Raw genomic sequence first — 57,671 nt, 5'->3', positions numbered from 1 at the left:
AACAGATCATCGAAGTTCTCCCTCATCCCTCCCCTAACTAAACGACTTGCCCGACCATCCAGCCCACCCCTAAACCAATCCAGGCGGTTGCAGTCAGTAAGCAGCAGGCTTGAAGCTCAGTAAATTCGGACGTTTGCAAATCGATGCGGGCTAGAAATTCGGCACTGATCATCATCACGATCGGCATAAACAGCTTGAACCAGGTCAGAAAAATCGAGGCAAAGGCGGCAAGTCCGACCAAAGCGCAAAATGCTACGGTGTCTGATTTGAACCAGCGTTTAATCATGCGTTGAAGTCCTTGTAGGGGATGCATCAGCACGATCGCGACGAACAATCCCCAGGCGATCGCGATGCCCCACAAAAATTGGGAGTGAGTGGTCAGAGTCAGAAATTTGCCAAAGATCACATACGCGACCAGGAGCAGCGACAGAGACAGGCGAGGAAGTTTTTTGAGGGTCAGCATTTGAGTTTTGCGAATTTTTAAACGACTCGATTTTGACGAATGCATTCTGCATACCAGTGATAGCTGGATTTTGGGATACGTTTTTGAGTGCGATAGTCGATATAGGTGATGCCAAAACGTCGATCGTAGCCCCACGACCACTCAAAGTTATCCATCAAACTCCAGACAAAATATCCTCGAATCGGATACCCTTCGCTGGATGCCCGATGGACGGACTGGAGGTATTGACGCAGATAGAGAATGCGATCGAGATCCATCACTTCTCCGTTAGAGTTCACTTCATCCTGGGCGGCACAGCCATTCTCTGTGATGTAAATCGGCAAGTCGGGACGATTCAGCGTTTCGCTCACATGACGAATGCCCCAATATAAACTTTCGGGTACGATTTGTAGCCACGGCATGTTTAGCTTGGGATACCCTTTAGAAAAATCGATCCATTCACAGCCCTGATCGTTGTCGGATGCGCGAATGTAAGTTCCGGTGTAAATATTTAAGCCTAAAGAATCGATTGGCTGATGGATAATTTTCAAATCACCGTCTTGAATCTCTGGTGCATCTGCTCCGAGTTGTTTGAGTAATTGTGAATTGTATTCGCCAGCGATCGCGGGATAGATAATTCCACCATTTCCACAGTGATACGGGAATGCTTTTTTAGCAGCTTCAATATTGTGATCCGATTCATTAAGCGGGACGGTCACCCCAAAGTTATCGACGAGTGAAATAGAACAAGGCTGTGGCGTTGCGGCTCTGATTGCTTGACAGCCCAAACCGTGGGCCAGCAGCGCGTGATGAGAGGTTTGCCAGACGGCTTTGCGATTTTTGACGCGAGTTCCGGGTGCGTGTTGGGCGGGCTTCCAAACGTCGTAACCCATGTGAGTAAAGCAGGTGATTTCGTTGAGCGTCATCCAGTTTTGAATGCGATCGCCCAGTCGCGTCACCGTTGCGCTCACATAGTCGGCAAAATCCTGCGCCATTTCTCGACTTTGCCAGGAGCCGTAGCGAGTTTCTAACGCCTGTGGACTGTCCCAATGAAACAGCGTGGCATGTGGCGTAATACCGTGGGTGAGCAAACAATCGACGAGCCTGCGATAAAAGTCAATGCCTTTCTCATTCACCGCGCCGCGACCATCGGGGACAATGCGACACCAGGAAATGCTAAAGCGATAGTGTTTGATGCCTAAATCCGCCATCAGCTTTACGTCTTGCTCATAGCGATGATAGTGGTCACAGGCGATCGCTCCCGTGTCTCGATTGCGAGTCCGTCCCCATTTTTGGCTAAACACATCCCACACGCTGGGTTTGCGTCCATCTTCTTGAGCGGCTCCTTCAATTTGATAGGCAGCGGTCGCCGCCCCCCACTCAAAGTCTTCTGGAAATTGGTAGCTGGTCATGGTTTGTTTGGCAGGCTCTCACTCAGGATAGTCTGAACCCAAACGTCGTTCAACCTTTGACCACGCAAAAATCCCTGATCCTGATAGAGGTTTAGAATCCCTCTGTGAGAAATTCTGCCGTGTAGACACACGTCGATCGATCTGTCATTGCTGAGATCCTCCGCCCCCTAAATCCCCCAGAATGGGGGACTTTGAGCAGTTGGTTCTCCTTCATACTGGGGGCAATTCATCCCGTGATTCAGCAATGCCAAATCAGCAATGTCTCTCTAGAGATACTTTGTCAACTTTGGGGGGTTGCTATAGTGAGTGAATTGAGTGAAAGGAAAAACCTTAAAATGGCAGACGCAGGATATTCGGTTTTCTTTCTGTTTGGCTGCATCTGGATTGTGTTGGCAATTGCTGTCTGGGTCTTCGTTCTCAAAGCTGAAGGGCTGCCGCTCAAAGTAGACAAATGGGCGCTTGTGGTGGCGGTGCCGATTATTCTCCCTCTGATTGCTGCATTTGCGATCGCGGCCATTTACCGTTAATAACATCTGTAATAAAGATGGAGAATTTGCCCAGAGTAGAGGCTGTCAGGAATGCACTTGTAAACACAACTACAAACAGCATCGCGAACAGCAAAGACAAATTCTCACATCACGATTAGGAATGAAGACAGCCGACTTGAAATCTACAAAAAATTAGGGAATGGGATGGAAATAAGTCCCATACTGCAATCCTGGAAACAGGTAATTTAACTCAATCAGGATTGTAGAAATGATAACTAGCGTCACGATCGCCACAACGGGAGCGCTGGTCAGATATTTCGCAAGATATTGCATGATTTAAACTCCTGAAGATGAGGCTAGCGAGGTGAAACGGGGATTTCGTTATCTTTTGCGGTTAGTTCGCCACTGACGAATTCTTTGAGCGCGAGCAGCGGCCATAATAAGCCTTGCAGAATTGAAGCGATCGCCACAGGCAGATTGATAAAAATCTCCATTTCTTCTGGCTTATCAGCTTTGTTAGCTTTGAGCAAGTAAGCCCGCCCTGACCAACCGATAAAGCCAGCGACATAGAGAAAAAGTGAGAAGGGCGCAAGGACATCAAGGGCTAAATCGAGGCGATCGAGCGGCAAGTGAGGTAGCCCATCTTCCCCACACAGCAACTCTGAAGAATAGGCTTCAAACGGTTTGGTGTAGTAGTAGTTGTTTTTGGGGGCATTTTCTCGACGCTGCTGAAAGGCGGCAGACTCACCACAGGGCACCAGTGTCGTATTGACGGCAAGGGCAGGTGATAGGTGAGTGAATGAGATCGTTAATGCAGAAAGGAACGTCAGCAATAATAGAAATAGTTTGTTCACAAAAATGGCTCCTATTTGCAAAAGTTAAGGTTCTTCGGTTGGAGATTCTCGCTCAATCCATAGAAAAATGATTGCAAAAATGGGAAACGGCAGAATGTAAAAGATCAAAGGAATCATAATCCAGGGTAACCATGAAAGCGAATAGTGTCCTGTGAGTTGAGTTAAGTCGGCCATGATCGTTTCTCCAGGTAAAAGTTGCTAATCAAACGTCTATTCGATGAAGATTTTCCGCTTCGTTATTGGGATCTTCTGCCCCCCAAACTGCCAATTCTGGGGGACTTTTGGATAAGCATTTCGATCGCGAGTTCAGCGGAGAATTTTATCGAAGTTACGTTAACCAAACCATTGGCTCAAGGCCATTCCTACATTGACTTTGCCGCGTAAGATAGCGTCGAGGTCGTCAAAGTTTTCGAGTAGGGCGTACGCGAATAATGCGCCACCTGTTGCACCGAGCAAAATTCCGCCGCCAATTTGAAACCAGTCTTCTTTTTTACGCAGCGGTCTTAAGTCATCTTGGGAGTGCGAATTGTAGGTGCCTTTGGGGTCGCCTTGAAAGGTTGCCGACGCAAAAATTGAGATACCCAAACAGGCTGAAACCGTGATGTAAATAGCGGTAATTAAACCACTTAAATTGGCCCCGTGAGCCGTTTCTCGCAGTGGCCCGACGACGACTTCTGGGCCGACCAAAAAGTAGCCGTGCGCCATGCCAATTTCTAGCCCGCGCATAAAAGGCGTAAGCCCCGGACGATAGGCGGGAAGATTGCGAATAAAAGCATTGACGATCGGCGAGTCGTTAATCGGAGTCGATAAATTTGCCAACCAGGGATCGCCTTTGTAGGGCTTGATCGGGTCATTCTCATAGGGAGAAGACAACGTAGTTTCCTGAGTCGATGTCATATCCTTTCACCTTGTTGAGCGATTGATAGGAAAAGTCCCGATCGTGATAGCCCATGATCAGGACTCCTGAGACGAGAGGAGAGTTGCCTCAAGCTTTTTTGGAGAAGTGAGGAGTGAGGTGTGAGGTGTGAGGTGTGACTGAGGACTAAAAATGTTCTTTCGTCCAAAGTTCAATGTCTAATGTCTCTCATCTTTCCCCCTCACCCCTCTCGTCAGTTAAACTTGCCAGCCGTTGCGCCTATTAGAAAGGCTCCATAAGTGGCAATGTAGCCGACCGTAAAGTGAGTTAAGCCGACCAAACGACCCTGGACGATCGACAACGCAACGGGCTTGTCTTTGGGGTAGCCAAACGATAGAGGCGTGTTTTCGTGGGCCCACATCAGGGTTTCGATTAGCTCTTGCCAGTAGCCTCGCCACGCGATCAAGAACATAAAGCTGACAGCCCAGGCTAAATGTCCGAAGAGGAACATCCAGGCCCAAACCGCTAGATTACTAGTTCCATACGGGTTGTAGCCGTTGATTAGTGGGGCAGAATATTGCCAGAGATAATCGCGGAACCAGCCCATTAAGTAAGTCGAACTTTCGTTAAACTGCGCCACGTTTCCTGACCAGATGGCGAGATGCTTCCAGTGCCAGTAAAACGTCACCCAACCCAGCGTATTCAACATCCAGAATGTCGCCAGATAGAAGCTATCCCAGGCAGAAATATCACAGGTGCCGCCTCTTCCGGGCCCATCGCAGGGGAAGGCGTAGCCAAAATCTTTCTTGTCGGGCATTAGCTTAGAGCCACGGGCATCAAGTGCGCCTTTGACTAAAATTAGCGTCGTGACATGCAAACCTAGTGCAATCCCGTGATGAACTAGAAAATCACCTGGGCCAATGGTTAAGAACAGTGAGTTTGTGCCATTGTTGACCGCTTCTAGCCAGCCCGGAAGCCACACATTCGCGTAGTTGGGCCAGGCGGTCGCCGCCACACTGTCTGAGTTAGACAAGAGCGTATCGATGCCGTAAAGCGCCTTACCATGCGCCGCCTGAATGAATTGGGCAAACACTGGCTCGACCAAAATTTGCTTTTCAGGACTGCCAAAGGCGACCTCAACATCGTTGTGAACATACAATGCCAAGGTGTGGAAACCCAGGAACATTGACACCCAACTCAGGTGAGAAATGATCGCTTCTTTGTGTTGCAGAATGCGTTCCAGCACATTGCCTTTATTCGCCTCTGGCACATAGTCCCGAACTAGAAAGATCGCCCCGTGAGCAAAGGCACCCACCATCAAAAATCCAGCAATGTATTGGTGATGAGTATACAGCGCTGCCTGAGTCGTAAAATCCTTGGCAATAAAGGCATAGGGCGGCATCGAGTACATATGCTGCGCTGTGAGTGAACTGGCGACTCCCAAGGCTGCTAAAGCAAACGCTAATTGGAAGTGCAGGGAGTTGTTCATCACGTCATACAATCCCTGGTGCGGCAGGTTGAAAGGGCCTTCCACTTTCGTTCCAAAGAATGTCTTGGCGTTGGTCATTTCCTTAATACTGTGACCAATCCCGAAGTTGGTGCGATACATATGTCCCGCGACGATTAACAGAACAGCGATCGCCAGATGGTGATGCGCCATATCGGTCATCCACAGCGATTGGGTTTGGGGATGAAAGCCGCCCAAAAAGGTGAGAATGGCGGTTCCTGCGCCCTCAGACGTAGCAAACAGATGCTTGGCGGTGTCAGGGTTTTGGGCATAGACGCTCCAATTTCCGGTAAAGAAGGGCATCAAGCCAGCCGGATGGGGACGCACTGCCAAAAAGTTATCCCAGCCGACATGCTGACCGCGAGACTCAGGAATGGCAACGTGAATCAGATGCCCCGCCCACGCGAGAGAGCTGAAGCCAAACAATCCTGCCAGGTGATGATTGAGCCGAGATTCTGCATTCTTAAACCAGGACAAACTAGGCCGAAATCGCGGCTGCAAATGTAACCAACCTGCGTAGAGGAATACTGCCGCTAATACGATCAGGAATAGCGCCCCTGCAAATAGATCATTGTTGGTTCGCATTCCGATCGTATACCACCAGTGATAGACCCCCGAATAGCAAATATCAACCGGATTGAGCGCTCCAGCTTGTGTGTAAGCCTCGATCGCGGCTGGCCCAAACTGAGCATCCCAGATTGCGTGAGCAATGGGACGATTGTTAATCGGGTCTTGAATCCACTGTTCAAAATTGCCTTGCCACGCTACGTGAAACAGAATGCCAGAGATCCACAAAAAGATGATTGACAGATGACCAAAGTGAGACGCAAAAATCCTTTGATAAAGATTTTCTTCCGTCATGCCATCGTGACTTTCAAAATCGTGGGCCGTGGCGATCGCGTAGAAGATCCGCCGAGTGGTGGGATCTTGAGCGAGGTCTTTGCTAAATTTTGGGAATTTAGTCGCCATAGTTAGCTATTGCGTTGTAGTGGTTAACTTTAATGGAGGTGAGGAGTGAGGGGTGAGGGGTGTTCCACAGAAGGGAATCCGCTGCGGTTAGAGATCTTGGAAGCCCCCTAAATCCCCCACAAGTGAGGGACTTTGAACTAGAATTCTTGTCTTAAGTCCCCCAGAATGGGGGGTTGGGGGGCAGAAGCGGTGAACAACGAAGCGAAAAAACTCACTCAAATTGAAGTAGTTTCAGCACTCACCAGCCAGACTGATCCTCTTTCATCTCTCATCCCTCTCCTCATCCAAGCGCTGCCATTCTTGCTAAGAAGAACGCCCAGGTGGTGACGATTCCGCCTAGTAGGTATTGGGAGACACCGACTGCCCGACCGTGAATGATGCTCAAAGCGCGAGGTTGAATACTGGGGCTGATTCTGAGCTTATTGTGGGCCCAGACGATCGACTCGATCAATTCTTGCCAGTAGCCGCGACCGCTAAACAGGAACATCAGACTGAAGCCGAAGACAAAGTGACCTGCGAGAAACATTAAGCCGTAAGCAGACAGCGCAGAGCCATAAGAGGAAATCACCTGGCTGGCCTGGGCCCAGAGGAAGTCCCGTAGCCATCCGTTGTTGGTGATTGACGAAGCAGCCCAGTTGCCGCCTGTAATGTGCGTGACTGTCCCATCGGGGCTGACCGTCCCCCATACGTCCGATTGCATCTTCCAGAAAAAGTGGAAAATCACCATTGACAGGGAGTTGTACATCCAGAACAAGCCGAGATAGATGTGATCCCAGCCCGATACTTGACAGGTGCCGCCTCTTCCGGGCCCATCACACGGGAAGCGGAAGCCTAGATTTGCTTTGTCAGGAACAAGACGAGAACCCCGCGCAAACAACACACCTTTGAGTAACACCAATACGGTGACGTGAATGGTAAACGCATGGATGTGATGAATCAGAAAGTCAGCCGTTCCTAGTTGGATGGGCATCATGGCGACTTTGCCGCCGACTGCGACCAGCCCACCGCCAAAGGCATAGCTGACAGGTTCGTGTAGTCCAGGTGCGGTTGCGCCAATACCTGAAAGAACAATGTTGTGAACCCCACCAAACACATTGCCCGTCGGTTGAGCTGCATTCAGAACAGGATTACCGATCGCCATTGTATGAATCTGCTGAATCCACTGAGCAAAGACAGGCTGAAGCTGGATTCCGGTATCAGAAAACATGTCTTGAGGTCGCCCAAACGCCCGCATCGTATCGTTGTGACAATACATCGCAAAGCTGTGGAACCCTAAGAACTGACAGACCCAAACCAGGTGAGAAATAATGGCATCTCGGTGACGAATCACGCGATCGAGCACATTGTTATTATTCATCGCTGGATCGTAGTCTCTGACCATGAAAATGGCTGCATGGGCCGCCGCTCCCACAATTAGAAATCCGCCAATCCAAACGTGATGGGTAAACAGTGACACAACCGTTCCATAATCTGTTGCCAAATATGGGTATGGTGGCATTGCATACATGTGGTGCGCCACGATAATACTCAATGATCCCAGCATGGCTAGATTGATTGCTAACTGAGCGTGCCAGGAGGTCGTAAGCACTTCAAACAGTCCTTTGTGACCGACCGGGCCAATAAAGCTCAAAAATGGCAGCATATTAGGCGTTCTGGCATCATCCAGCATGACTTTGAGGCTGTGACCAATGCCCCAATTGGTGCGGTACATATGACCCGCAATGATAAAGAGAACGGCTAAGGCTAAATGATGATGTGCGGTATCCGTTAGCCACAACCCACCCGTGACGGGATTGACTCCCCCATTGAAGGTGAGAAAGTCAGAATAAACGCCCCAGTTGAGCGTAAAGAACGGCGTTAACCCCTGGGCAAAACTAGGAAACACATCCGCCATCACTTGAGAATTCAAAATGAACTCATGAGGCAATGGAATTTGCTCAGGTGGAACGCCCGCATCCAACAGTTTGTTGATCGGCAAGGCAACGTGAATCTGGTGCCCCGCCCAACCCAAACAGCCCAGCCCCAACAGTCCCGCCAAGTGATGATTTAACATCGCCTCAACGTTTTGAAACCATTCCAGTTTGGGGGCGCGTTTGTGATAGTGAAACCAGCCTGCAAACAGCATCAGACCCGCCATGACGAGGGCACCGATCGCCGTGCAATAAAGCTGAAATTCATTCGTAATCCCGGCTGCTCTCCACCATTGAAACAGCCCAGACGTGATTTGAATGCCGCGAAACCCGCCGCCGACATCGCCGTTGAGAATATCCTGTCCAAAGATATCCCAAACCACCTGAGCGCTAGGCTTGATCCGCGTGGGGTTAGCCATCCAATCGGTGTAATTTGAGAAGCGGGCCCCGTGAAAATACATCCCGCTTAACCAGATAAAGATGATCGCAAGATGCCCAAAGTGAGCCGAAAAAATCTTGCGCGACACATCTTCTAAGTCACTGGTGTGACTGTCAAAATCGTGGGCATTGGCGTGAAGATTCCAGATCCAGGTGGTGGTCTTGGCTCCTCGCGATAGAGAGCGATCGAAGTGTCCCGGCTGTGACCATTTCTCAAATGAGGTGGGCACCGGGTCTTGATCAGTTACCACTCTAACTTGCCGTTGCTCTGGAGGACTACTAGTCATTTGGTTCTCCTTTTGCTAGATGGAAAACAGTTGGAATTGGGGACTGGCAATCAAAAAGAGATTCATTTTACTGAAAGTCAGTGATTGCTAAAAGATTGCTAAAAAATCGATCGAATACAGAAGAATGAATACAACTTGTAGAATTTTGAATCTACTTATTGTTCATGCTTCAGTATTAAAAATCAGTCCCCTGTGAATAGAAATCTACTCATCCACAACCCAATCTGTACTTGAGTCTGAACTTAAATCTGAACTTAAATCAACCGGAAAAAATTGAATCATTTGTTCATTGAGGGCCGCAATTCCTAGATCAGCTTGATGAACGACATCTGACCAGGTTGGAATCACCGCTCCTTGGCTCTGAATGATCGCAGGTGGATCAAAATTTAGCTTGTGAAAGTTAAATGCAGAAACATCCACGCCCAACGCTGCTGACCAGATTCCTGCAACCGGAACGGCTGCCAAAACGACATGCACCGATCGCGAGTTAGGAAAATAGAACCCCTTGAACAGTAAACGCTGCTGATAGGTCTGGGCCGCTTCAAATCGATAGGTTGGTTCTCTCTGACCCAGCCGATATCCCGCATTAATCGACTCATTTTCGTGCGTTTTTCGCACCACGGTCGAAGTCACCAATGAGCCATGCACCGAACAAAGCAGCGCCCCGCCAAACACTCCAATTACGCCCAGTTGATGAAACGGACTCATGAGAATGTTGTGATCCGCCTGGAATAACAGCATAAAGTTAAATGTGCCCGATATTCCCAACGGCATCCCTGACGAAAAACTACCCTGACCGATCGGATAAATCAACAGTACCGAGACCGTCGCCGCAACTGGAGCCGTGAACGCCAAAGAGATCCACGGACGCATCCCCAAGCGATAACTAAGTTCCCACTCGCGATCCTGGTAACAGATAATCCCGATTATAAAATGAAGAACGATCAGTTGATAGGGGCCGCCATTAGCAAGCCACTCACTAATGGAATTCGCCTCCCAAATCGGATAGAAATGCAGCCCGATCGCTGCCGATGTCGGAACCACCGTTGCAGTAATAATATTATTACCACTCAGAAGTGATCCAGAGATCATCATTCCCAAACCATCTGCGTCAACAGGTGGAGCAACGACCAGCGCAATCAAAAAAGTAATCGCTGCGGTACACATGACGGGAATGAGAATGACCCCAAACCAGCCAATATAAATCCGATTATCAGTGCTCGTGACCCATTGACAGAAGCGCTCCCAGGAGATTTGGTTCTGTTGGGGAATCGAGGATTCATTTTCTGGAAGTTGGTCAAGACGATCGCGGATGTGGGCGGTTTCCAGGGAGTTGCGCCCGCCGCTAATTGCCCGACCAAATTGTGTCAGCATGGATTACACAACTCCTTGCTTACAAAACTGAGTATTCAAAGTTCTTCTAGTGTCTAATGTGGCTGGCAACTAGCGAAGCGATCGTTCATTATTTCTGCGCTTTTACCTGTCACCAACACACTGATTACGTACTTCCGAAGCGTAAGAGAAAAAAGTGAAGAACTGATGAAAGCGTGAAGAGTCTTCAAATAAGTTTACGCCTGAGATGTTTTTTTAGTTTGCGTTAGTTTGATGAATTTTTTTCGCTTCGGTGTTCAGATCTTCTGCCTCCCAAGCTGCCCATTCTGGGGGACTTAAGACAAGAGGTGATTTCTATGGAACTGGCGGTATTTTATTGATGAATGCTCAAAATTTCGGCAATTTGATCGCCTAGCGTCAGCGGATCGTAGGGCTTGGTAATTACAGCCGCGATCGCCAGTTGGGTAAATTGACGACGATCGACGGTTTGGGCTTTTGCGGTTAAGAAAATGACGGGAATATTTTGAGTAATCGGATTGGACTGTAATCGCTCGAAGGTTTGCAGCCCGTCAATATCCGGCATCATCACATCCAAAAGAACAGCATCGGGTAACTCAGTTCTCGCCTTCTCTAGCCCCTCTCGACCCGAACTGGCCGTCAACACTTCCCACCCCTTGGCAATCTCTAAACAAAGCTGGGTGGCTTCCCGAATGTCCGCTTCGTCGTCAATGATCAGAATGCGCTTATTCATGGGGAGAATGGGGGATGAGGGGTAACGTAAAGTAAAACGCACTGCCGACTCCAAGCTGGCTCTCGACCCAGATTTTGCCGTCGTGCTGCTGGACGATTTCTCGACAAATGGTTAATCCCAGACCGCTTCCACCTTGACTCCGAGAATTGGAAGCATCGACTTGCTGAAAGCGATCGAAGATCGCTTCTAATTTATCCTCTGGAATGCCGCTCCCTTGATCTTTGACACAAAACAGAATATGAGATGAGGCTTGAGTTTCTGCGGTCAGCCAGACGGTAGAGCGAGTGGGAGAAAATTTGAGGGCGTTGTTGAGTAAATTGGTCAAGGTTTGAATGATGCGATCGGGGTCTGCCCAGAGATCCACCGCGATCGGGGTGACATAGAGCTTGATTCCGGCTTTTTCGGCCATGGCCCGCATTGCATCGGCGGATTGGGTCATCAAGTCAGCAGCGTTGCATGACTTTTTCTCCATCGTGATTTTGCCGAATTTAATGCGTTCAATATCTAAAATATCATTGATTAATCGAACGAGACGATTGGTATTAGAAAAGGCGATTTCTAGCATTCGCCGACTTTTTTCGGGGTGACTATCGAGCCATCCACTCGCAACGAGTCCCAGCGTACTGCGGATCGATGTCAAAGGTGTGCGTAATTCATGACTAACAATGGATACAAACTCATCTTTCATCTGTTCGATGATCTGTCGCTCAGTGATATCTTTGAAGACCACGACGGCTCCCACGATCGTCTGCTGCTCTCGAATCGGACTGCTGACATACTCCACCGGAAAGCTCGATCCATCCTGGCGCTGAAATAAGTCACCTGTTTGGGATTGCACTGTCCCGTCGCGCAACGTGGACTCGATCAAGCTCTCTGCCAGTGAGTAGGGCGTGCCGTCTGGTTTGGCGTAGTTGAGATAAGAGTGCATCCATTGCCCAATAAATTCTCTCACTTCGCAGTGCAGTATTCGGGCGGCAGCAGGATTGGCAAAGGTGATTTTTCCTTCTGCGTCGAGTCCGTAAATCCCGTCTCCGGCTGAGTTGAGAATTAATTCGTTTTGGTGACTGAGACGGGCGAGAGAGGCTTCGGCCTGTTGCTGTTCGCGGAGGACTCGTTCTCTTTGGGCGATTTGCTTTAGGAGTTCTGCGTTGGTTTTTTGCAGTTCATCGGTGCGTTCTCTGACTCGTTGTTCTAGCTGTGCATTCAGAGCAGAAATTTTGATCTCGGCCTGTTTCCGCATCTGAATATCTTGCTTGAGATTTGCGTTGAGCGCCCGTACTCGCTGGTAGAGTCTGTGTTGATGAATGGCGACCGAAAAGTGCTTGCCCAATGCCTGCATCAGTTGAAGATTGGCCGCTGTCCAGGGATTGGATTGTGCTTGCTTGAGTTCGTACCAGGTGTCAAACGAGAGACGGGGCAGCCGCTGACGGGGATCAGACTGATCGACTTCTCCGGCCCAGATTCGCTCAAGGTCGATCGCTCGTCTAAAAATGCTGAGATATCCCAAGGTTTGCTGACGATAGTGAAGTCGCACCATCAACACGCCGCGCACCTGAGCGTCTAAAAAAGAGGCCGCAATTTCACTCGGCAAACTGGACTGCTGGAGATCAGAAAGCGCCCAAACGTCCTGTTTTTTCTGACGGTTTAGCCAGGGTTGCCAGTCGGGATGCTGCTCAATGTCGCCGATCGGCTGGTCACCATAGCCCAAAATCTGAGGGGACTGATCATCCGCTTGAGGGGCAATCAAGAGTCTGCCGCCCGATCCATTCAACGCTGAAATGATCGCCTCGATCGCTTCCTGGATCTGCATTTCGGGCAGAGAATGTAAGAGAGAGACGACCTGATTGAGCGTGGCTTCTTGGGCGGCTCTGAGGCGAGCTTCGTGGAGAATATTCGATTGAGCAATGGCGATCGACACCTGATCGGCGACCAGTTGCACCACCTGTAATTCTTGCTCGGTCACCCGCCGCGGTTGGCAATGATGAGATACCAGCAGTCCCCAAAGCTGGTCATGTGTGACGATCGGAACCACCAGCGACGATCGCACACCCATTGCCGTCAGGTAGTCTGCATGACAGGGATCAACCGGACGAAAGCGAATATCTGCCCACAGATCGCCCTCTTCTGCGAGAGAACTGGCCCCAAGCTGCTGAGTTTCTACATCGACGATCGATCGTTGTCGAGCGCTCAAAAACAACTCCCGCGCCACTTCTGGAATATCTCCGGCGGGGAAACTGTGACCGATCAGAGACGGCAAGCGGCGATCGTGAATCGATTCTGCCACCACTTCACCACTGCCATCGTGATCAAATCGGTAAACCTTGACGCGATCGGTTTGCAAAAATGACCGAACTTCTGCGACGGTTGCGGCCAAAATTTCTGACAGTTCCAGCGATTGCCGAATTCGATTGGTCATTCGATGCAGGAGCAACGGAAAGGCATCCTGTTGACCCTGGGAGAGTTTCGGCTGGGTGGAGTCAGACATAGCAATACAAAATAGAAAAGCGGCCTAAAAGCTTCTTAAGGTGGGATTGATGAAGTTCCTTCGCTGCGTTGTTTGCGTCTTCTGCCCCCCAACCCCCCAATTCTGGGGGACTTTAAGAGAAAATTTCTGATTTAACTTCCTACACTTTGTAGCATTCTCGATCGCTCCAGTTGACTCAAGATACGCTGCACTAATTCGGTTTCGGCGATCGATTTGCTGATCAGATCGTTGGCTCCGGCCATCAGCGCTCGGTGTAGGGTTGTTGGGTCGGTGTGGGCGGTGAGAAAGAGAACAGGAAGCTTACTCCACTGGGGCGCGTTGCGGACGACCTGACACAATTCGATCCCGTTAAAGTGCGGCATGGACACGTCGAGAATCAGCAGATCGGGCACACAGGTTTGCAGCGTATTCCAGAATTGGGGCGCGTCTTCTAGCGTGGTTAATCGCAGTCCCCAGGGTTCTAGCAGCGTTCGCATCAGGGCCAAAACTTGGGGATCGTCATCGACCATCAGCACTTGTGTCGAGTCGGCTTCTCGCTGCGATCGCACTCGTCCTACTAGCTCCAATATTTGCGCTGGAGGAAGCTTGGGAAAGACGGCATGAATCCCCGATCGAGCCAGTTGAACTCGCAGATCAAGGCTGTCGCGATCGGTAAAGATCATCACGGGTGCAAAGGGAATCGATTGCGTCAATTCGACGAGGTGAGCCAGGCGATCATCTGAGCAGTCTGCTAACGAAAAATCCAACACCAGCGCATCCAAACTCAGGTCGCTGTCTTCGGCCATTCTGGCAATCTGTAGCGATTGAGAACAGCCCGTTTCGAGCAGACGATCGACCAACTCGGCATCTTGATCAATCACCAACAGCGGACAGCCCTGCTGCGAAACAGGTTCTAAAATGTCAGGTGACCCGCGTCGGACTTCTTTGCCCAAATTTTCGACCAGGTTGACGAGGCGCTGTGGCTCTGAGGTGCTGTCAGGTTTGAGGGATTGCTCGACCGCTAAGGCTAATCGTGACCCTTTGTGCAAATCAAATACGCCCAGCGACCCCGCTAACTTGTGGGCAGCCAATCGAGCCTGATGGCGCAGTTCAGAATCGAGGGCGTTGTTTTGTAGGGCAGCGATCGCCTGTTCCAATGTGGTGAGGCGATCGTGATTTTGAGCTTTAAACTTTTCCCATAGTTTTCTCAACGCGGCTTTGGTTTTTTGTTTGCGCTGGTCTAAATCAAGGAAGGGTTGTTCTAGCTCGATCGCGCTGTCTTGTCCCACTTTGGCCGCCGAATTAGAGAGCGAAGCTTTGGGAACGGCAAGCTGTTTGAGTCGGTAGCCAATGCCGTAAACGGTTTCGATCAGATCGGTGGGTGCGCCAACTTGTTTGAGTTTTTGTCGCAGTCCTTTAATGTGTGCCGTGACCGTATCTTCGCCAGGATTTTCTTCACAACCCCACAGATGTTCGAGAATGCGACCGCGACTAAAAACTTGATGAGGATTTCGCAAAAACAGTTCTAAAAGTCGGTATTCTTTGGGCGTAAGATGAAGCGGTCGATCGTCGTAGTTGACTTTACAAGCCGCCGGATCGAGACGCAGATCTTCCCACTCTAAAATGGTCAAAATTGCCGTACTGCCCCTCCGCAGAAGGACACGAATTCGCGCCAACAATTCTGGAAAATCAAAGGGCTTGGTCATATAGTCATCCGCCCCCGCATCTAGCCCAGTAATCCGCTCTGTGGGCGAGTTTTGAGCCGTGATTAACAGGACGGGCGTTTGGTAATGATGCGATCGGACTTTGCGACAAAGCGTAATGCCATCGAGCTTGGGCAAGACGACATCGAGCAAAATCAAATCGTAGGCAAAGGTTTCGATATATCGCCAGCCTGCTTCACCATTGACCGCGATATCAACCGCGTAATTTTCTTTGATTAATAGTGTTTCAAGCGTTTGTGCGATGCATTCGTCGTCTTCTACCAGCAGAATTCTCATGAGCAATCACTCCTGCTGCTTGTAAGTGTCAGTTTTGAATTCAGAAACTTATATAATAACGAAAGCTAACTTCTGTGATGTTGGTATTATCTTCAAATTCGTCCGGTAATTCATAATGTGTATGAGAAGTTTATGTTTATCTACATTTCTTCATTTTCACAAATAGAGAAAACTCAATTCTGAACAGCGATGCGTTGTATTGGTTTCAGTGATCACAGATCCCCAACCTCTCTGAGAAATTAGGGATCTCAATGATCGTTTTTGTAATGTCAGTGCGATGCTAAAGTCTCTAGAGTTGGCAGCTTGAAGCGCTAAACGGCGAAGCGGACGGACTTCGGTTGAGTGGGCGGTGAATCATGAAGACTCGCCTCGATCGTTCAGCCTTCTGTATTGATCCTAAGCGGGGACGCTGCGACGAGTGCGACGATCGCCCACCTTTTGAAAGACTCCAAACTCGACTTGTTCTTCATCCAAATCTGGGTCGATGCCTGCAAACACATCGCGGAAGAGGGTGCGCGTTCCATGCCACAGATGCCCAAAGAACCACAGCAAGCCCCAAACGGTGTGAGAAAAGGCAAACCAGGCGCGGGGACTGGTGCGGAAAATGCCATCTGAACGATAGGTTTGGCGATCGAATTCAAACGGTTCTCCAAGCTGTGACTGACGGGCGTATTTTTTGACCAAGGGGGAGTCGCTCAAGGTCTGTCCGTCGAGACTGCCGCCATAAAAACTAACGGTCACGCCTGTTTGCTCAAAGCTATATTTTGCTTCGGCGCGCCGGAAGGGAATGTCGGCTCTCACCACACCATCTGCATCGGTCAACACAACGGGGAAGTTTTCAAAGAAGTTAGGCATCCGGCGTACTGAGAGTTCTCGTCCTGCCTCATCCTTGAAAACAGGGTGTCCTTCCCAATTGAGCGCAACGCCGTCGCCTTTGGTCATCGGCCCGGCTCTAAACAAGCCCCCCTTGGCAGGACTGTTGCCCACATAGTCGTAGAACGCTAACTTTTCGGGAACGGTTGACCAGGCTTGAGAGAGGGTTTTTCCATTCGCGAGACTTGATTGGACGCGGCGATCGATTTCCTGTTGAAAGTAGTGGCTATCCCATTGATACCGAGTTGGGCCAAACAATTCAATCGGAGTGGTTGCGCTGCCATACCACATTGTTCCTGCGACGGTGAATGCTGCGACGAAGAAAGTTGCTAACGCACTTGCTAACACGGTTTCGATATTGCCCATCCGCAGCGATCGATAGAGATTTTCAGCCGGACGAACGCTAATGTGAAACAATCCACCAATGATTCCAGTAATACCTGCGGCAATGTGATGGGCCACGACTCCCCCAGGGTTAAACGGATTGAAGCCATCCGGCCCCCACTCAGGTCTGACAGGCTGAATGTGACCCGTTAGCCCATAGGCATCAGACACCCACATTCCCGGCCCAAACACGCCCGTCAGATGGAATGCCCCAAACCCAAAACAAAGCAATCCTGCGGCTAATAAGTGGATGCCAAACACCCGCGGCAGATCGAGAAACGGTTCGCCTGTTCTTTCGTCTTTGAATAGATCAAGATCCCAGTAAACCCAGTGCCAGCAGGCCGCAAGAAACAGCAAGCCAGACAAGACAATGTGAGTAACCGCGACGGTTTCAAATGTCCAGATCCCATGATCTTTGACCGCTTCGCCCATCACATTCCAGCCTTGCCAGGAGTTGACCACGCCCAGACGAGCCATAAATGGCATGACATACATTCCCTGTCGCCACATGGGATTGAGCGCCGCATCACCGGGATTAAACTGAGACAGTTCATATAAAACCATCGAGCCAGCCCAACCCGCCGTCAGCGCAGTGTGCATTAAGTGAACCGCAATCAGTCGTCCGGGATCATTGATCACAACTGTATGAACGCGATACCAGGGGAGTCCCATTAGATGATGCTCCTAAAAGTGAGGGTTAATTGTGAGGGTTAAGTGTGAAACTTGAAGTCTGGAGAACATGAAGTTAATGAAGCTCTTGGCTTCGGTTTTGAGATCTTCTGCCCCTCAATTCTGGGGGACTTTGAGAGAAGCGTCTTGAGTCAAAGTTTTCCGGGGATGGGAGATTTAGAGGGCGTTCCTGAAGTGACTACAGTGAAGGTTGAGAGGGTGTAGTCGGAGCAGTCGATCGCTTCCTCAGTCATGGCAATCTGGGGATGAACGGTGCATTTGAGGTCATAGCTGCCCGTAAAAAATTGACAGGTTGCACAGGGGATTTGGTGCATTCGTGACGCTTGTTGGGTGACTTTGCGAATCGCAGCCAAAATATTCCAAATTGTCAAACCAACCAATGACCAGGCGAATCCTGCGTAGACAAAATGTGGGAACGATTGAAACGTGGAAACAACGAGTAGAAGCATCGTAAATCTAATGCTCCAAATAAATGAGTGTTAAAAAAGTAAACCGTAATGAAGAAAGATGAATGATGGATTTGAGAACGCGATCCACCATTCATCGGTCATGAGCGACCACCTGCGATTTAGTCGAGATCATTCATCGATTTCACAGGCTCATTGTCTCGATCGAGTCCTCTTTCTGACCCGATCGCTGCGATTCGAGCGCGTCCTGCGTGCCAGAGATGACCGACTAAAAAGAAAAAGGCAAACACAAAGTGGGCAGAGGCCAGCCAGGTACGCGGACTGACAAAGTTAACGGAGTTGAGTTCGGTTGAGACTCCGCCGACTGAGTTGAGAGAGCCGAGCGGTGCATGGGTCATGTAGTTAGCCGCCCGACGCACTTGCCAGGGTTGAATATCACTTTTGAGCTTGTTGATATCCAGTCCATTTGGCCCCCGCAACGGTTCTAGCCAGGGAGCGCGCATATCCCAAAAGCGCATCGATTCACCGCCAAAAATTACTTCTCCGGTGGGCGATCGCATCAGGTATTTCCCCAATCCAGTCGGCCCTTGTGCTGAGGCGATGTTGGCTCCCAAACCTTGATCACGCGCTAAGAAGACCAGTGCTTGCGCGTTAGACGCTTCGGGCGCAGTCGGGCCGTAAAACTCACTCGGATAAGCGGTGTTGTTAAACCAGATAAAGGCTGTCGCAATAAACGCCTGTCCGCAAACGTTGCCGAGACTTTGAGAAAGGTAGGCTTCTCCTGTCCAGACAAAGATGCCGTCCGTCCATTTAAAAGGCTTGGTGAGAATATGCCAGATGCCGCCAATGATCAAGATCGAACCCATCCAGATATGACCGCCGACCAGATCTTCTAGATTGTTGACACTGACGATCGAGCCAGCTTCCCCATAAGGTGACTTGAGCAGATACCCAAAAATCGTCAACGGATTAAGCGTCGGATGGCTGACCAATCGCACGTTTCCGCCCCCTGGGAGCCACGTATCATAGAGTCCGCCCCAAAACATGGCTTTGCAAACCAGCAACCAGGCACCCAGACCCAATGAGATTAAGTTAAACCCCAAAATCGAGGTGATCTTGTCTTTGTCTGCCCAATCAAAATCAAAATATCCAGGCAACCGAGCCGGGCCGCGTAGGGCGTGATAAATGCCACCTAGCCCCAGAACGGCTGAACCGATGAGATGGAGAACGGCGATCGCAAAGAAGGGAAAAATATCCGTCACAGCGCCGCCTTGCCCAACGCCAAACCCCAACGTCGCGACGTGAGGCATAAGGATCATTCCCTGCTCATACATCGGCTTTTCAGGAATGTAGTGCGCCACCTCAAAGAGCAGCATGGCTCCCGCCCAAAAAGCAATCAGTCCGGCGTGGGCTACATGTGCCCCCAAAAAGCGCCCTGATAAGTTGATAAACCGAGCATTGCCAGCCCACCAAGCATAGCCTGTAGACGCTTCATCGCGCCCTTCTCTCGGAGAGGTGATGGTGTTGCCTTTTGGGGTTTTTGTGGTGGTGATGTTGGTGCGATCGAAGAAGGTGGTCATAGGAAGTGAGGGGTGAGGAGTGAGGAGTGAGGAGAAATGAGTTTGAGGATTTGAGTGAGAATTGTGATGGGATATTCTTGTGCAAAGCTCAAAGCTCATTTCTTAAAGTGCTGACAGAAGTGCCTACAGTGCGTTGCCTCTGGGGAGTACTTCGTCGGGGAATACAAAGCGCTCGTGGGGCTGATCTTCGGGGGCCATCCAGGCGCGGAGACCTTCGTTTAGGAGAACATTTTTGGTGTAGAAAGTCTCAAATTCGGGGTCTTCGGCGGCGCGTAATTCCTGTGAAATAAAGTCGTAGGCTCGCAGGTTAAAGGCGATTCCTGCCATGCCGATCGCGCTCATCCACAGACCTGTCACGGGCACAAATAACATGAAGAAATGCAGCCAGCGTTTGTTAGAAAAGGCAACGCCAAAAATCTGTGACCAGAAGCGATTGGCGGTGATAAATGAATAGGTTTCTTCTTGCTGCGTCGGCTCAAATGCGCCAAACGTGTTGTAGGCACGACCATCTTGATACAAGGTATTTTCAACCGTTGCTCCATGAATGGCACACAGCAATGCACCCCCCAACACACCCGTTACGCCCATCATATGGAATGGATTCAACGTAAAATTGTGAAAGCCCTGGACAAACAATAGGAATCGGAAAATTGCAGCAACCCCAAAGCTAGGCGCAAAGAACCAGCTTGATTGTCCCAATGGATAAATTAAAAACGTGGCCACAAAGACAGCGATCGGAGCAGAAAAGGCGATCGCATTATAAGGACGAAGCCCAATCAGCCGCGCAACCTCCATCTGGCGCAAGCAGAAACCAATCAGGGCAAAGGCTCCATGCAGTGCCACAAAATTCCACAATCCGCCCAATTGCATCCAGCGAGTCAGATCGCCTTGCGCTTCGGGCCCCCACAAAAGTAACAGTGAGTGACCCAAACTATCCGCAGGAGTCGATACCGCTGCTGTCAAAAAGTTACAGCCTTCTAAATAAGAACTGGCGATGTTGTGGGTGTACCAGGAACTCACAAACGTCGTCCCCGTAAACCAACCCCCGATCGCCAGATAAGCACAGGGAAACAACAGCAAACCTGACCAACCAATAAACACAAAGCGATCGCGCTTTAACCAATCATCTACCGTGCGAAACCAGTCTCCCCCAGAAATGGGGCGTTGTAATGCGATCGTCATGGACGTGCCTCCAATTAGTACTCTCGTGTTCCGTTGTTCATGAAATAGGGACTGCCTGGAAGGGCGAGGGCTTGAATAATGTGATCGAAGTAGGGCGTGGCTTCGGCAGCATCTTCTTCGCCCAGTAAAACGATCGCTTCTTCCTTGAGACAGCGCACCGCTTCGACCCAGTTGGCGAGAGGAATACCCAGCGATCGATACATTTCTTTCATGCCGATCGTGCCGATCTCTGCCATTGGTTCGTCGTTGCCCGCCAGCACACAGTAAGCGACTAGCCGCACATACCAGCCCTGGTCGCGCTGACAGGATGCCGTTTTGCGAGGATTGCCACTGTTGCTAGGCGTGACCGGACATCGTTTCCAAAAGCGCTGACTGCCGCGATCGACTAAACGCTGTTCGTTTTTCGCCAAAATTGCAGCAATGCGGATGCGGCGATCGCCCGTTTTAAAGAAGTTTTGTATCATCCGAATCTCGCTCAGATCGGGATAGCGCAACTCCTCATCGGCGTTGAGAATCATTTGTTTGACGAGGCTCATAGGGTTCTCCTGAAAAAACTTGAATTCCTCCAAACCAACTGATAGACAGCTTTTTGAAGCGAAAGACTCGACGGTAAAATCGTCTCCAGGGATTGTTTGAAAACTTTTGGATTAACACCATAGGTCTATGACTCAACTGGGTTTAATTCGGGTTGAAATTCTGTTGCTTCAGATGTAACTTCAGAAGGTTCTTGAGTATTGCTTTGATCGCGATCTTCACTATGTTTGTTCGGTTCCAATCGGCGTTGATCAAGTTTTGTGGTGCTGAGTAATTTTTGGGTTCCGCGAAACTCTGGACGATCGCCTTGAATGCTGGCTCTGGCTTTTTGCCACGTTGGTTTGACCCATGTGCCATGAAAGACACGCTCTCCGATTAGAGGATTGCCCTGGCGATCGTGTAGACGAGCCGCTTCCCCTCGATGAAATCGCATCTCAAAGCCGCGTGGAGTCACATAGCGCTCAAAAGGAACAGTTTCGTCTCCAAAAGCTTGTCGATACTCGGTGCAATCGATCAGTTCGTCAATCAGCGCGTAGAAACCTTTGCGGGCGGACAGATCATAGTATCGGTTCATTTCCTGCCTGCCAGTAGTGGGACGACCCAAAAGACGACGATGAATCACCTCGATCGCTTTGGTCACATACAGCGTTTCCCAATAGAGTTGACGGAACGATCGTGATTTGGCTACCTGACGCACAAATTCTCTGACCGTGATCTCGCCACTTTTTAGCTTGATTTCGGCAGTGACGTTGCGCTGTTCGGGGTAGATATCGCGTCCAAAGATTTGTCGGTAAGCTTTCTGGATAAACAAGTCTGGAGAGTTGTTGAGAAGGTCTACGCTGGCTCCCTGCTCTGAATTTTTGCCGTTCTTACCGCTATGTTTACCATTGACATGATGCAGTTTCAAAACAGGTTGACTGTCTAATCCGGGAGCTTTCCCCCAGGTTTCTGAGTGTCCGTTACCGTTCCCATTCCCGTTTTCTGTTCTGTAACCGATCAAAATGCGTTGGTGATCTTTGTTAAAGGCAGCGGGACGATCGTGATGCTTCCAATTCTGTTCTGGAAAAATTGTGCCAAACTGAATCTCTAGCGGATCGTTTCCAGCCCCATAGAAATGTTGATTGTGGAACGTTGGCTGATATGTACTAAACAGTGTGATAAATTGTGGAACTTTGTGAGTCACAGCGCTGTGTTTAAACAGTTCAATCTGTGCGCCCCAGTTGCGACATTCTTGAGCTTCTTGTCCCAATCCACGTAGATAAGGCACCGTTTCTTCGCCAAAGTAATCAGAGTATTCTACGGAGTCTACAAGCGAATCCACCAGTACCGGAAAGCCTTTCTGTGAGATGGTGTCGAAGTGAGTCTGAAACTCTTCGATCGAACTCACGCCCCGTCCTAAAAAGTGTCTAACAGCTAACTCAATCACGCGACTGATCACAAACGGTTCATAACAAAGTTTGCGATAGAGGCGAGATTTGCCCATCTGACGCACAAATTCTTTGGTGGAAAACTGCCCACTCTTAAATTTAGATTCCAAATCAGTCAGCGATAGGCCATATTCACGAGTCACATCCCGCTCAAATATTTGGCGATAGGCGGCTTTGATCACGGCTTCCTGTTCGGTGGCGGGCAGGCCGGGCTTCATCACAAACTTAGGTCGATTGGTGGCAGACAACCCATAGCTTTCGGGTAGTTCTAATCCCTGGTGATCACTAGAAACGCCCTGCCGCAAACGGTTCTGTGGTTTCTCAACAATGTATTCCGTCAGCAAAACATCAAACTGTTCTTGAACGATCGCCGTTGCCTCTGGGTCGTTTTGAAAGTAACTCAACGCCTTCCACAACATATCTTGAATCGCTACAACAGTCGCCTCAGTTACATCTTCAGGAATGACTCCGCGCAATCCTCGAACATTGGTTGCGATAATGCTAGAATCACCCGCCACGATCGCATACGTGACATAGCGCAAAAACCAGCCGAGATCACGCATCGATCGCTTCATTCGCACCGGCCCATAGCGCGAAATATTGATCGGACGAAACCCATCTGGCAGCGGCGCTCGCCCTTCGGTCAACTGCACTTTGAGAAACCGCCACACATCCTGAAGTGGATTATTAAACGTCGAACTTTGCACTTTGAGTCTTTCTTTGGGACGATCGCCCAAATCTCTCAATAAGACGTTGTATCCCGGCAGGTTTTGACGATTGGGCGGACGCTCTAAAAACGCCATCGGCAAGCCCCCAAAAAAGATGCGATCGGCTCCCGCTGACACAATCTCGTCAGCATGTTGATTGAGCGTCTCTACGACCTGTAAGCGCTTTGTCCCCGACTCAAAGAAACCACCTAGTGTCTTGAGTTCACTGTCCTGCAAACAGCGATCGTGTTGTTCTGCGTGAGAAATCACCGTCGTCGGAAGTGTTTGATATTGCTGCGGACGAATAATTGGGCTGCCGCCACTGGTTGGAATCGTCATACGATCGCTCCGCTAAATTAAGTTTTAAATGTTGAGGTTTTTGCTGCGTTACTCAACTTTTCTGCCCCCACCCCTAAGTCCTGCCGTGTACACACAGGTCGATCGATCGGTCATTGCTGAGAGCCTTCGCCCCCTAAATCCCCCAAAAATGGGGGACTTTGAGCTGTCGTCATGGCTTTGAACTTTGGCAATCTTTCCTTGGTCAAAGTTCCCCAGAATGGGGGGTTTAGGGGGCTGAAGCCGCCTGAAACGAAGCGACAACGACTTGTGTGTACACGGCAGACCCCCTAAGTCTGAGGGACTTTAACACCAGTGTTCTAGTTCAAAGTTCTCCACAGGTAGGAATTTAGGGAGCTTTTTCCCTCTATCAACTCACAATGAGTTAGGGTTTAAGACATAGTATTCAGGCTGGTGAATACAGAATTCAATGACTAAGGAATGAATGCTTGAATCAAATCATCAAAGTAAGGAGTCACCTCCGCCGCATCATCGAGAGGCAGAAAATCTAATGCAACTTCTTTGAGACAGCGCATACATTCAGCAACATTTTTGATCGGAACTCCCAACGAGTTATACATTTCCTGGGCCCCTTTCGTTCCCACCTCGCGAATCAGTTCTGTATCACCTACGATTACAGAATAAGTGACCAATCGGACATACCAAAGCTGATCGCGCATACATGATTCTCGAAACCGTGGATTACCGCTATTGCTAGGCGTAACGGGGCATCGCTCCCAAAATCTTTGCGTTCCCTTATCTACAATTTTCCGCTCATTCGCCGACAGCACCATCGCAATCCGCAAACGAGACTCTCCCTCTTCAAAAAACCCTCGAATCGCCTGAAGTTCGCCTGGATTGAGATAGCGCGCTTCACGATCGGCATTGACAATTGATCGCGTAATAATGCTCATAGTTCTCCTCAAAATTAAAGGCGAGGAATGCTGAACAAGGAACAAGTTATTGTTGTCAACTTCATCCCTCATCCCTCATCCCTCATCCCTTCTCCTACGTCTAACTCAACCCCGAACAAATGTAATCAAAATAAACGCCCATCTCGCGCCCCGCATCAGCTCCCACAAGATCAGTCGTCACTTCCTTCATCGATTGCACGGCTCGAACGGTCGCCCCGATCGGAACCCCCAGCGAGTTATAAGTTTCGCGCAGTCCGTTAAGAATCCGCTCATCTAGAATGGATGGATCGCCCGCTAACATGGCGTAGGTCGCATAGCGCAGGAAATAGTCCATATCGCGAATACAAGCCGCATAGCGACGGCACGTATACATATTGCCACCCGGAGCCGTAATGTCGGTGTACATCAGGGATTTTGCAACAGCTTGCGTCACGAGCGAATTGGCATTGGCGCTAATGTTGATGGCAGCGCGCGATCGTAGCTCTCCACTTTGAAAATACGCTCTCAGCCGCTCGACTCCCGCATTATCGAGATAGCGACCTTGCACGTCAGAAGAGTTAATTAATGCGGTGATGGCATCTTGCATGATTTGAGTCTCCTAAAGGTTATATGTTGTTCAATTGAACTGAAGAGTAAGGAGTGAAGAATCTAGAGAGGTCACCATTCAACACTCCGGCAAATCTGTTCTAAGACAGCGATCGAATGATGTAATCAAAGTACGGTGCGACCTCGAAGGCATCTTCTTCGCTTAACAGAGAAATCGCTTCTTCTTTGACGCAGCGCATCGCCTCAACTAGATTTTTGAGCGGAATTTCTAGCGAGTTATACATCTCCTTGATGCCGATCGTGCCGATTTCAACTAATGGCTGCTCACTGCCTGCCAACACTGAATAAGCCACAAGCCGCACATACCAGCCTTGATCGCGCTGACAAGAAGCTGTCTTGCGAGGATTACCACTGTTGCTGGGTGTGACCGGACACCGTTCCCAAAATCTGGCACTACCGTTTTGGACAATTCGCTGTTCGTTTTCCGACAAAACTGAGGCGATCCGAATGCGCTGTTCTCCGGTTTTCAAAAAGTCCTGAAAAATGCGAATCTCTTTAGGTGCCGGATATCGAGCTTCACTATCTGCGTTGAGAATTAGCTCAGTGACAAGGCTCATAGTTTTCTCCTAAATAGAGGGGTAGAAAGCCCCATTACTAGAGGTTCTGAGATCAGAGGTAATGGGGAAAAGACGTGAGTTAAAGCACCGAATCAAATGTGCAAGATGTAAAGGAGAATAAATAAAAAACCTGAAGAACTGATGAAGAATAAGCATGAGTTTACATAAGTTTATTAGTTGCCGATAATGGTTTCTTGATTGATAGATAAAACTTTTGGAATGAGTTTTGGAATGAGTTGACGCATAAAAATTAGACCCACGAAAATCTGTTGTAGAAACACAAAAACGATATTTCTACAACAGATTCACTTCTATGGAGAAACCACTAATCGACCAAAGAAATCAACGGAACTTCGTCTCCTGCTGCCAGGTCGAATGGGAAGTTGTGTGCATTGCGTTCGTGCATGACTTCAAATCCCAGATTGGCGCGATTAAGCACATCCGCCCAGGTATTGACAACATTTCCCTGCGTATCTAACACAGAGTGATTGAAGTTAAATCCATTCAAATTAAACGCCATCGTACAGATCCCCAACGCTGTACACCAGATACAGACCACCGGGAAGGCAGCTAAGAAAAAGTGGAGCGATCGACTATTGGTAAAACTGGCATATTGAAAAATCAGCCGTCCAAAATAGCCGTGCGCTGCCACAATGTTGTAGGTTTCGCCCTCTTGCCCAAACTTATACCCTGCATTTGCAGATTCATTCTCAGTCGTCTCCCGCACCAAGCTAGAAGTCACCAAACTCCCATGCATCGCCGAAAAGAGCGACCCGCCAAACACACCAGCCACCCCCAACATATGAAACGGGTGCATGAGAATGTTGTGTTCTGCTTGAAAGACAAACATGAAGTTGAAGGTGCCGCTAATCCCCATTGGCAAACCGTCTGAGAAACTGCCCTGTCCGATCGGGTAGATCAAAAACACAGAGGCCGTCGCTGCCAGTGGAGCAGAATACGCAACCGCAATCCAGGGGCGCATTCCCAACCGATAACTTAACTCCCACTCTCGCCCCATATAACAACAGAGAGCCGGAATATAGTGAGCCGCAATCATCTGATAAGGGCCGCCGTTATAGAGCCATTCATCCATGCTGGCGGCTTCCCAAATGGGGTAAAAGTGTAGCCCGATCGCGTTGGAAGACGGCACGACCGCAGCCGTAATAATGTTGTTGCCATAGAGCAGCGATCCGGCGACGGGTTCTCGGATACCATCAATATCGACAGGGGGTGCAGCGATGAAAGCCAACGTAAAGACTGTCGCTGAAATCATCAGTAAGGGAATCATCAAAACCCCAAACCAACCAATGTAAAGGCGATTGTCGGTACTGGTGATCCAATTACAAAATTGCTCCCACCGCGTATTGATTCTACGTCGTTGTTGAGTAACTGTAGTCATGGGTTTTATTCAGTGTTTACAAGAAAAATGAATCGAAACAATGAATGCGATCGACACAAAATGATGACTAAAAGTTACCTGAAGGCTTTTATCTCAGGAAATCACAGAAGCGACTCTCGGCAGTAAAAATGAGAATCGCTGTGCAGGTCATCAGTAAGGACAATAGAGATCAAAGATAAAGAAGTCATGAAGGCGGTTGAGGAGCTTTACAAAACGATAAGTTCAGGTAAATTCTTGTAGATTTCTTCTCAGCAAACGTTCATCTAGAAGTCAGATTGAATTTTGGTTTTTGAACCTTGGACGCTAGATACTGAACAAAATGTCTCCAGTCCAACGTCTCAGGCTAAGGTCTAACGTCTTAGCAGCGCGATCGTTCTGCATTCGATACAATTTTGGTACATCGAATAATCCATCGTCACCGCCCTCATGCCATTGATTCGCCAACTTCGGGAGGAAATTCGTCAACTCCGACAAAACTACCTTAATCCAGCCTCACTTCAGTTTCATCTCACTCTGGAAATTGTCATTTTATCGACCTTGGGGTTAAGTATCGTTGGCATCTGGACAAGCTGGAAAATGCAGCAAATTTTAATTGCAACTCATACCCAGAATGTTGAATATATCGCTGCTCGTTTTCCTCGTGATGTAGAACTTTATAGTGAAATGTTGCCGATCGCGGCCGGACTTCAAAAAACAATTAATAATGTATCTGCTTCAGGTTTACTGATTTGGGTCAAAAGTTCAGACAATCAGCTATTGGCACAATCTGCGGACTTAAATTCTGCATTCACCGCCACGGCTGAGTTGATGTCTCTAGCAGAAATGCCGCTCAAACCGCAAGTTTATCAAGTGCGCGATCGCTATCTAGTTTTATACGAAGGCACGGTGACAGTAAAGGGCAAAGTGCTGGGAACAGTGTATATGGCGCAGGATGTGACTGCTGACCAGCATGAGTTAATATCAGCCATTCGCAGTCTTGTTGTGGTCTGTCTGCTGGCGACGATCGCGATGATAGTGGCAATGACGATTCGGATTCGGCGATCGCTCCAACCGCTTCAGGAAATGAGTCAGATGGCGGGTGTGATTTCTGCAAATGATCTGAAAGAAGCAAAGCTGCAATTACGTCATGCACCCAGCGAAGTCAAAGAACTGGCTCAGACTTTTAATAGGATGTTGTCTCGACTCTCTGAATCCTGGGAACAACAGCGTCAATTTGTCAGCAATGTTTCTCACGAGTTACGTACGCCTCTAACAATCGTTTATGGCTATCTACAAAGTCTATTGCGCCGCAGCACTAACTTAAATGATTATCAGCGAGAAGCCTTAGAAACCGCCACTTCTGAAGCCGATCGCACCATTCAGCTATTACAAGATCTATTAAACTTAGCGCGGGCAGATAGCGGTTATATGCAGTTTCATCTAGAGCCATTGGTCGTGAATCATTTGGTACTAGAAGTTGTAGGCATGACCGAAAAGTTTAGCAATCGATCGCTGACAGTCAATGCAGAAAAACAAATCGAAGCCATTGCCGATCGCGATCGCTTAAAGCAAGTTTTGATTAATATCATTGACAATGCTGTTAAATATTCTGCACCTCATCAGCCGATCGCCATTGACTTGGAATCTAGCGATCGTCAGGCAGTGATTCGAGTCAGCGATCTGGGCGTGGGCATTTCGCTACAAGACCAAAGCCGGATTTTTGAGCGATTCTATCGAGTAGACGAAGCACGGGCAAGGTTTGCAGATGAAGAACAGTCGGGTGGACATGGGTTGGGACTGGCGATCGTGCAGACGCTGCTAGAAGGAATGGGCGGACAAATCACGGTGCGATCGAAGCCTGGAGAAGGTAGTACCTTTACGATCGTGCTTCCGTCGCGGTAGAGAATGTGCCTGAGAGAGCGTCCAAGACGAAGTTTTTTCGCTGCGTTGTTGTGATCTTCTACTCCCAACCTGCCATTCTGAAGGACTTTCAGACAAGATGTTTATAGTCCTGGAATCCAATCTGTTCCGGCGATCGGTAGTTTTGCCATCGCTGCGGCTTCAATCGTCAACGCCACCAGATCTTCTCGCTCTAAATGATGAACGTTTTGTTTGCCACAAGCGCGGGCGATCGTGGTTAATTCCATGTTCAAGGTTTGCAGATAATTCTGAATGCGTCGCGCGCCAATTTCGGGTTGCAGTCGCTTTTCTAAAATGGCATCCTGAGTCGTGACCCCAACGGGACACTTTCCGGTATGGCAATGGTGACAGGAGCCAGGAGCCGTTCCCAATGCGGCGTAGTCTTCAATTGCAGAGTGATGTTCGCCGTCTTGAATATAAGTTTCACTATTGCAGCCCAGCGACATGAGAATACCTTGACCGATCGACACGGCATCCGCTCCCATTGCCAACGCTTTAGCCACATCTGCCCCCGTCCGCACGCCGCCACTGACAATCAGTTGCACCTGTCCTTTCATGTTGAGGTCTTCGATCGCTTCGACTGCCTGCCGCACGGCCGCCAAGGTTGGAATGCCGACATGTTCGATAAAAACCGCTTGAGTCGCCGCAGTGCCGCCCTGCATTCCATCGACGACGATCACATCGGCTCCCGCCTGGATCGCCAGTTTGACATCATTAAACGGACGAGAAGCCCCCACCTTGACATAGATCGGAATTTGCCAATCGGTGAGTTCGCGCAGTTCTTGAATTTTGATGGTCAGATCGTCGGGCCCCGTCCAGTCAGGATGACGACACGCCGATCGCTGATCCACGCCTTCGGGTAAGGTTCGCATTGCTGCTACGCGGGGATTAATTTTTTGCCCCAATAGCATTCCGCCGCCGCCCGGTTTTGCACCTTGACCAATCACAATCTCGATCGCGTCTGCCTTTCTCATATCGTTGGGATTGAAGCCATAGCGAGACGGTAAGCATTGATAAACCAGCGTTTTTGAGGAAAGCCGTTCTTCTGAAGTCATGCCGCCGTCGCCTGTTGTGGTGGAGGTTCCGACTCTGGTGGCGGCCAGTCCGATCGCTTCTTTGACGTTTGCAGACAGCGAACCAAAACTCATGCCAGCGATCGTGATGGGGATGTCTAGCTCGATCGGTTTTTTAGCAAATCGAGTGCCTAAAATTGTTTTGGTAACGCACTTTTCGCGGTAGCCTTCCAGCGGATATCGAGTTAGCGATGCGCCCAAAAAAACCAGATCGTCGAAATGTGGCAATCGTCGTTTTGCACCCAGTCCGCGAATTTCATACAATCCATGTGCAGATGCATTCTGAATGTATTGAATCATTCGATTGTCGTATCCCCAGGATTCTTCACGAGACGGCTGTGTCATTGGAGGGTTCATAAAATGAGAATGGGTGTGTTTTTGATCTGAAACTTAAGGGTCGTGGAATCAGAATTCTTCGCTGCGTCGTCGGAACTTTCGCTCCCCAAGCTGCCAATTCTGAGAAACTTTGAATAAATCGCTATAGTTCAAGATTTCTAAGCAATGTAAATTCAATGAAATTATTCACTTTGGTTATGCATCTGGAAGAGCCAGCTAAATCCTCCATCTATGAGAGATTATGAACTAAAAATCTTGGCTTAAAGTCCCCCAGAATGGGCAGCTTGGGGGGCAGAAGATTTCAGTAACGAAGTCGAAAAACTGGAGCAAAGGATTTACATCCCTTAGTATTCTTGATTTGCGTCTGCATTCCAGTGATAGAGTTTTTTGGCAGAGGCAACTCGTTTGAATTCTTTGGAGCCGCATGTAAAATTTGCTTTCGCAAGTAATTCCTCAACTGTTGCATAATCTGTTTCTGACATCGGTTCTATTTGTGCGTCTGCGCCGAGTGATTTGATGTCACCCCTCACGTAAATAATTGCTTCATAAAGTGAATCACCCAGTGCATCTCCAGCGTTGCCACAAATTACCATTCTTCCTGCCTGCGCCATAAACGCTGAGAAACTGCCCACATTGCCACCCACCACAATATCGCCGCCCTTGAGCGAAATCCCACAGCGCAAACTGGCATCTCCTTCGATAATCAACAGACCGCCCTGGGCTGAAGCTCCCGCTGAGACTGACGCAAAGCCTTTGACCTGCACTCGCCCTGACATCATATTTTCGGCGACCCCGGTTCCTGCGTTGCCAAAAATGGTTACGTTTGCCAGTTGATTCATGCCTGCGGCGTAGTAGCCTGCGTGTCCGACGATTTCGACTTCAATGGGTGCATTTAATCCGACCGCAATATTGTGAGCGCCATCGGGGTTGAGAATGGTGACTTTGGAAGCGGACTCGTGATGCAAAAAGTGGTTGATCTCTCGTAATGGCGTTTTGGTCAGGTCAAATACTACACCTTCCATACGTGCATCTCCTCTGGGGCGGGTTCATAAATGTGAGCATGTTTTACGTCAGGTAGATGAGCCAACGATCGAAACTCAGACGCGATCGCCACATAATCATCGGTTTCGGCGACGATCGCAGGTTTACAGGCAAACGCATCCCGCACGAGGGCCAGTTTGTCCGCAGTGCCCATGAGAAAGGTGTAGAAGCCGTCTAGTTCCTCAAAGCCTTTTTGCATGGCCAGTTCAAGGTCGTCGCCTTCGCGCATTCGCCACTCTAAATAACGACAGGCCGCTTCGGTATCGTTGTCGGTTTCAAACTCAATGCCTTGCGGTTCTAGTTTGCGGCGAATCTCGTGATGGTTAGACAGAGAGCCGTTGTGGACGAGGCAGAAATCTTCTCCAGCCGTGAAGGGGTGAGCGTGAGCGGGGGTAACAGCGGATTCGGTCGCCATGCGCGTGTGTGCTACCAGATGCGTACCTTTTAGCGTTTTGAAGTGGTAGCGATCGCTAACTTCCAGGGGTTTCCCAGCGTCTTTATAGAGATCGATTTTGCGTCCCGTTGATAAGAGATGAATGTGTGGATAGCATTCTTTGAGCCATTGTTTCACCGTTTCCGAAGTGCTGTCAGATGTGAGAACGGCATGATTATTTTGAATTTCAATCTCAGCGTCACTATTGGAGAAAGTCTGAAACGCTTGCACTAATTCTGACCAGTCGATGACGTGTTCTCCACTGTATAAGCTGTACTTTCGATGAGTGTCCGCCAGCGTTTCTGTAAATACGGCAAGTCCGGCAGAATCAGGGCCGCGATCGCTCATTCCAATCAACATCGGCACCATTAATTCGCCTAGTGATTCTCGAAGGTCTGGTTTTTTGATCAGTAGTCCAACAATTCCACACATAGGTTTAAAAGAATTCTAAATAACGGTGTACTTCCCATTCAGAGACATGACGCATATATTCAACCCATTCCATTCGCTTGAGTGAAATGAATTCATCCGCTAATACGCCAAGTGCATTCTTGATAACGTGATCTGATTCGAGTGCGTCGATCGCTTCTTTGAGATTTTGCGGTAAAACTCCGATTCCTTTTTCTTTCAGTTCAGCGTCCGAAAAGTCATACAAATTAACGTTGTGAGGTTCACCCGGATCGAGTTCTTTTTCGATGCCATCTAAGCCAGCAGCGATCGCGACAGCCGTTGCCAGATAAGGATTACATGACCCATCCGCCAAACGCAGCTCTAGCCGACCACCGGGAATTCTCACCATGCTAGTTCGATTATTATCGCCGTAGCTAATATAAGCAGGTGCCCAGGTTGCGCCACTCAATGCCCGACCAACGACCAGCCGTTTGTAAGAATTAATCGAAGGCGCACAGATCGCAGTCAATGCGGGAGCATGAGCTAACAATCCGCCCAAAAAGTGATACGCCAGTTTTGACAATCCTAACTGACGGAAATCGCTCTCATCCGCAAACAAATTACTCGATTCATTAGACGACATCGACATATGAATATGCATCCCAGTTCCCGTCCGATTTGCAAACGGTTTGGGCATAAAGGTGCAAATCAGCCCCATTTCTTTAGCAATTTCTGACGCTGCCATTTTGAAGAAGATATAGCGATCGGCAGAGGTTAAACAATCGGTGTAAGTGTAATTGATTTCAAACTGTCCGTTGGCATCTTCGTGATCAATTTGATAGACATCAAAGCCAGCCGTTTGCAGACTCGACACTAATTTTTCGATATAGGCGACACTGCGAGACAGTCCTTTGTAGTCGTAGCAAGGTTTTTCCAGAGTGTCCGTGGGATCACAGGGTTGAATGTTGCCGCGATCGTCTTTCTTCAACAATACAAATTCAGGTTCAAGTCCGGTGTTGAATGTCCAGCCTTTTTGGGTGAGGCGATCGATCTGCTGTTGTAAGATGTATCGCGCATCGTAGGGATAAGGCTGTCCGTGAACATGTCCGACGCAAACCATTCGCGCAAATCCAGGCATCCAGGGCACCAGACTCAGCGTTGACGGATCGCCCACCGCCAGGTAATCGGGACTGTTGGGCTGCATTCCCAAACCCCACACCGCAAACCCCGCAAACCCCGCGCCAGGGTCAAGAATATCGTCAAAATGGGAGGCAGGAACGGCCTTAGTTTTAGCAGTCCCGTGCATATCCACAAATTGCGCCAGCACAAATTTAACCTGATGTTTTTCCAAAAATTGCTTTGCGTCTGCGGGTGTCATTCAAATGTTCTCCTCTAAAAATTAACCAACCCCATCTCACCCCTCATCCCTTTTCAATCCCTCATCTCCTCCACGATCGCTTCCAAGGTTCGCCACAAATACGCTCCAAACGTACCGTCACACCAGATTCGATACGACTCACCCGGAATGATTGTCACCGACATCCCCACCATTGAGGTTAAAATAACAGGATTTTCGGCTAATGGTAAAGCACGAAAGTTAACGCTACAGGTTTGCTGTAATAACTCATGAATGTTACTTCCTTGAATAGCGATCGCTGCATCCTGACGTAGCACGGGATACACTTTAGAAGGCAGATCATCACACGCTGTTGACAACTGATCGGCAACGCGACTGTGAATGCTGTCTTCAATTAAAAATTCAGTCAATCCCAATCGAGCAATGATTCCAGCTTGAGGAAGAGAATTCCAGGTATTGGGGCGATCAGGCACCGCAATTCCTTGACCTTCTAACCAGGACGCTGCACCCGAACCTTTCACCCCAAATCGAGTTAGGAACGATCGATCAACCACACTCAGATGAGACGTTAAATCGGTCTGGACATCAACCAGAGAGAGCACCCCATTGATTTCTTGCCATGAACCGTTGAGCGATTGCAAACAGTCATAAAGTGGGCTGGTACGCTTCATACTGCGACCTCCTGACGTTGAGGAACTTCTGTTTTTTGGCGATCGTTACCGGGGTCGTAGAAGGGCGTTGGGGTGACGGTGGCCGCGATTGACAACCCATCTACCCGAATCGAAAATCGAGTTCCGATCTCGGCAAGGTGGGGCTGAATGTAGGCGAGTCCAATAAATCGGTTGAGCGTCGGACTAAAGGCAATGCTGGTGATGCGTCCTGCAATCTCGTTGTGGTCGATAATTAAGTGACATTCCTGGGGTGCAGTGCCCGAAAAATCTGCGTCTAGCATGAAGCCGACTAACTGCTGTTTGAGCGATCGTTTGCCCACGATTTCTAGACTACGCTGACCGATAAAGAAAGGCTTATCCATTTTGACAGCCCAGCCTAAATTTGCTTCAAAGGGCGTGGTTAACCCGTCCGTATCTTGGCCGACAATCAGGTGCCCCTTTTCCAGACGCAACAACCGCTGCGCCTCGACTCCAAATGGACGAATGGCATAGGTTTGCCCGGACTCTATCAACGCATCCCACAATGCTGGCGCAAACTCAGCCGCAACGTGAATTTCATAGCCCCATTCACCCACAAATCCTACTCTCATCAATGTGGATGGAATGCCAGCAATGTCACCTTGACGAACCGCCAGATAAGGAAATGCAGTGCTAGAGAGATCGAGGTTGGTTAATTTTGAGAGAACGTCACGAGAATAACGGCCCGCTAGATTGATCGCCGATCGTGCCCCCGTCAAATTCACAATTCCGCAATCCATGCGCCACATCGTGTTCAAACGGGACAATTCTCGATAAATTTGGGTGGCTCCAGAGGTCGTGGTTGTGAAGTAGAAGCGATCGGCTCCCAATCGGGCGATTACTCCGTCGTCAATGACTACACCTGATTCGTCTAACATCAGCGCATAGCGAGACATTTCTACTTTCAGATTGGAGTAACGTCCGGTGTACACTCGCTCTAAAAACTCAGCCGCACCTGGCCCGCGAATTTCAAGTTTTCCAAGTGTTCCGACATCGATTATGCCCACCCTTTTCCGCACGGCTTCAACTTCTTGACGAATGCAGTCCTTGGCGCTCTTCCCTGACTGGGCATAGTATTCAGGACGCTTCCACATTCCCGCCTGCATCATTTTCGCATTCAGTGCGATATGTCGGCTGTGAAGGGGCGTTTGTCGCTCTGGTGTAAATCCTTTGCCTGCCAAATGCGATAACGGGACGGGATGAAAAAATGGTCGGGCTGTAGTCGTTCCTACTTCTCCCGGTGATTTACCAGAGATTCTCGCCAGTATTCTCAAAGCGTTCATATTAGAATGCTTACCCTGACTGGGCCCCATTCCAACTGTTGTGTACCGCTTGAGTAACTCGATGTTATCAAATCCTTCTTGAGCAGCGTTGTAGAAATCTTTTAGCTGCAAATCTTCATCGAAATCTACGAAATTTTTGCCAGCAGGATGAGGCACGATCGCCCAAGGGTGTGACGGTGATACCTGCGATCGATAGATTTCTCCCGATGCACCGCCTTTAGTTGGGAGTCCTAGAAAGCTTGCGGCGGCTAATCCTGCTCGATCGCCATCCAGCCATTTTTTCTCAAACTCAAACACACCATTGACGCGCCCACAGGCGAAAATCCCGTCCGGCATATGATCGGGAACGAACTGCTGAAGGCAATCGTCAAACCGCATTTTGGTGCCAGCCTGATAGAGCAAATTGGCCGCAGGTGCCCAACCGACACTCATGACGATGCCATCACACGCGATCGTTTGGCGAGAATTTACCTCTGGGCTGCTGTCTGCACCAACTGGACAAATCACCGCAGCACTTAGCCCATCACCGCCTGGATTCGGTTTTGCAGCATAGATGCAGTAGCCCGAAAAGATGGGGATTCCTTTGGCTTGTAGCGTTTGTTTTAGCGAATCTTCTGGGGATTTTTGACGGAGATCGATGATTGCGGCAACTATTACATTCTGTGTGATCAAATCGATCGCCGCTTGATATCCTTCAACATTGGCGATAAGTACGATCGCTCGATTCATCGGTTTGACAGCGTAGCGATAAATGAGACGTTGTGCGGCTGACGCTAACATAACACCTGGCAAATCATTATTGTGAAATACCGCAGGTTGTTCGTAGGCACCACTGGCGATAATCACCGCTTTGGCCCGCATTTTTGTCATGCGTTCTTTATCAATGAGCGGAATCCAGTAATCTGCGTAGTAGGCGGCTGCTTGCGTTCCCGTGTAGAGACAGATTTTAGAATGATTCTCTACAGCGTTTAATAATTCATTAACTTTCTCTACTCGATGCGGTTCAGTTCCGATTTGATAAGTGCTTGATCCGCCGGGTCGATCGCTCTCCTCCACAATTACCACATCTGCCCCAGAATTGGCTGCTGACAGGGCGGCTGAGAGTCCCGATAGACCAGAACCGATCACCAACACATCACAAAAATCGTAGCATTTGGGTGTGGAAATATGAGGAGTGGATGGATCGGCTTTTCCCAGTCCGGTGAGGTTGCGAATTAGACGTTCCCAAACGGGAAAAAGTCGGCGATCGTGGAATGCTTTGTAATAAAAACCAACGGGTAAAAATCGGGAGAAATAATTGAGAACGCTGGCGCGATCGTTCGTCACATCGCCAAAAGTATTAATGGAGGTGAGTGACATTCCTGGCTCTATCAGTGTCACATCTGCACGAATATTCAGCTTCTCACCTGCCTGCATCAGCGTATTGATGTCATGATTCGCCAAACTCAAAATTCCGCGAGGCCGATGATATTTAAAACTGCGTCCTAAAATCTGTTGACCCGCAGCCCACAATGCACTCGCGATCGTATCTCCTTTGTAGCCTGTAAAGCGTTGACCTTCAAAGAAAAATTCGATTGGTTGAGTGCGATCGATCCATTCACCTATGATTGGCGGTAGTCTTCTCATTGCGCTTCCTCACCCAACAAATAAGTGCTTAAAATCTCATCCGTTTGGGTATTTCGTTCAGCGATAAACCAGGTATTGCTGGGCGTATGACACCACCATTCTTTTTTAATGCCTGGTGCCCCATTTCGCAGGAACACATAATCCGCCCAGGTCTTGTCATCACAGGTTTGTGGGTTGGGCATCGATCGCACTTCTCCACCACAGACAAATTCTGAAATCACCCGCGCCCCATTTACCGGACAAGTCATTATTTTCATGATTAATGCCCCACCGAAGCCGCCCCTTTTTCACCCACCAATTCGTACTTTTCAAAGCGCGCCAGTGAGAAGTCTTGAATCAGATGGTGAGGGCGATCGTGGGCCACCGTATACGCCATCGTTTTGCCACAGACAGGCGTTGCTTTGAAGCCCCAGGTGCCCCAACCCGAATCGAGATAAAAGCCCTCAACGGCGGTTTTTCCCATAATGGGGGCAAAGTCTGGAGTCATGTCGGCCATGCCTGCCCACTGGCGCACCACCTTGACGTGAGACAAAAATGGAAATAGCTTTAACATGTGAGCTGCCAATCCTTCGGTAAAGTCGAGGGTCGATCGCGTCGAGTGCAATTCATAAGGATCAAGCGAAGCGCCCATCACCAGTTCTCCTCGCGCCGTCTGGCTGACATAAACGTGCAAACTGCCTGAGACGATGATTGGGTCAAGCCACGCCTTCATCGGTTCGCTGACCATCGCCTGGAGGGGGTGAATGTAGAGGGGCGATCGTAGCCCGACCATCTCCAACAATCGAGGCGTAAATCCCGCGACTGCACACAGCACTTTGGGCGTAGAAATGTGACCGCGTGAAGTCTGAACGCCTGTCACCTTCCCGGAGTCAACGGTGATGTTGAGAACTTCAGTTTGTTGATGAATTTCGACCCCGCGCTGGTCGGCTCCGCGTCCATATCCCCAGGCGACAGCATCGTGTCGAGCAATACTGCCAGGAGCGTGATAAAGTGCGCCTAAAATGGGAGCCTTGCCGCCGCAGGAAATGTCCATCTCAGGGCAGGCTTTTTGGACGGCCTCCGCATCGACTAATTCGCTATCAATTCCATAATGTTTGTTGACTTCTGCTCGCCAACGCATCGTGCGTACTGAAGCGTCCGTGTGGGCTAATGTGAAGTGTCCACGAGTCGAGTAGAACAGGTTCAAATCAAAGTCTTCTGACAAGTCTTGCCAGAGCCGAACTGATTCATCGTAGAATTTAACGCCTTCGGGAGTCAGGTAGTTTGATCGAATAATCGTCGTATTCCGTCCTGTGTTGCCGCCACCGATGTAGCCTCTTTCTATAACAGCGATATTTTTGATGCCATAATCGCGTGATAAATAGTATGCTGCGGCTAATCCGTGACCTCCCGCGCCAATGATCACTAAGTCATAATTAGACTTTAAGCGATCGGGCTGCCGAAACATTCGCGGCTCTGGATGCTGCTTGAGTAATCCAAATTTCAACAACCGTAGGGGCATCGATTTCTCCTAGCGAAATACTACTGTTTTATTGCCGTGTCGCAGAACGCGATCTTCGACGTGATATCGTAATCCTCTAGCGAGTACTGTTTTTTCAATATCCTTTCCGTATCGGACTAAATCTTCAATCGAATCGGTGTGGTCAATGCGATTTACATCTTGATCGATAATCGGGCCGGCATCTAATTCTGAAGTGACGTAGTGACAGGTTGCGCCGATCAGTTTAACACCGCGATCGTAGGCTTGATGATAAGGTTTTGCGCCAACAAACGACGGTAAAAATGAGTGGTGAATGTTGATAATCTGTCCGGGATAGCGATCGCACATTTCCGGCGTGAGAATCTGCATATAGCGGGCTAACACCATCACATCGCCCTGAGCTTGAGCAAACAGATATTGAATTTTGTCGTAGGCAGTTTGTTTTGTCTCAGGCGTGACGGGTACATGGTAAAAAGGAATGCTATGCCACTCGACAAATTTGCGAAATTTTTCGTGATTGGAGATCACACAGGGAATCTCGATGTCTAGTTCCTGACTTTGCCAGCGAGACAGCAGATCATACAGACAATGTTCTAATTTGGAGACCAGAATGACCACCCGCTTTTTTTGAGCAGAATCGGTGATCTTCCAATCCATGTGAAAGGGATGGGCGATCGCTGCAAACTGCCGCCGAAATTCATCGATCCCAAACGGCAACGAATCCGCCAAGATTTCGTGTCTCAAAAAGAAACGCTGGGCCATCTGATCGGCATGGTTTTGCGCCTCCGTAATCCAGCCCTGATGACTGGCAATAAACGTACTCACGGCCGCCACTACACCGACGCGATCGGGACAAGAAAGACTCAGAGTATACCGTCTGGCCGTGGACACTAGAGGATTATGAATGGAGGACATCAGTTATTGGTTTATAGTGCCTGATTGTTTCATATCTGTCAACAAAGTTTCTTGCTATGATTCAAATTATGAGCGATCGCGAGGTGAAAGCATGACGGAAGCAACGACAAAAATTGTGGAGTCTTTTGCTGAACATGCGTTAGAGCGGTATTTGGGCAATACGATCCGAGAGTTACGGTTAAAACATGGGTTAACGATCGCTGAGGTTTCTGATCAGACGGGAATTTCTCGTGGCATGTTGTCTAAAATTGAGAATGCTCAAACCGCGACCAGTCTAGAGACGTTAGCAAAGTTGTCTGGAGCGTTGGGCGTGTCGCTTTCTACCCTATTTCGCAATTACAACATTCCAGAAGGGGGCGCACAACTGGTCAAGCAAGGTGCAGGAATGGAGGTGGTCAGACGGGGCACAAAACGCGGACATACGTATCATTTGCTGGCTTACGATCAGGGGCCAACTAAATTATTTGAGCCGTTTTTGATCACGATGGATGATGCGTCAGAAGTGTTTCCCACCTTTGAGCATCCGGGGACAGAATTTATTCACATGTTGGAGGGCAAAATCGAGTATCGTCATGGGCAATCGACTTACATTTTGGAGCCGGGAGATTCACTGACCTTTCAAGGCGACATTCCCCACGGGCCGGAGCGATTGATTGAGTTACCGATTCGATTTTTGGCGATCATTTACTATTCATTGGCTGCGGAATGACTCATCTCTAGCAGTAATTTTAGGGCACGATCGCTATTCTCAACCGCTACAAATAAGTGATCATGATAGTAAGCAGAAACGACATTCACGCTGATTCCATGTTCTGCAAACTTTGTGGTAATTGCTGCCAGAAATCCAATCGCGTTCAGACTGGAGTGGATCGATAACGTAATCATCTTTGAAACGTACTGATATTCCAGATTTGCGTTTTCAGCTTCCTGTTTAGTAATAATTAAAGTGATTCCTTCAGATTCTCGAAACTGAGCGATCGCCGATACATTAAGGCATTCCATCAACTTCTCAGAGACGCAGCAAAATACACACTCTTCTGGATGAAGAACTGGCTGCATTGATTTCAGAAGCTTGGCTAAATGGTGTTCTCCGGTCATTGGATTTGATGTTCGATCGTCGTTTTATCGAGGATTCTGACCCTTTAGAAAAATATTGAACTATCCACTTGACGAGAATCAAATTTCCAGATATTCTCTCAAATCAAGGACACCTTTTCTTCACCGGAAGGCTGTCTGATTGCCCAAAAAACCTGGTCTGTCGCCGCCCCAAGTTGTAGCAAGCAACGAAGGGCAGCTAACCCACGAGACTGACTGCACCAGTCCAGAGGGCTAATGGAGAATTCTATCACTCCTTTGGCCGCTCCGACTTGTTCTGCTCTTTGGGGCGGCTAGTTTTTTGGGTTTCTTCGGAAACCTAAACTTGGAGTATTCATCATGGCACGTCTTTTGAACGCTGGCTTTTGGCTGTGCGATTTCGCCTACGCATTTCTAGAAGCGATTCAACGTCGTTTCCTTCCCGATTCCATTCCCCGTTTCACGATTACTTCGCTTCGCATTCCGCTTCAGGATCTCTTACCTGATGTTGCGATCCCTCAATCTGATGAGTATGAAGCGTTGCGCGTGTTGATCATCGGTTCTTCAGACGGCGTGACCGAAACCATTCAAAATTTGCACGTTCGACGATTTGCGAATGCGAATGATTGGAGTCCTTTGCTGCCTGCGCCCTCGTTTGGCGAAGTGATGAGTATTCTCACCCGACAGCGACGAAGATTGGCTGAATCGTGAGTTTTTGATGAGAACGCAGCCCCTTGCTGTTTGCGTCTTCTGCCCCCCAACCCCCAATTCTGGAGGACTTTCGGATAAGTGTTCGGTTCAAAGGGGAGGATCCCAATTGTGTAGCACAGTCTTTTTGCCCTCACCCTAACCCCAAGGCTACCGTGTATACACAAGTCGATTGATCTGTACTTGCCGTAATCCTTCGCCCCCTAAATCCCCCAAATTTGGGGGACTTTGAACGCTGATCAGGGTTCTAAATTCTGGAAGTCTTTTTTGCTTAAAGTCCCCCAGAATGGGGGATTTAGGGGGCTGAAGCCGACTAGAACGAAGTGAGTATACACAAGTCTATACACCGTAGCTCCCCCAAGAGAGGGAACAAGAGATCTGACTCCCTTCTCACTGGGGAGACGGGCTGGCAAAGCTCTCGCCCCACTTCGTGAGGAGGGCAATCCGAGATTTTGCACAATTGGGATGCTCCCGGTTCAAAGTCCCTCACTTGTGGGGGATTTGGGGGGCAGATCGGATTAGCGGTTGAGCAAAAAAATCCCATCCAAATCGACCTTAACTCATCGAAGAACCTTGCAAAAACTGCTTGAGACACAGCAAACTTGCCGTCTGTCCGAGATTGATCGGGAGTGCCGAAATGCCTTCAATGCGCGACTGAATCCAACCCTCGCCCCAGGCCCATTCGTGAAACCCATCAATTCCCTGACTCAACAAAAACCGAATTCGATTAGGTTCCACAATTTCAACCTGATGATGAATGGCGATCGGCCCCACCCAACTTTTGAACGTCTGCCCCGGACGCACTTCATCAGGCAACCCAGCCGAAAATCGCTCAAACCAGAGCCACTTGGGAAATTGAGCAGGAGAAGCCAAATTTTTGCGAAGCGTTTCCTCAGAGGCGTTGACTTCGATTCTCAGGTTGCTTTGCTGAAAAGTTCCAAACATCGGTGATTAAAAGAGGGGGATAGTTTCAGTTTAGCGGCTACAGACCTGAATTTTGAAGAATGAAAAACTTCTGAAACTAAAAAGCTTATTTTTGCTCAAAGCCCCTCAGAATAGTGGATTTAGGGGGCGAAGCAATTCGGTAAGGACGAATCTAATCAACTTGTCTGTACACAGTAGCTTAAAAAGGGAGAGAACTGGATGCAAAGTCAGATTCACTCAATCGACTGAGTTTATTCAACCAGCGCTGCACCGAGTTGAAGGGCATACAAATTAGCGTAGATGCCTTTTTGGGCCATCAGTTCGCTGTGGGTGCCTCGTTCTACAATTTGACCCTGTTGAACGACTAAAACTTGATCGGCTTGAGCCACTGTACTGAGACGATGGGCGATTACAAAACTGGTGCGATTTTTTAGGAGACGAGCGATCGCAGACTGTACGAGCGCTTCTGTGCGCGTGTCGATACTGCTAGTGGCTTCGTCTAAAATCAGAATTTTTGGGTCAATCAAAACGGCGCGGGCAATGCTAATCAGTTGTCGCTGTCCTTGACTGAGGGTTGCGCCACGTTCGCCCAAGAGAGTTGCATAGCCTTGAGGTAGTGTTGTAATAAATTCATGCACGTTTGCCACCTGAGCCGCCGCTTCGATTTCAGCCTGGGTTGCTTGAGGACGACCGAACGCAATGTTTTCAGCAACGCTACCACTAAACAAAACGGTATCTTGTAAAACAATGCCAATTTGACGGCGCAAACTCGCCTGACTCACACTCCGAACATCATAATCGTCAATGCTAACTGTCCCGCCTGTCACATCATAAAAACGTAGAATCAGATTGACGATCGTACTCTTTCCCGCTCCGGTTTGTCCGACTAACGCAATCATCTGACCGGGTTGTACCTGAAGGGTTACGCCATTCAAAACGCGCTGATTTTTGGTGTAGCCAAACTCGACATTCTCAAAGGTGACTTCTCCTCGCATGGGCGGCATCTCGATCGCATTTGGCGCATCCTTAAGCTGTGAGGGTTCATCCAAAAGTGAAAAGATGCGCTCTAATCCTGCAAATGCGGACTGTGCTTGCGTGTAAAACTGACTGAGAATTTGAATCGGTCGAAAAAACTGCTGCACATACAGCAAAAACGCCGTCACTACGCCCACGGTTGCCGAACCTGTCACCGCAAGATAGCCCCCATAAGCCAGCACGCCTGCCGTCGCCAGCGTATTGAGAAAATCGATCGACGGTAAAAATGCCGCCGTAATTGCCACCGCCTGAATATTTGCATCTCGATTGGCCGCATTCAGACTGCTAAATTCCTCAATGTTGAGCGAAACTCGATTAAAAGCCTGCGCTTCTCGAACGCTGCCCAAGTCTTCTTCAAGGCGAGTCGAAAGCTCTCCGATCGTTTGTCTGGTTACCCGAAACCTCGCTCTCGCCCAGCGTGAAAACAGCCCTGTAGTAAAAATCATCAACGGAACCACTAAGTTGCTGACAAGCCCCAGTTGTAGATTGATGATCAGCATTGCGATCACAATTCCAATCAAGCTAAATAAATTCCCCAACATCTGAGCGATCGTTTGTCCGAATGCTTGATTTACAGTATTGACATCATTCAGCAGACGGCTCATCAAATCTCCCGCTTCGCTGCGATCAAAGAAACTTAACGGCAAGCTTTGAATTTTGAGAAAGATATCCTGTCGCAGTTGAGCCAACAAGCGCTGTACAATCGACATAATACGCAAAATCTGTTGACGAATCGCAGTGACACCGAGAATATATACGATCGCCAACGCAGCCAACATCAGCAACAAACCAGGTAAGTTTCCTGGAACAATCAGATTGTCAATTGACCAGCCGATGAGAAAGGGCCCGATCGCCTGGGTCGCTGCGCCAATCATCACAAATCCGAGGGCGATCGGAATCTCTTTTTGATAGGGTTGTAGGTACTGTAAAAAGCGTTCTAGCGTTGAGGTTTGTCGATTTGTCTGGTCAGATGCAACTGCGGGAAATCTCATAGCGGGTTAAAGTTAGAAGAATTCGAGGAGAAGTATTCCGTTCTATTGAATCTCTGATCACTTGAGCCTGTGATCACTCCAACAACCAGGCAAATAAATTTCCCAACGTTAGCTGTAATGGGTTGGCGAATGCGGGAACGGGTAATGGTGACTCTGGCTCGTCAAAGACTTCGGGTAACTGTTGGGGTAAGTAAACGATTAGCGATCGCTCTTCTGGATCGATTAGCCAACCCATCTGAGTGCCGTGCTTTAAACAATGCAAAATATTTTTGGTGACTTTTGTTTGACTTTGCTCAGGTGACAAAATCTCAATTGTCCAGTCTGGAGCGATTAGAAAAGTGTCCGCAACTTCACCATTTTGGTCACGAGGAATTCTATCCCAAACAAACACAGATACATCGGGCACCGTCGATCGACCTCCAAACGTACATCGCAATTCTGGAAAAGCTCTCGCAATTTTCTGAGGTTTAAGAACTGTATTGATTGCAGGAACTAATTCACCTTGAATAACGCTGTGCTTTCCTTTGGGCATCGGTTTCTGGATAATTTGACCATCAATATACTCACTGGCAGGCTTAGTTTCTGGTAGCGCTAGAAAGTCTGCCAGCGTTAGCGATTTAGGAGAAGTTTGTACCATCTTTTACCTTCCAGTTGGTTCTTTATTGTATTGCAGAAGTTGTGACCGAACGTTTTACTTGAGATTCCAAAATGGCACCGTATAGCGAACTCGTTTGCATTAGCGATTCATGGGTTCCTTGTGCAACCAAGTGTCCTTTATCCATGAGTAAAATGCGATCGGCGTTACGTACCGTGCTGATTCTCTGAGCAATCACAAAAGCGGTACAAGTTTTTCGTCGCATCAGGTCATCTAATGCAGATTGAATTTGGGCCGCTGTTTGAGCATCCACGGCTGAAGTACTGTCGTCTAGAATCAAAATTCGATAATCGGTGAGTAGCGTTCGAGCGATCGCAATCCGTTGTTTCTGTCCCCCTGACAATCCGACCCCGCGCTCCCCGACGATCGTGTCATACCCATCAGGCAGACTGGTAATGAAGTCGTGAATCTGGGCTGTTTTGGCGGCTTCGATAATCTGATCGAGTGAGGCATCCGGGACGGCGTAAGCAATATTTTCTCGCAGCGTCCCAGAGAAGAGAGTTGTGGCTTGAAAAACGGTGCCGATGCGCGATCGTAGGCTTTGTAGCGTAAAATCTCGCACGTCTCGCCCATCAATTCGCACTGCGCCCGCCGTCACATCATAAAATCGCGGAATCAAATTCATGATCGTACTTTTACCAGAACCCGTCATGCCCAAAATGGCGATTAGTTCGTTGGGTTTGGTTTCAAAGGAAATATTTTTGATCGCTTCGATCGTTGATCCCGGATAGCGAAACGACACGTTCTCAAAGGTAATTCGTCCCCCACATTGCTCAAACGGAACGGCATTGGGACGATCGCGAATTTCAATTTCGGCATCAACCACTTCATACACACGATCGGCGGAAGCGGCCGCTTGAGCGATCGCAGGAGCCGCAAATCCAATCAACAAAATGGGCTGAAGCACCAACAGTAAATAAGAATTAAAAGCAACCAGTTCGCCAATCGAAAATTGTTGATCAATGACAGCAGCCCCGCCATAACCTACGACCGCTAACGTGATCAGATTACTCAACAAAAAGATCAACGGAAACGTATTGCGAATGGCCCGAATCGTTTTCATGTTGACGGTCACAAGCTGATCGTTCATTAGGGTGTAGCGCGATCGCTCGGCTGATTCTCGAACAAACGCTTTGACGACTCGTACGCCCAATAGATTTTCTTGCAGCACTGAATTCAAATCGGCAAGCTGTTCTTGAACCTGACGAAACAAGTGATCATTGCGGGTGAGAAATCGCCCTAATATCCAGCCAGCAAGCGGTACAACGGACAAAGTAATCAACGCTAATCGCCAATTCATCAGTAATAGAATCACTGCGATCGTCACCAAAGTCACGACTGCACCAATCACCTGAATCAAGCTAGTGCCCACAAAGGTACGAATCTGCTCGATATCGCTGGTGACACGGGTAAGTAGCTGGGAAGTTTGCGCCTGATCGTGATAGCTAAAACTAAGATTTTCGATTTTGCTAAAGATCTTATTACGAAGGTCAAAAGCAATCCCTTGAGACGCCGCTTCTGCCCAAAAACTCTGCCCAAAATTGAACAACCCACGGGCGATCGCGGCCCCCACCATCCAACCTGCACTCTCCAAAACAATGCGTAAATCTTGCTTATAAATTCCCTCGTCAATTCCCCAGCGAAACAGTTGCGGAGTGATGGCATTGGCCGCCGTCAACAACAGCAAACTCAGCAAGGCTCCAAATGCGACCAGACGATAGGTCTTCAAACTTTTGAGAACACGACTAAGGGACTGCATAAGCAATTTTTTGAAGCGTTGAGACTCTTATAGCGTATATCCTCTCCACGATTTTGAAAGCACACGGTAGAGTGAAAAAGCGATTTTTAGAGGTCGATCCATGCAAGGAAATGTGTTCCGTCGATCGATGATGACCCTGATCAGCGGTTTGATTGTGCTGTTAGTTTGCGTCATTGCGCCTGCGATTCCGACTAATTCTCAGCCCGCAGTCTTTGACCAGGTTTGGCAGACGGTTCGAGATAATTTTTATGATCCTAAATTTAATGGAGTCGATTGGTCGGCGATGCGGCAAAAGTATCGATCGCAAGCCACAAAAGCATCGTCCGCCGCCTTTTCTGACGTAATCAATCAAATGCTGGCAGAGCTAAAAACTTCTCACACCCGCTTTTACACACAAACTGAACCCGCTTATTATCAACTGGCAGGCATCTTTCGATCGTCCATCCAATCCAAGCTCAAGCCCTTTCTACCCAACGGCAAACTCGACTATACGGGCATTGGCATTTTCACCAAAGACATTAACAATCAGACTTTTATCAACGCGATTTTGAATGGTTCTCCCGCCGAAAAAGCAGGCTTGAAAGTCGGCGATCGTATTCTCAGCGTCGATGATCAGCCCTTTCAGGCGATTCAGTCTTTTGTAGACAAAGCTGGAAAATCGGTAAAAGTTCAAATTCAGCGCACCTCTGGAAACGCTCAAACGATCGCTGTCACGCCTCAAAAATTTGATCCCAATCGAATGTTTTTAGACGCAATGAAGAACAGTGTTGAGATCATTCAGCGCAACGGTAAACAAATTGGATACATTCACGTCTGGTCATACGCCGACCAACAGTATCAAGATCAGCTTGAAGAAGCGTTGAGCGATCGCTTGAGAAACATAGATGGATTTGTCTGGGATCTGCGCGATGGTTGGGGTGGGGCGAGTCCGAGCTATCTGGGTTTGTTTACGTCGTCGGTTCCTTCTCTAACACTGATCGAGCGAGATGGCGATCGCCGTCAAATCGAAGGTCAATGGAATAAGCCGATCGTGATGTTAGTCAATCAAGGGTCTCGAAGCGGTAAAGAAATCTTGGCGCAGGGATTTCGCAAATATCGAGTTGGCACAATTGTCGGTAGCAAAACCGCCGGGGCCGTCGTTGCAGGTCGAGCCTTTATTATGAAAGACGGCAGTTTACTTTATCTAGCGGTAGCAGATGTCTTGGTAGACGGCGATCGCTTAGAAGGCAAAGGCGTTATACCCGATGTCGAAGTGCCCTTCACGCTGGAATATTCTCAAGGGGTTGATGTACAAAAAGAACGCGCGATCGACGTTGCCATACAGCAGATTGGCAAATGACATCAGCGCCTACTTGAAACAACGAATGTTCAGAATGGGGCATTACTCAGTGTGGACGGATTGGGAGTCAGCCCCAGATTTTGGCGGAGGGACTTTCACCCTCATTCAGCCGGAAGTTCAACCGTTAAAGAAACGTGAATTCGATAGAGGTTTTTCGCTTCGGTATTTAACGCTTCTGCCCCCCAACCCCCCAAATCTGGGGGACTTTCGGACAGGATTTCTTGCTCAAAGTCCCCCAAACTTGGGGGATTTAGGGGGCTGCCTGGAGTGATCGCCACAGCGAGGGATTTCATCGAATTCACGTTAAAGAAAACGATTGGCGAGGCTATGGATTTACCTAGCAACGAATCGCACGACATCGACAAATTTTGCTTCCCCCGGAATCTCATACTGTCGCTCGATGAGACCGATCGACGCTAAAAATTCCTCCAGATCTTGTTTTGCGAGTTGGTCAAAGGGCGTTTGGGTCATGCTCCCAGGTTTAGGGATTAAAGGACTGCGATCGGTTCAATTTTAGAGGGAAGGAGCCTCGCCTCCCCCGACCAATCTCGACCCTCAAAGATTTTCTAGGGAAGTGATATGAAAGTCGATCGCGTTGGGCAAGTTAAATTCAGGCGTTAGAAGTTCAACCAATCCGCATCTTTAAGGAGACCTCTTTCAATGAAATCTGAACTCAAGGCAAAGTTTCTGCAACACCTGATCGCGAAGAAAGAAGACAAGGGTTTTACCCTGATTGAATTGCTCGTTGTGATCATCATTATCGGGATTTTGTCTGCCATCGCTTTGCCTTCCTTCTTGAACCAGGCCAACAAAGCCAAGCAGTCTGAAGCCAGACAATATGTGGGCACCCTCAACCGCGCTCAACAAGCTTACTTTCTAGAAAGCAGCACCTTCGCCACCAGCATCACCAGCCTGGCCAAACCCGTCAAAGGTGACACCACAAACTATCGCTATGCCGACGATGGCGACAGATTCACCGTCAACAACCTCAAAGCAACCAATGAGAACGTTGTCATCTACGGTACGTCTTTGAAAGCAGCCCTGAAGTCCTACGTTGGCATGGCGGCCATTGCTCAAGCTGACCCCAACACGAGCGAAGCAACGACGCTGGCTGTCTTGTGCGAAAGCAAAAACCCCCAAACCACCAACGCAACCACACCAACCCTGACCGCTACTAACTTGAAGTGTACAGAACCTGACACCATTCCTCTTGCAAAGTAGTTTGGTCTAGTTTCATCTTTCAGAGCTTAATATTTGACCGTAGAGTGGGTAGACCTGATACCTGCTCTATTTTTTTGGAAGGTTGGATTTCAGAGAAGTCATACCCAATCAATTTGTGAATGCTACAGATCCTTCGCCCCCTAAATCCCCCAGTCTGGGGGACTTTGAGAATCCGAGACTGCTTTGGCTTGAAGTTCCCTAGAAGTGGCGGATTTAGGTTGCTCTCCAAGATCTGTAGGACTCAAAGATCAATTTGGTATCACGCGGTGTCTTGAGTTTGGGTAGATTCAGTCATAGAGGTTTGTAGCGATGGGTGACAGACATGGATAATCAATTGCGGGATTGGCAACAACAAGCAAAAGCAGCGCTCATTCAAAAAGACTACGATCGCGCCATTTCCCTTTATGATCACGCAACTGCGGCTTACCCAGAAGAACGATCGCTCTATTGGGGCATGGGGTTGGCACTGTTGCTGCAAGGTCAGGAAGCCGAAGCTCAGACAACCTGGATGCTGGCGATGGCCGACGGAGAAGCTGACGAAATTGAGCGATGGACGATCGACCTGATTCAAGTCCTCAAATCAGAAGCAGAACGACAGGCAGCGCTAGAAGAGTGGCCGATTGCCTGGGCGATTCGGCAATACATTCGAGAACTCCATCCTTCGGATTTAGAAAATTTGCTCCAGAGTGTTCTGCTGGCGATCAACCTGGGAAGTTTTAGCTCTGACGACTTTGCCAATCTGGGCGTGATGGACTTGCTGGCGGGTGAAGGGGTTGTCGATTCAGCGTTTTTGCTCTACGTGTTAGAACAGCTTCTCGAAACGATTTTGCCCGATCCAGCCATTCTCAAATTTGTAGAAGCTTGTATTCCACATATTGACGATCGTCGAGAGTTGACCTATCTGCTCGTTCCGACGGCCACAAAACTTTCTTTTACCTACTGCCGAGACGATCTTGCAATTCCTTTGCTAGAAATGAGCCTTCAGCTTGGGACGCATGACTTACCTGTTTTGACAGAATTAGCTCCCATCTATCAAAACGCTCGACAATACGACAAAGGCATCGAAGCGGCAAAGCAGTGTATTGAACTGTCTGACACAGTGCCCGATCGGGTTTACAGCAGCCATTCTCTGATCCGAGGCTTGATGAATGCCGGAGGTTACTGGCAAGAAGCAATTTCAGCCCTCAAAACGCATGAATCTCTGCTCGAAGAACTGATCGCAAATCCGCCCGCAACCATCAGTTCTGTGTTGACCCTCCGATTGCTGGTTGTCAACTACTTTTTCTCCTACTTTCGCGACGAGCCACAGCGCAATCGCTGGCTACAAAATCAGGTCGTAGAGATTTGCAGAACCCAAATGCAGTCACGCTATGAAGAACGGGTCGATCGCTATCAGCAGCGCCACTCACTCAAATCTCAAGCCGCGACGAAGCCAAAACTCAAAATTGGCTATATTTGTCACTGCTTTTATAGCCACTCGGTTGGTTGGTTAGCCCGATGGTTGATGAAATATCACGATCGCGATCGCTTTGAGCTATATCTCTACTTCGTCAACTACAAGCAGATGAACGACTCCCTCCAGGCGCAGTACGTTGAAGTCGCTGACTATGCGCGTCTGATGGAGACCAGTAGCCTTGACATTGCTGACCAGATTTCTCAAGACGACATCGACATTCTTATCGACTTAGACAGCATTACTTTAGACATTACCTGCGAAGTGATTGCCCTCAAACCTGCCCCTGTGCAAGTGACTTGGCTGGGGTGGGATGCGTCAGGAATGTCTACGATCGACTACTACATCGCTGACCCTTATGTGTTGCCCCAAGCGGCTGATGAGGATTACGTCGAGAAGATTTGGCGGCTGCCTCAGACCTACGTTGCGGTCGAAGGGTTTGAGATTGGCATTCCGACGGTGAGGCGCGATGAGTTAGACATTCCTGCCGATGCAGTGGTTTTTTTGAGTGCCCAACGGGGCTACAAGCGTCACCGAGAGACGGCAAAACTGCAAATAAAAATTCTCCGGCAGGTGCCCAACAGCTACTTTTTGGTCAAAGGATTAGCCGATCAAAAAGCCGTCCAGACCTTCTTTCAAGAACTTGCTGACGAGGAAGGTGTGGCGTTCGATCGCTTTCGGTTTCTCCCCAACGTCGCGTCAGAAGCCATTCATCGGGCCAATTTGGCGATCGCTGACATTGTTCTCGACACCTTTCCCTATAATGGCGCAACGACAACGCTCGAAACTCTCTGGATGGAAATTCCGCTAGTCACACGAGTGGGCAACCAGTTTGCTGCTCGCAACAGCTACACCATGCTCAAAAATGCAGGCATCACAGAAGGCATCGCCTGGACGGATGCAGAATATATAGAGTGGGGCGTTCGTTTGGGGCAAGATGCGGCTCTCCGCCAACAAGTTAGCTGGAAGCTGAAACACTCCAAACACACTGCGCCCCTGTGGAACGCAAAACAATTTACCCGTGAGATGGAAAACGCCTACGAACAGATGTGGGCAAGGTACCTTGAGTCTGGAGTTAAACCGAGATCAGACATTGGATAGACATTGGATAGACACTGGACTTTAGACTTTCTTTAGACAGGGCGTTCTCTTATGAGAATTTTGGTAGTCACAAATCTCTATCCGCCGCAGATTTTGGGGGGCTATGAACGATCGATCGCTGACTTTGCCAGATTGTTTCAACATCGAGGACACAGGGTTTTAGTGCTGACGAGCGACACCCCAGAATTTTCGGCTTCTCATCCCAGTCAGTATCCAGAACCCGCGACCGAGCGTTGTTTCTCACTGCTAGGTCAATGGACTTCTCAAGGGCCAAAGTGGCGATCAGAAGAATTGCTGGATGCGATCGTGAGTCAAAATCAAGACGTTCTTGCTCAACATCTACAGTTCTTTCGTCCTGATGTTTGTCTGGCGGGCAATCTCGATTTTTTGCAATACGATACTGAGATTTTAGGGCAGTTGTTAGCCGCAAACGTACCTGTTGCTCATTACTTAATGAATGACAAACCCAACTATGAGGCTGACCAAACCCCCTACCAATCAACGTTTCGGCTGATTACCTGTAGCGATTGGGTCAGAAAAAATCTGCAAGCGGCGGGATATCCAACTGAGACAACGAAGACGATTTATCCTGGTGCAGAGGTTGAGGCCTTTTATCAAGCAAAATTGCCCCAGCGCGATCGTCTTCATATTGCCTACGCGAGTCTGGTGGCTCCTTATAAGGGCGCAGATGTACTGATCGAGGCTTTATCGATGCTTCAGGAGATGGGCGTTGAATTTAGGGCAACGATCGCAGGTGGTTCTCTCCAGCCTGATTTTGTCGAAGCCCTGAAACGGTTTGTTCAGTCAGAAGGAATGCAAACGGTGCAATTTGTGGGCGCGCTGTCTCGACAAGACCTGATCGAACTGTATCAAAGCCACAATGTCTTGGTGTTTCCGTCCCGGTTCCCAGAACCCTTTGGTATCAGTCAGATTGAGGCAATGGCAGCCGGGTTAACGCTGGTCACAAGTGGCACCGGGGGCGCTCAAGAGGTCGTTGCAGAACCGGGAAAGGACGGCTTGCTATTTGAGTCAGAGAATCCGTTTGAGTTGGCAGAAGTGCTATCGTCGCTGGTTAACGATCGAGAAAGGTGGGGAGCGATCGCCCAAGCGGGACAACAACGCGCCCTTTCAAAATTCAGCCAAATCACAGCCACCGAACAACTCGAAGTCGTTTTGCTAGACCTGATGAATGTCAGAAATGTCAGATAAAGTCTTTTCGTTGCGGTGTTCAGCACTTCTGCCCCCCAAACTGCCAATTCTGAGAGACTTTCAGACAAGATCTCTAGTTTCAAAGTCCCAGCGGGAATTTAGGAGGCGTTTTTGAACAGAAAATCGCGGCGAAGGATTTGATCAAATTCACCTGCAATCAAGGCTTTTGAGAGGTCACATCACAAGCTGTCTCGACTGGCTCAGGGGGCAATAGCGCGACGACATGGGGCACCGGACGCGGCGTGTAGCCCATCATCGATTCGCCTTGGTAAGCCAGAGACGCACTCGCCCCCGAATCAAGCATGATCGCATCTCGCAAACCCGCCCGACTCAGCGCTTCCCCAAATTTGACCGAGTTGACATAATCGCCAGAAACGCCCACTACAGGACGATCGGCCCAATCTACGCCCCAAAAGGCCCGATCGCGTTCTGCATCAAATCCATATAGCTTGCCAAAGGATTGAGCGTCTTGAGGCTGCCCGTCTTTAACCAACCAACCCGCCGCAACAAAAGCATCGGTCAACCCAGGCAGTTCGGCTTCCATCGCAGCTTGTGTGTTGTGACGGGTGTGGTCAAAGGGAATAAACTTCACCGTGTTGGCGTTGATCAAGACCAGGGGACGGTTTTTCAGCAACGGCAGTTCTTTGGGATTTCCTGGCACAAATTTTCCTGTCTTTTGGCTAAAAACGGGGCCAATCATAATATTGGAATCCACCGATTCGAGTGAGAAAAATCCGCCATCGACGGCCGCGATCGCACTCGTCCCCTCAATAATTTCAGAAACCTGGTAGCGGCTGTCTGCGTGAATCGTGATCGGTCTGCCACCCGATGCAAAAATTAGCGGCACTTGGCTAGAAGTCTTGCGAGTCAATTCCACGGGGGCGTAGAAGTTGAGGGCGCTGTTGCCCAAAAAGGTGAGCGGCGGGCCACCATCGGCTTTTTCGATGACTTGAGCTAACTCGGACTGACCAATACGATCGATCGTCAGCAAATTTTCTGAATCTTCTGAAAACCGAGTTTCTTCATCATTCATTGTCCAGGCGGCTTCGTACCCAGCTTGCTGAATGCCTTGCTGCACGCGATCGTCATTTTTGCCCGATGGGTAGACAAAATACTTGATCGCTTGTCCCAGTTCTTTCTCTAGCGTACTTTTTGACTCGACCAGTTCTTTTTTGAGTTGCTCATCAGACAGCGCCCGCAAATCGAGAGGATGGGTCACGCTGTGAGAAGCGATCGTTACCAACGGGTCGGCAACCATTTCGCGCAGTTGCTCCCAGGTGACACTCGATCGTCCCTTTGTCGTCCCGACTTTGGCAGGGTAGATCGCAAACGCAGCCGGATAGCCATACTTCTTTAACAACGGATAGACAAATTTGTAGTGACCCTGATAGCCGTCGTCAAAAGTCAGAACGATCGGTTTCTTGGGCAGCGGGATTCCCGTCTTTAAATGCTCGACAAGCTGATCCAAACTAATCGGAGTCAGCCCATTTTTTTGAATCAACTGCAACGCAGACTCAAACTCTTCGGGCGTAACGTCAAAGAAAACTTGCTTTTCGGCAATGATGTCGTGATACATCATCACCGGAACTTTTGCCAAACGCGCCCGCCCGTGAATTTGGGGAAACGGAGGAGCCGAGAGCTTGTCTTTCCAGCCGGGGGCAAGGGGTTCTAAACTGCCGCTCGAATTAGCATCGCGAATCGAACGATCGCCGATCGCGGTAGCCGCTTGATAGCCCAGCGAGTTGCCTTGACGACACAAAGACTTCAGCGAAATGTCAAAGCTAGAGAGAATCGGGGAGAATGTTTTGGAAGCTAGAGGATTTAATCCGGCAAGGTTGAACAGTGGCACCTGAGACATGCCATTCACCAGTAGCCGATTTGACGATGAGACGGTGAGGGCGATCGTCAGCACAAAGAGCGGAAGGCTGATGAGAATGAATCGGTTCCATCTGGATTTTAGCGGCCCGCGTTTTAAAGGAAGAAACTTTGTCCAGCGAGAAAAGTTCATAATCAGTTTCAGCAACTTCACTGCTAGATCTAACTGATTTTGGGGCGATTTTGAGGTGCTATGGGTCACATCGCCCAAATCTTTTCGATCAAGTCCGCAAATTGGCGTAATTTGCAACCGATTGACAAGATTCGATGAATTTCAGCAAAACTTACGGATTTACGATCGCCTCAATTTCCTCGATCGCAATGGGTTTGTTGGCTAAATCCGGAACTTCTACCACGATTAAATACCCTGTAAAGTTTCGTCCACCCGTCGCTGTGAGCACATTCAAAATTTTGGGCATGTCTGCCTGCTGAAGTTGCCCGGTCTGATCATAAAGCTCTAAAGCCGAGAGACAGCCGATCGTCGGATTCCACCCAGCGCTTGCGGGATAGCGACTGTTGTTGGTAAAAAAAGTGGGTGCTTCTCCACTGCCATGAATTCTAAATAGCCCGCGGCCCACTCTCCCTGCCCAATAGCTTTGCTGCATCGCCAGATCATTGCGCCACGAAGGAGGCAGAAGCGATCGATAGGCTGACAATCCGCGAATCTGACCGGGACGATCGGGCAAGAACGCTTTCACTCCCGGCTCAGACGGCACAAACAAATTGACCAGCGGAAAGGTGCCATAGGCTCTAAAAAATTCGGTATCTGGTTGAGGAATGCTGCCCTCGATGCGATAGATGCCTTGAGGCGTTTGCCCACGAGTAAAGATGCTGGCTAACCCATGTAGCGATCGCGTCAATAGTGGCGCTGACCACAATTCCCCTTTTTCTCGCACAAACTGACCGCGACGATCTTTTAGAACCGTTTGGCAGAGCGTACCGCGATCGGGGCGACAGATTACATACATCTGAAGCTGACCAGGGGCGATCGTCCAGTTGAGCAAATCTTTGAGAGGCGGGGTCGTGCGGGGACGATCGAGGCTACTGGCCGCTTGCAGCGTTGTGAATAAATGCGGATTGTTGCGCCATTGAGGAAAGCGTTGTTGAAGACGATCGCTCCACTGTTTGCGAGGTTCACGCTCTGCACCGCTCTGCGCCAAAGCTGACAGCGACATCGCCGCCCATTCTGCGTTGCTGCTCCGTTCAATGGTTTGCTGAAACTGCTGCTGGATGCTTTCGTACTGAGTCGGATTGCTCAGATAAAGCTGAGTGCCCACCTGCATCGCCATTTCGACCGTTCTGGCTTGGGCGCTAGAAAGTCCCCGTCGAGTCGTGAGCGAGAGAATCTGAGCGATCGTCTTGTCAACTACGGCGGATTGAGGTTCGGTGATCGCAGTTGACCAGAGGAGATTGCGCCAGTAGCGTTCGTTTGCGTCGGTGACGGGGTAGCGGGTGAGGTCGTAGCGATCGGGACGAATCTGCTGTACCTGCTGTTCGCGCTGTTTGACTCTAGCGGCGGCGGTAGCTTGAGGCACGATCATTTGAGGTTGGGCAGGCAAAGCAAACAAGATTGCTGCGCCCATTAGTAGGCTCCCCAGCGTGTTCAAACTCTGCTGGGACGGTCTCAATTGCGCGTTCATGGTGGTGAATTTTGGTCATTGTCACAAAGTCCATCTGCGCTCACACCTTTTTTGACAAGAATTCAATTTCAAATTCAATTCCATCTTTCGCTTTGCTTGCGACTCTGAGAACGCCTCCAAATTCCCACCAGCCAGGAACTTTGAACCAGAAATCTTTTCTGAAAGTCCGCCAAAATTGGCAGCTTGGGGGGCAGAAGTGCTGATTAGCGAAGCGAAAGACTCGGATCGAATTCACCTTTAAAACAACTGCCTTCCGGTCAGTGGCTCATCATTCTAATCCTCAAAGTGGACAGAAAGTAAAAACTTTCGATCGCAACTCGCTATCTCTACAAAAAACTCAACATTCCGCAATTTTGATGAGGGCAATGGTTAAAAGTAAGCCATCGGATCGACAGGCTCTCCGGCTTGCCGGACTTCAAAGTGCAAATGTGGCCCGGTTGAGAGTCCGGTTGAGCCAATGGCGGCGATCGGCTGTCCTCGTTCGACCGACTGCCCTTCTGAGACGTAGAGTTCGCTGGAGTGTCCATAAAGGCTGGTGATATTGTTGCCGTGGTCGATGATTACTGCGTTTCCATAGCCGCCGTACCAGCCCGCAAAAATCACGACTCCGCGATCGGCCGCTCGAATCACACTCCCATAGTCCGCTCCAAAGTCAACCCCCGAATGAAAGCGCTGATAGCCCAAAATCGGGTGCACTCGCCACCCAAAGCTGCTCGTAATTTCGCCATCACTGGGATAGCCCATCATGCCCGTTCCCAGCACTACAATGCCGTCTTTGGCACGGGCTGCGGCGACTCGTTTTTGAATCAGTTCACCAATATTTTTAGAATCTTGAGCCAGTTGCGCTTCGGCGGCTTC

The 57,671-nt window shown here is 49.1% G+C and carries 49 protein-coding genes (1 of these 49 only partly in view); 8 read left to right on the top strand and 41 right to left on the bottom strand.

Features of this window, described 5'->3' with window-relative positions; all coding sequences use genetic code 11:
* Positions 1–37: 37 nt before the first annotated feature.
* Together ACKFKF_RS05365 and ACKFKF_RS05360 are read right to left on the bottom strand one after the other, a co-directional pair.
* Entirely contained in the window at positions 38–463 is a 426-nt protein-coding gene (locus tag ACKFKF_RS05365) for a hypothetical protein (protein WP_446866733.1), read from the bottom strand.
* Between the two features lie 17 nt (positions 464–480).
* Positions 481–1,854 (bottom strand): GH1 family beta-glucosidase, encoded by a 1,374-nt coding sequence (locus ACKFKF_RS05360; protein WP_446866732.1) that lies wholly within the window; start codon positions 1,852–1,854, stop codon positions 481–483.
* A gap of 335 nt (positions 1,855–2,189) precedes the next feature.
* Between ACKFKF_RS05360 and ACKFKF_RS05355 the strand changes: the two genes are divergently transcribed.
* Complete coding sequence (locus ACKFKF_RS05355) at positions 2,190–2,381, top strand: hypothetical protein (RefSeq protein ID WP_446858954.1); 192 nt, start codon at positions 2,190–2,192, stop codon at positions 2,379–2,381.
* Between the two features lie 153 nt (positions 2,382–2,534).
* Here the strand turns inward: ACKFKF_RS05355 and ACKFKF_RS05350 are convergent, their stop codons facing one another.
* From ACKFKF_RS05350 to psbA, 20 genes are all read right to left on the bottom strand, one after another.
* The gene (locus tag ACKFKF_RS05350) at positions 2,535–2,675 is read right to left on the bottom strand and encodes a photosystem I reaction center subunit IX (protein WP_446858955.1); all 141 of its coding nucleotides are present in this window, start codon (positions 2,673–2,675) and stop codon (positions 2,535–2,537) included.
* Positions 2,676–2,698: 23 nt separating this feature from the next.
* On the bottom strand, positions 2,699–3,196 hold the full coding sequence (locus tag ACKFKF_RS05345; protein ID WP_446858956.1) for a Photosystem I reaction center subunit III: 498 nt from the start codon (positions 3,194–3,196) through the stop codon (positions 2,699–2,701).
* A 24-nt stretch (positions 3,197–3,220) separates the two neighbouring features.
* Entirely contained in the window at positions 3,221–3,370 is a 150-nt protein-coding gene (psaI, locus tag ACKFKF_RS05340) for a photosystem I reaction center subunit VIII (RefSeq protein ID WP_446858957.1), read from the bottom strand.
* 159 nt (positions 3,371–3,529) lie between these two features.
* Entirely contained in the window at positions 3,530–4,093 is a 564-nt protein-coding gene (locus ACKFKF_RS05335) for a photosystem I reaction center subunit XI (RefSeq protein ID WP_446866731.1), read from the bottom strand.
* Between the two features lie 212 nt (positions 4,094–4,305).
* Entirely contained in the window at positions 4,306–6,528 is a 2,223-nt protein-coding gene (gene psaB / locus ACKFKF_RS05330) for a photosystem I core protein PsaB (RefSeq protein WP_446866730.1), read from the bottom strand.
* A gap of 280 nt (positions 6,529–6,808) precedes the next feature.
* Positions 6,809–9,163 (bottom strand): photosystem I core protein PsaA, encoded by a 2,355-nt coding sequence (psaA, locus tag ACKFKF_RS05325; protein ID WP_446866729.1) that lies wholly within the window; start codon positions 9,161–9,163, stop codon positions 6,809–6,811.
* A 204-nt stretch (positions 9,164–9,367) separates the two neighbouring features.
* Positions 9,368–10,537 carry a photosystem II q(b) protein gene (locus tag ACKFKF_RS05320; RefSeq protein WP_446866728.1) on the bottom strand — a complete coding sequence of 390 codons (1,170 nt, stop codon included), beginning with the start codon at positions 10,535–10,537 and terminating at the stop codon, positions 9,368–9,370.
* Positions 10,538–10,868: 331 nt separating this feature from the next.
* Positions 10,869–11,246, bottom strand: coding sequence for a response regulator (locus tag ACKFKF_RS05315; RefSeq protein ID WP_446858962.1), 378 nt, complete (start codon positions 11,244–11,246; stop codon positions 10,869–10,871).
* Positions 11,239–13,731 (bottom strand): ATP-binding protein, encoded by a 2,493-nt coding sequence (locus ACKFKF_RS05310; RefSeq protein ID WP_446866727.1) that lies wholly within the window; start codon positions 13,729–13,731, stop codon positions 11,239–11,241. Before ACKFKF_RS05310 ends, ACKFKF_RS05315 begins: the two co-directional genes overlap by 8 nt.
* 131 nt (positions 13,732–13,862) lie before the next feature.
* Complete coding sequence (locus ACKFKF_RS05305) at positions 13,863–15,710, bottom strand: response regulator (protein ID WP_446866726.1); 1,848 nt, start codon at positions 15,708–15,710, stop codon at positions 13,863–13,865.
* Between the two features lie 396 nt (positions 15,711–16,106).
* The gene (gene psbB / locus ACKFKF_RS05300) at positions 16,107–17,639 is read right to left on the bottom strand and encodes a photosystem II chlorophyll-binding protein CP47 (RefSeq protein ID WP_446866725.1); all 1,533 of its coding nucleotides are present in this window, start codon (positions 17,637–17,639) and stop codon (positions 16,107–16,109) included.
* Between the two features lie 149 nt (positions 17,640–17,788).
* Positions 17,789–18,106 (bottom strand): hypothetical protein, encoded by a 318-nt coding sequence (locus tag ACKFKF_RS05295; protein WP_446858966.1) that lies wholly within the window; start codon positions 18,104–18,106, stop codon positions 17,789–17,791.
* 119 nt (positions 18,107–18,225) lie between these two features.
* The gene (psbC, locus tag ACKFKF_RS05290; protein WP_446866724.1) at positions 18,226–19,644 is read right to left on the bottom strand and encodes a photosystem II reaction center protein CP43; all 1,419 of its coding nucleotides are present in this window, start codon (positions 19,642–19,644) and stop codon (positions 18,226–18,228) included.
* A 123-nt stretch (positions 19,645–19,767) separates the two neighbouring features.
* Complete coding sequence (gene psbD, locus ACKFKF_RS05285) at positions 19,768–20,826, bottom strand: photosystem II D2 protein (photosystem q(a) protein) (protein WP_446858968.1); 1,059 nt, start codon at positions 20,824–20,826, stop codon at positions 19,768–19,770.
* 14 nt (positions 20,827–20,840) lie between these two features.
* Positions 20,841–21,362 carry an allophycocyanin subunit alpha-B gene (gene apcD / locus ACKFKF_RS05280; protein ID WP_446858969.1) on the bottom strand — a complete coding sequence of 174 codons (522 nt, stop codon included), beginning with the start codon at positions 21,360–21,362 and terminating at the stop codon, positions 20,841–20,843.
* A 125-nt stretch (positions 21,363–21,487) separates the two neighbouring features.
* Complete coding sequence (locus ACKFKF_RS05275) at positions 21,488–23,833, bottom strand: phycobilisome rod-core linker polypeptide (RefSeq protein ID WP_446866723.1); 2,346 nt, start codon at positions 23,831–23,833, stop codon at positions 21,488–21,490.
* Between the two features lie 431 nt (positions 23,834–24,264).
* Positions 24,265–24,744, bottom strand: coding sequence for an allophycocyanin subunit alpha-B (gene apcD / locus ACKFKF_RS05270; RefSeq protein WP_446858971.1), 480 nt, complete (start codon positions 24,742–24,744; stop codon positions 24,265–24,267).
* A 100-nt stretch (positions 24,745–24,844) separates the two neighbouring features.
* Positions 24,845–25,330, bottom strand: a complete 486-nt coding sequence (locus tag ACKFKF_RS05265; protein ID WP_446858972.1) for an allophycocyanin subunit beta — start codon at positions 25,328–25,330, stop codon at positions 24,845–24,847.
* Between the two features lie 100 nt (positions 25,331–25,430).
* A complete protein-coding gene (gene apcD / locus ACKFKF_RS05260) occupies positions 25,431–25,907 on the bottom strand; it encodes an allophycocyanin subunit alpha-B (protein WP_446858973.1) in 477 nt (158 codons plus the stop codon).
* A 325-nt stretch (positions 25,908–26,232) separates the two neighbouring features.
* A complete protein-coding gene (gene psbA, locus ACKFKF_RS05255) occupies positions 26,233–27,306 on the bottom strand; it encodes a photosystem II q(b) protein (protein ID WP_446858974.1) in 1,074 nt (357 codons plus the stop codon).
* 426 nt (positions 27,307–27,732) lie between these two features.
* On the opposite strand from psbA, the gene ACKFKF_RS05250 reads away from it, so the two are divergent.
* Positions 27,733–29,187, top strand: coding sequence for a sensor histidine kinase (locus ACKFKF_RS05250; RefSeq protein WP_446866722.1), 1,455 nt, complete (start codon positions 27,733–27,735; stop codon positions 29,185–29,187).
* Positions 29,188–29,288: 101 nt separating this feature from the next.
* On the opposite strand, the gene ACKFKF_RS05245 is transcribed toward ACKFKF_RS05250, so the two are convergent.
* The 9 genes from ACKFKF_RS05245 to purU form a co-directional block, all read right to left on the bottom strand.
* Positions 29,289–30,623: an FMN-binding glutamate synthase family protein gene (locus ACKFKF_RS05245; RefSeq protein ID WP_446866721.1), complete on the bottom strand. Its 1,335-nt coding sequence runs from the start codon at positions 30,621–30,623 to the stop codon at positions 29,289–29,291.
* A gap of 335 nt (positions 30,624–30,958) precedes the next feature.
* On the bottom strand, positions 30,959–31,636 hold the full coding sequence (locus tag ACKFKF_RS05240) for a GltB/FmdC/FwdC-like GXGXG domain-containing protein (RefSeq protein WP_446858977.1): 678 nt from the start codon (positions 31,634–31,636) through the stop codon (positions 30,959–30,961).
* Complete coding sequence (locus ACKFKF_RS05235; RefSeq protein ID WP_446858978.1) at positions 31,624–32,520, bottom strand: class II glutamine amidotransferase; 897 nt, start codon at positions 32,518–32,520, stop codon at positions 31,624–31,626. The genes ACKFKF_RS05240 and ACKFKF_RS05235 overlap by 13 nt, the downstream gene beginning before the upstream one ends.
* A 4-nt stretch (positions 32,521–32,524) precedes the next feature.
* Positions 32,525–33,856, bottom strand: a complete 1,332-nt coding sequence (gene glnT / locus ACKFKF_RS05230; RefSeq protein WP_446866720.1) for a type III glutamate--ammonia ligase — start codon at positions 33,854–33,856, stop codon at positions 32,525–32,527.
* A gap of 53 nt (positions 33,857–33,909) precedes the next feature.
* Entirely contained in the window at positions 33,910–34,506 is a 597-nt protein-coding gene (locus tag ACKFKF_RS05225) for a hypothetical protein (RefSeq protein WP_446866719.1), read from the bottom strand.
* Positions 34,503–37,433 carry an FAD-dependent oxidoreductase gene (locus ACKFKF_RS05220; RefSeq protein WP_446866718.1) on the bottom strand — a complete coding sequence of 977 codons (2,931 nt, stop codon included), beginning with the start codon at positions 37,431–37,433 and terminating at the stop codon, positions 34,503–34,505. Before ACKFKF_RS05220 ends, ACKFKF_RS05225 begins: the two co-directional genes overlap by 4 nt.
* Positions 37,430–37,690, bottom strand: a complete 261-nt coding sequence (locus tag ACKFKF_RS05215) for a sarcosine oxidase subunit delta (RefSeq protein ID WP_446866717.1) — start codon at positions 37,688–37,690, stop codon at positions 37,430–37,432. The genes ACKFKF_RS05220 and ACKFKF_RS05215 overlap by 4 nt, the downstream gene beginning before the upstream one ends.
* Positions 37,691–37,692: 2 nt before the next feature.
* Positions 37,693–38,934 carry an FAD-dependent oxidoreductase gene (locus ACKFKF_RS05210; RefSeq protein WP_446866716.1) on the bottom strand — a complete coding sequence of 414 codons (1,242 nt, stop codon included), beginning with the start codon at positions 38,932–38,934 and terminating at the stop codon, positions 37,693–37,695.
* Positions 38,935–38,943: 9 nt separating this feature from the next.
* The gene (gene purU / locus ACKFKF_RS05205) at positions 38,944–39,828 is read right to left on the bottom strand and encodes a formyltetrahydrofolate deformylase (RefSeq protein ID WP_446866715.1); all 885 of its coding nucleotides are present in this window, start codon (positions 39,826–39,828) and stop codon (positions 38,944–38,946) included.
* Between the two features lie 91 nt (positions 39,829–39,919).
* Between purU and ACKFKF_RS05200 the strand changes: the two genes are divergently transcribed.
* Positions 39,920–40,537 (top strand): helix-turn-helix domain-containing protein, encoded by a 618-nt coding sequence (locus ACKFKF_RS05200; RefSeq protein ID WP_446866714.1) that lies wholly within the window; start codon positions 39,920–39,922, stop codon positions 40,535–40,537.
* Here ACKFKF_RS05200 and ACKFKF_RS05195 read toward each other — a convergent pair.
* Positions 40,516–40,926 carry an ACT domain-containing protein gene (locus tag ACKFKF_RS05195; RefSeq protein ID WP_446866713.1) on the bottom strand — a complete coding sequence of 137 codons (411 nt, stop codon included), beginning with the start codon at positions 40,924–40,926 and terminating at the stop codon, positions 40,516–40,518. The two genes, ACKFKF_RS05200 and ACKFKF_RS05195, sit on opposite strands and share 22 nt — an antisense overlap.
* A gap of 336 nt (positions 40,927–41,262) precedes the next feature.
* Here ACKFKF_RS05195 and ACKFKF_RS05190 point away from each other — a divergent pair, with 336 nt between their 5' ends.
* Entirely contained in the window at positions 41,263–41,613 is a 351-nt protein-coding gene (locus ACKFKF_RS05190) for a hypothetical protein (protein WP_446866712.1), read from the top strand.
* 552 nt (positions 41,614–42,165) lie between these two features.
* Here the strand turns inward: ACKFKF_RS05190 and ACKFKF_RS05185 are convergent.
* The 4 genes from ACKFKF_RS05185 to ACKFKF_RS05170 form a co-directional block, all read right to left on the bottom strand.
* Positions 42,166–42,555 (bottom strand): hypothetical protein, encoded by a 390-nt coding sequence (locus tag ACKFKF_RS05185; protein ID WP_446858989.1) that lies wholly within the window; start codon positions 42,553–42,555, stop codon positions 42,166–42,168.
* A 230-nt stretch (positions 42,556–42,785) separates the two neighbouring features.
* Positions 42,786–44,561 (bottom strand): ABC transporter ATP-binding protein, encoded by a 1,776-nt coding sequence (locus tag ACKFKF_RS05180; protein ID WP_446866711.1) that lies wholly within the window; start codon positions 44,559–44,561, stop codon positions 42,786–42,788.
* Positions 44,562–44,634: 73 nt separating this feature from the next.
* On the bottom strand, positions 44,635–45,198 hold the full coding sequence (locus tag ACKFKF_RS05175) for a Uma2 family endonuclease (protein ID WP_446866710.1): 564 nt from the start codon (positions 45,196–45,198) through the stop codon (positions 44,635–44,637).
* A gap of 22 nt (positions 45,199–45,220) precedes the next feature.
* Complete coding sequence (locus ACKFKF_RS05170) at positions 45,221–46,975, bottom strand: ABC transporter ATP-binding protein (RefSeq protein ID WP_446866709.1); 1,755 nt, start codon at positions 46,973–46,975, stop codon at positions 45,221–45,223.
* A gap of 100 nt (positions 46,976–47,075) precedes the next feature.
* On the opposite strand from ACKFKF_RS05170, the gene ACKFKF_RS05165 reads away from it, so the two are divergent.
* A complete protein-coding gene (locus ACKFKF_RS05165) occupies positions 47,076–48,314 on the top strand; it encodes a S41 family peptidase (RefSeq protein WP_446866708.1) in 1,239 nt (412 codons plus the stop codon).
* A 101-nt stretch (positions 48,315–48,415) separates the two neighbouring features.
* On the opposite strand, the gene ACKFKF_RS05160 is transcribed toward ACKFKF_RS05165, so the two are convergent.
* Complete coding sequence (locus tag ACKFKF_RS05160) at positions 48,416–48,607, bottom strand: hypothetical protein (RefSeq protein WP_446866707.1); 192 nt, start codon at positions 48,605–48,607, stop codon at positions 48,416–48,418.
* Positions 48,608–48,647: 40 nt separating this feature from the next.
* Complete coding sequence (locus ACKFKF_RS05155; RefSeq protein ID WP_446866706.1) at positions 48,648–48,785, bottom strand: hypothetical protein; 138 nt, start codon at positions 48,783–48,785, stop codon at positions 48,648–48,650.
* A gap of 189 nt (positions 48,786–48,974) precedes the next feature.
* On the opposite strand from ACKFKF_RS05155, the gene ACKFKF_RS05150 reads away from it, so the two are divergent.
* The 3 genes from ACKFKF_RS05150 (at position 48,975) to ACKFKF_RS05140 (ending at position 53,298) form a co-directional block, all read left to right on the top strand.
* The gene (locus tag ACKFKF_RS05150; protein WP_446858996.1) at positions 48,975–49,535 is read left to right on the top strand and encodes a type IV pilin-like G/H family protein; all 561 of its coding nucleotides are present in this window, start codon (positions 48,975–48,977) and stop codon (positions 49,533–49,535) included.
* Between the two features lie 322 nt (positions 49,536–49,857).
* Positions 49,858–52,089, top strand: a complete 2,232-nt coding sequence (locus tag ACKFKF_RS05145) for an O-linked N-acetylglucosamine transferase, SPINDLY family protein (RefSeq protein ID WP_446866705.1) — start codon at positions 49,858–49,860, stop codon at positions 52,087–52,089.
* 51 nt (positions 52,090–52,140) lie between these two features.
* On the top strand, positions 52,141–53,298 hold the full coding sequence (locus ACKFKF_RS05140) for a glycosyltransferase family 4 protein (RefSeq protein WP_446866704.1): 1,158 nt from the start codon (positions 52,141–52,143) through the stop codon (positions 53,296–53,298).
* Between the two features lie 157 nt (positions 53,299–53,455).
* Here the strand turns inward: ACKFKF_RS05140 and ACKFKF_RS05135 are convergent, their stop codons facing one another.
* From ACKFKF_RS05135 to ACKFKF_RS05125, 3 genes are all read right to left on the bottom strand, one after another.
* Positions 53,456–55,306 carry a polysaccharide deacetylase family protein gene (locus ACKFKF_RS05135; protein ID WP_446866703.1) on the bottom strand — a complete coding sequence of 617 codons (1,851 nt, stop codon included), beginning with the start codon at positions 55,304–55,306 and terminating at the stop codon, positions 53,456–53,458.
* A gap of 151 nt (positions 55,307–55,457) precedes the next feature.
* Positions 55,458–56,813 carry a hypothetical protein gene (locus ACKFKF_RS05130; RefSeq protein ID WP_446866702.1) on the bottom strand — a complete coding sequence of 452 codons (1,356 nt, stop codon included), beginning with the start codon at positions 56,811–56,813 and terminating at the stop codon, positions 55,458–55,460.
* Positions 56,814–57,182: 369 nt separating this feature from the next.
* On the bottom strand, positions 57,183–57,671 hold the end of the coding sequence (locus tag ACKFKF_RS05125; protein ID WP_446866701.1) for a murein hydrolase activator EnvC family protein. It continues 690 nt past the right edge of the window; 489 of the gene's 1,179 nt are visible here — the last part of the coding sequence; the start codon falls outside the window, past its right edge; its stop codon occupies positions 57,183–57,185.

It is taken from the genome of Phormidesmis sp. 146-12 (genome assembly GCF_052939495.1).
Note: the sequence above shows the minus strand (reverse complement) of the source record. Positions and strands in the feature narration are given on the sequence as shown.

What these genes read in the sequence shown, in the direction of transcription:
- ACKFKF_RS05365 (WP_446866733.1), bottom strand. Translation starts at nt 463, where the DNA reads ATGCTGACCCTCAAAAAACTTCCTCGCCTGTCTCTGTCGCTGCTCCTG.
- ACKFKF_RS05360 (WP_446866732.1), bottom strand. Translation starts at nt 1,854, where the DNA reads ATGACCAGCTACCAATTTCCAGAAGACTTTGAGTGGGGGGCGGCGACC.
- ACKFKF_RS05355 (WP_446858954.1), top strand. Translation starts at nt 2,190, where the DNA reads ATGGCAGACGCAGGATATTCGGTTTTCTTTCTGTTTGGCTGCATCTGG.
- ACKFKF_RS05350 (WP_446858955.1), bottom strand. Translation starts at nt 2,675, where the DNA reads ATGCAATATCTTGCGAAATATCTGACCAGCGCTCCCGTTGTGGCGATC.
- psaI (WP_446858957.1), bottom strand. Translation starts at nt 3,370, where the DNA reads ATGGCCGACTTAACTCAACTCACAGGACACTATTCGCTTTCATGGTTA.
- ACKFKF_RS05335 (WP_446866731.1), bottom strand. Translation starts at nt 4,093, where the DNA reads ATGACATCGACTCAGGAAACTACGTTGTCTTCTCCCTATGAGAATGAC.
- psaB (WP_446866730.1), bottom strand. Translation starts at nt 6,528, where the DNA reads ATGGCGACTAAATTCCCAAAATTTAGCAAAGACCTCGCTCAAGATCCC.
- psaA (WP_446866729.1), bottom strand. Translation starts at nt 9,163, where the DNA reads ATGACTAGTAGTCCTCCAGAGCAACGGCAAGTTAGAGTGGTAACTGAT.
- ACKFKF_RS05320 (WP_446866728.1), bottom strand. Translation starts at nt 10,537, where the DNA reads ATGCTGACACAATTTGGTCGGGCAATTAGCGGCGGGCGCAACTCCCTG.
- ACKFKF_RS05315 (WP_446858962.1), bottom strand. Translation starts at nt 11,246, where the DNA reads ATGAATAAGCGCATTCTGATCATTGACGACGAAGCGGACATTCGGGAA.
- ACKFKF_RS05310 (WP_446866727.1), bottom strand. Translation starts at nt 13,731, where the DNA reads ATGTCTGACTCCACCCAGCCGAAACTCTCCCAGGGTCAACAGGATGCC.
- ACKFKF_RS05305 (WP_446866726.1), bottom strand. Translation starts at nt 15,710, where the DNA reads ATGAGAATTCTGCTGGTAGAAGACGACGAATGCATCGCACAAACGCTT.
- psbB (WP_446866725.1), bottom strand. Translation starts at nt 17,639, where the DNA reads ATGGGACTCCCCTGGTATCGCGTTCATACAGTTGTGATCAATGATCCC.
- ACKFKF_RS05295 (WP_446858966.1), bottom strand. Translation starts at nt 18,106, where the DNA reads ATGCTTCTACTCGTTGTTTCCACGTTTCAATCGTTCCCACATTTTGTC.
- psbC (WP_446866724.1), bottom strand. Translation starts at nt 19,644, where the DNA reads ATGACCACCTTCTTCGATCGCACCAACATCACCACCACAAAAACCCCA.
- psbD (WP_446858968.1), bottom strand. Translation starts at nt 20,826, where the DNA reads ATGACGATCGCATTACAACGCCCCATTTCTGGGGGAGACTGGTTTCGC.
- apcD (WP_446858969.1), bottom strand. Translation starts at nt 21,362, where the DNA reads ATGAGCCTCGTCAAACAAATGATTCTCAACGCCGATGAGGAGTTGCGC.
- ACKFKF_RS05275 (WP_446866723.1), bottom strand. Translation starts at nt 23,833, where the DNA reads ATGACGATTCCAACCAGTGGCGGCAGCCCAATTATTCGTCCGCAGCAA.
- apcD (WP_446858971.1), bottom strand. Translation starts at nt 24,744, where the DNA reads ATGAGCATTATTACGCGATCAATTGTCAATGCCGATCGTGAAGCGCGC.
- ACKFKF_RS05265 (WP_446858972.1), bottom strand. Translation starts at nt 25,330, where the DNA reads ATGCAAGATGCCATCACCGCATTAATTAACTCTTCTGACGTGCAAGGT.
- apcD (WP_446858973.1), bottom strand. Translation starts at nt 25,907, where the DNA reads ATGAGCCTTGTCACTGAGCTAATTCTCAACGCAGATAGTGAAGCTCGA.
- psbA (WP_446858974.1), bottom strand. Translation starts at nt 27,306, where the DNA reads ATGACTACAGTTACTCAACAACGACGTAGAATCAATACGCGGTGGGAG.
- ACKFKF_RS05250 (WP_446866722.1), top strand. Translation starts at nt 27,733, where the DNA reads ATGCCATTGATTCGCCAACTTCGGGAGGAAATTCGTCAACTCCGACAA.
- ACKFKF_RS05245 (WP_446866721.1), bottom strand. Translation starts at nt 30,623, where the DNA reads ATGACACAGCCGTCTCGTGAAGAATCCTGGGGATACGACAATCGAATG.
- ACKFKF_RS05240 (WP_446858977.1), bottom strand. Translation starts at nt 31,636, where the DNA reads ATGGAAGGTGTAGTATTTGACCTGACCAAAACGCCATTACGAGAGATC.
- ACKFKF_RS05235 (WP_446858978.1), bottom strand. Translation starts at nt 32,520, where the DNA reads ATGTGTGGAATTGTTGGACTACTGATCAAAAAACCAGACCTTCGAGAA.
- glnT (WP_446866720.1), bottom strand. Translation starts at nt 33,856, where the DNA reads ATGACACCCGCAGACGCAAAGCAATTTTTGGAAAAACATCAGGTTAAA.
- ACKFKF_RS05225 (WP_446866719.1), bottom strand. Translation starts at nt 34,506, where the DNA reads ATGAAGCGTACCAGCCCACTTTATGACTGTTTGCAATCGCTCAACGGT.
- ACKFKF_RS05220 (WP_446866718.1), bottom strand. Translation starts at nt 37,433, where the DNA reads ATGAGAAGACTACCGCCAATCATAGGTGAATGGATCGATCGCACTCAA.
- ACKFKF_RS05215 (WP_446866717.1), bottom strand. Translation starts at nt 37,690, where the DNA reads ATGAAAATAATGACTTGTCCGGTAAATGGGGCGCGGGTGATTTCAGAA.
- ACKFKF_RS05210 (WP_446866716.1), bottom strand. Translation starts at nt 38,934, where the DNA reads ATGCCCCTACGGTTGTTGAAATTTGGATTACTCAAGCAGCATCCAGAG.
- purU (WP_446866715.1), bottom strand. Translation starts at nt 39,828, where the DNA reads ATGTCCTCCATTCATAATCCTCTAGTGTCCACGGCCAGACGGTATACT.
- ACKFKF_RS05200 (WP_446866714.1), top strand. Translation starts at nt 39,920, where the DNA reads ATGACGGAAGCAACGACAAAAATTGTGGAGTCTTTTGCTGAACATGCG.
- ACKFKF_RS05195 (WP_446866713.1), bottom strand. Translation starts at nt 40,926, where the DNA reads ATGACCGGAGAACACCATTTAGCCAAGCTTCTGAAATCAATGCAGCCA.
- ACKFKF_RS05190 (WP_446866712.1), top strand. Translation starts at nt 41,263, where the DNA reads ATGGCACGTCTTTTGAACGCTGGCTTTTGGCTGTGCGATTTCGCCTAC.
- ACKFKF_RS05185 (WP_446858989.1), bottom strand. Translation starts at nt 42,555, where the DNA reads ATGTTTGGAACTTTTCAGCAAAGCAACCTGAGAATCGAAGTCAACGCC.
- ACKFKF_RS05180 (WP_446866711.1), bottom strand. Translation starts at nt 44,561, where the DNA reads ATGAGATTTCCCGCAGTTGCATCTGACCAGACAAATCGACAAACCTCA.
- ACKFKF_RS05175 (WP_446866710.1), bottom strand. Translation starts at nt 45,198, where the DNA reads ATGGTACAAACTTCTCCTAAATCGCTAACGCTGGCAGACTTTCTAGCG.
- ACKFKF_RS05170 (WP_446866709.1), bottom strand. Translation starts at nt 46,975, where the DNA reads ATGCAGTCCCTTAGTCGTGTTCTCAAAAGTTTGAAGACCTATCGTCTG.
- ACKFKF_RS05165 (WP_446866708.1), top strand. Translation starts at nt 47,076, where the DNA reads ATGCAAGGAAATGTGTTCCGTCGATCGATGATGACCCTGATCAGCGGT.
- ACKFKF_RS05160 (WP_446866707.1), bottom strand. Translation starts at nt 48,607, where the DNA reads ATGAAATCCCTCGCTGTGGCGATCACTCCAGGCAGCCCCCTAAATCCC.
- ACKFKF_RS05155 (WP_446866706.1), bottom strand. Translation starts at nt 48,785, where the DNA reads ATGACCCAAACGCCCTTTGACCAACTCGCAAAACAAGATCTGGAGGAA.
- ACKFKF_RS05150 (WP_446858996.1), top strand. Translation starts at nt 48,975, where the DNA reads ATGAAATCTGAACTCAAGGCAAAGTTTCTGCAACACCTGATCGCGAAG.
- ACKFKF_RS05145 (WP_446866705.1), top strand. Translation starts at nt 49,858, where the DNA reads ATGGATAATCAATTGCGGGATTGGCAACAACAAGCAAAAGCAGCGCTC.
- ACKFKF_RS05140 (WP_446866704.1), top strand. Translation starts at nt 52,141, where the DNA reads ATGAGAATTTTGGTAGTCACAAATCTCTATCCGCCGCAGATTTTGGGG.
- ACKFKF_RS05135 (WP_446866703.1), bottom strand. Translation starts at nt 55,306, where the DNA reads ATGAACTTTTCTCGCTGGACAAAGTTTCTTCCTTTAAAACGCGGGCCG.
- ACKFKF_RS05130 (WP_446866702.1), bottom strand. Translation starts at nt 56,813, where the DNA reads ATGAACGCGCAATTGAGACCGTCCCAGCAGAGTTTGAACACGCTGGGG.